This is a genomic window from Geodermatophilus sp. CPCC 206100 (assembly GCF_048569675.1).
GTDB lineage: Bacteria > Actinomycetota > Actinomycetes > Mycobacteriales > Geodermatophilaceae > Geodermatophilus.
Genome location: NZ_JAQISV010000008.1, coordinates 57,088 through 112,895, shown reverse-complemented (window position 1 = coordinate 112,895; position 55,808 = coordinate 57,088). Strand labels below are relative to the sequence as shown.

The window sequence follows — 55,808 nt, the reverse complement described above, 5'->3', positions numbered from 1 at the left end:
TGAGGCACGACGTGACGCTCCGCGTGAACGGGGTCGTCCAGGAGCACACCGTGTGGTCGCGGCAGCTGCTGGTGCACCACCTGCGCGAGACGCTGGGGCTCACCGGCACGCACGTCGGCTGCGACACCTCCAACTGCGGCGCGTGCACGGTCCTGCTCGACGGGGTCGCGGTGAAGTCCTGCACGGTGTTCACCGTGGCCGCCGACGGGGGCGAGGTCCTCACCGTCGAGGGGCTGGCGCAGGACGGGGAGCTCACGCCGGTGCAGGAGGGCTTCCGCCAGTGCCACGGGTTGCAGTGCGGGTACTGCACGCCGGGCATGGTGGTCTCCGCGACAGGCCTCCTGCTGGACCGGCCCGATCCCACGGGCGAGGAGATCCGCGAGGGCCTGGAGGGCAACCTCTGCCGCTGCACCGGCTACCAGATGATCGTCGAGTCGGTCCGGTGGGCGGCCGAGCACGGTGGCCCCGGTGCCGCCGCCGAGGCGCACCGCTCGCGCGCCGAGGCGGGCGCGCCGTGATCCCCGCCGAGTTCGACTACCTGGCCGCGTCCTCGCTCGACCACGCCCTCGACCTCCTGGGCGAGCACGGCGACGAGGCGAAGCTGCTGGCCGGCGGGCACTCGCTCATCCCGCTCATGAAGTTCCGCCTCGCCGCGCCGTCGGTGCTGGTCGACATCAGCCGGCTGACCGAGCTGCGCACCCTCGACCGCTCCGACGGCGTCCTCCGGCTCGGTGCCGGGCTGCGGATCCGCGACCTCGAGCTCTCCCCGGTCGTGCGCGAGCAGCTACCTCTGCTCGCCGCCGCGGCCGCCTCGGTCGGCGACCGCCAGGTGCGGGCCCGCGCGACCATCGGTGGCACGGTCGTCCACGGCGACCCGGCGGCGGACCTCCCCGCCGTGCTGGTGACCCTCGACGCCACGCTCGTGCTGCGCGGACCCGCCGGCCGGCGGGAGGTCCCGGCCGCCGAGTTCTTCGTCGACTTCTGGGAGACCGACTGCCGGCTCGACGAGGTCCTCGTGGAGATCGTCGTGCCGGCGCTGCCCGGCCGGCGCTGGGGCTTCCAGAAGTTCCGGCAGCGCAGCCAGGACTGGGCGACGGTCGGGGTCGCCGTCCAGGAGACCGCCGACGGGCAGCACGCCGTCGGGCTGGTGAACATGGCGCCGGTGCCGTGGCGGGCCTCGGCCGTGGAGGACGCGCTGCGCGCGGGCGCCTCGGCCGACGAGGCCGCCGGGCACGCCGCCGAGGGCGCCGCGCCGCCGTCGGACCTGCGGGGCGACTCCGCCTACCGGGCACACCTGGCCCGGGTGCTCACCGCCCAGGCACTCAGCGAGGCCGGGGCGTCGTGACGGAGCAGCTGGAGGCCGACGTCGTCGTCCTGGGCACCGGCCCCGGCGGGATGGCGGCGGTCGCCGAGGCCGCTGCGCAGGGCGCCTCGGTGGTGGCGGTGGAGGCCCTCGACCACATCGGCGGCAACTGCGTCTGGTCGACCGGGTACCTGGCGTTCGTCAACTCCGCGATGCAGGCCGAGCAGGGCATCACCGACGACGAGGACACCTTCGTCCGGGACGCCGCCCACATGGTCGAGCTGGCCCGCGACTCCTTCGGCGTCGTGTGGGACGAGGACCTGGTGCGGCTGTTCGCCCGGGAGAGCGCCGAGACCTACCGGCTGCTCACCGAGCGGGGGGTGCGCTTCAGCCGGTTCATCCCGCGGCCGGCCCAGCACACGATCGACCGGATGGCCGCCGTCGAGGACACCTGGATGTTCCAACGGGCGTTCCAGCCCGACTTCGAGCAGCCGTCGGTCACCACCCTGTTCGGCACCACGGCGCAGCGGCTGCGCACCGACGCCGACGGCCGGGTGGTCGGCGTGCTCGCCGAACGCCGGGACGCCGAGGGCGGCGCGACGCCGGTGGAGGTCCGGGCGCGCACCGGCGTCGTCCTGGCGACCGGCGGCTACCAGTCCAACCACCTGCTCCGGCAGCGCTACATGCCCGAGCACCTGGCGCGCGGGCCCTACCTCGGGGTGGACACCTGCCGCGGCGACGGCCACCTCATGGGCTCCGCGGTCGGCGGGGACCTGGTCAACATGACCTTCGTACCGCCGCTGGTGATCGTCTCCTCCTCGCTGGTCGAGGACGCGATCGCGGTCAACGAGGCGGGGGAGCGGTTCCACGACGAGGCCGGGCCCTACGAGGACCGGGTGGCCGCGCTGCTGGCCCAGCCCGGACGGCGCGGCTGGTACGTCTTCGACGCCGAGGTGACCGAGGAGAAGGCGGCGCTGATCGCCCAGATGCCCCGCCCGGGGGTGAGCGCCGGCTCGCTCCCGGAGCTCGCGGGCCTGATCGGCGTGCCGGCCGAGGCGCTCGAGCGCACCGTCGCCGGCTGGAACGACTTCCTCGCCGGCCCGGCGACCGTGGACCCCGCGTTCGGCCGGGTGGTGCTGCCGCCCCGCCGGCGCACCGCCGCGCGGGCGCCGTTCAGCGCGGTGCCGATGGTCGTCGGCGTCAACTTCTGCGCCGGTGGCTTCCGGGTGACCCAGTCGATGCAGGTCATCGACGTCTTCGGCGACCCGGTGCCCGGCCTGTACGCCGCCGGTGACTGCGTCGGCGGCCTGAACCCCGTGTCCGACCTCGGCGGCATCCACATCTCGGGCGGGTTCACCCTCGGCCGGGTCGCCGGCCGGTCGGCCGCGCGGGGCGTCGCGAACACCCGGCGGCGGGCCAGCGTGCAGGGGGCCCACCTGCCGAGCATGGTGGACACCAAGCTGGCCCTGGTCCACCTCGCCGGCGCCTGAGCGGGTGCCGGCGTGCGGGCCGCGGTGACGCTCGACCGGTGCCGGGTCGAGGTGTGCGACGTCCCGCCGCCGGACCCGGCCCCCGGTGAGGTCCTGGTCCGCGTCGGCGCGGTCGGGCTCTGCGGCACCGACCTGCACATGTGGGCGGGGGAGCGGGCCGGCGTGGGGTTCCCGCTGCGCCAGGGCCACGAGATCGGGGCGGTCGTCACCGAGCTCCCCGCCGACGGCTCGGCGACGCACCTGGCAGTGGGCGACGTCGTCGCCGTCGACCCGTCGGTCCCCTGCGGTTCCTGCCGGGTGTGCCGGCGCGGCGAGTGGCCGTCCTGCGCCGCCTTCACCGCGTACGGCGTCGCCCGACCCGGGGGCCTCACCGAGCTGATGGCCGTGCCGGGCGACTACCTGCACCGCGTGCCCGGCGTCGCCCCGGACGTCGCCGCGCTGGTCGAACCGGTGTCGGTCGCCGCCATGGCGCTGCACCGGTCCGGCGCCCGGGCGGGGGACCGGGTCGTCGTGCTCGGTGCCGGCCCGATCGGGATGGGCCTCGTCCTCTGCGCCCGGGTCCACGGCGTCGGCGTGCTCGTCACCGACGTGCTGCCCGGGCGGCTGGAGCTCGCCCGCGCGCTGGGGGCCGACGTGGTCGTCGACGTGTCCACCGCCGCGCCGGCCGGGGCGGTCCAGGAGTGGACCGGCGGCGCCGGGGCCGACGCCGCCATCGAGGCCAGCGGCTCGCCCCGGGCCCTCGACGACGCGGTCGGGCTGGTCGGCCGGGGCGGCACGGTGGTCGTCGTGGGCCTGGGGGACGGCGAGCTGCGGGTGCCCGTCCCGCGGCTGCTGTTCGAGGGGGTCCGGGTCACGGGGTCACGGGCCGGGTTGTTCCCCCAGGCCGTGGACGTCGTCTCGCGGCTGCCCGCCGAGACCGCCCGCATGATCAGCCACCGGTTCCCGCTCACCGACGTCGCGGCTGCCTTCGCGCAGGCCCACGACGACCCGGCCGGCACCGCCAAGGTGCTCGTCGAGGTGTCCCCGGCGGGGACCCTCTGCCGTCCCGCCCACCCGGAACCGGGACCCCTCGAGGAAGGACCGTCATGACCGGTGCCCCGCCCGCCCCCGACCCGGACGCCACCATCGGCGGGGTCGCGCTCGACGACCTGCCGTGGATCGACTACGTCGACGTGCACGACCGCGTGCACGGCGCCCAGGTGAAGCTGGTCAACCCGCGGACGATGTTCGTCCGGTTCCCCCCGGGCTTCCGGGCGCCGGAGCACTGGCACCCGTACGACACGACCTACTTCGTGACGAGGGGACGGATCCAGTTCGGCGACGAGGGCTGGTTCGAGCAGGACAGCGTCCGGTGGGTGCGCGCCGGCCACGTCTACGGGCCCGAGCTGGCCGGGGACGACGGGGTGGAGTTCCTCCTCGTCTCCTCCGGCCCGATCGACCTCATCTACCCCGACGTCCAGGCGCCGCCGACGTGGGCGCCGGGGGACCCGGCCGCGTTCTGAGAGGAGTGCCGATGCGGTCGTTCGGCGAGATCTACCACACCGGCCTCGTGGTCGAGGACCTCGAGACGGCCATGGCCGAGCTCACCGCGGTGCTCGGGCTCACCTGGACCCCGGTCGAGGACCGGGAGCTGCCGGTCGTCACGCCCGACGGCCCGCTGACCGTGCGGCTGCGGTGGGTCTACTCCCGGCGCGGTCCGTGCCGGCTGGAGCTGCTGGAGCCGGTGCCCGGCACGGTGTGGGAGCGGCCGGTCCAGCCGTCCTCCGGCGCGGGCGGCGCCCACCACGTCGGCGTCTGGGCCGAGGACCTCGCCGCCGCCTCCGACGAGCTGGTCGCCGCCGGCTACCCCCGGGTGCTGACCTTCGACGACGGCAGCGGCGGCGCGGCGCGGTTCGTCTACCACCGGCTGCCGACCGGTCCGCTCGTCGAGCTGGTCGACGCCGCCCGCCGTCCGGCCCTGGAGGCGTGGTTCGCCGGCGCCCCCTACCCGGCCGCGGGCACCGAACCGGCCGTGGGCCCGAGCCGCTGAGCACCGAACCGGCCCCTCCCGGGGCCGGGACCGCCGAACAGGAGGAGCTGTCATGGGTTTCGGAGTGCTGTTCACCCAGGGCCTGGTGACGGGTCCGCCGCACCAGACCCTCCAGGAGATCCTGGAGCAGGCCGAGGCGGCCGACCGGCTCGGCTTCGACGCCGCCCTCACCACCGAGCACAAGTACTCCGACGAGTACTTCGGCTCGCCGATCCCGCTGTCCTTCGCCATCGCGGCCCGGACCCGACGGGTGCGGGTGGGCACCGCCATCGCGATCTCCCCGCTGTACAACCCGGTGGAGCTGGCCCAGGACGTCGCGATCCTCGACCAGCTCTCCGGCGGCCGGGCCTGGCTGGGCGTCGGCGCCGGGTACCTGCCGGTCGACTACACGACCGTCGGCGTCCCCTGGGAGGAGCGGGCCCAGCGGTTCGACGAGAGCGCGCGCATCCTGCGCTCGGCGTGGACCGAGGAGCGCTTCTCCTTCCGCGGCGAGGTGTACGCGTTCGACGACGTCAGCGTCATCCCGCGCCCACTGCAGGACGGCGGGGTGCCGCTGCACCTGGCCGCCTGGACCCCCGGGGGACTGCGCCGCGCGGGCCGGCTCGGGAACGGCTGGATCACCAACGCCCTGATGTCGCTGGACACGATGCGGGGCATGGCCGACGCCTACCGGGCGGCCGCTCGGGAGGCCGGCCGCACCCCGCACGTCACGTCCATCCGGTTCTGCTGGCCGTCCCGCGACCGGGAGCGCGCCGAGGCGGAGTTCGGCGCGACGGCGCTGGCGATGGCCCGCACGCTGTTCGACTACGGCGCGATCACCGACCTGCCCGGCGTCAGCTCGGCCGACCAGATCACGCTGGCGGAGTTCGTCCGCGACCGCTTCGTGTTCGGGACCCCCGAGGAGTGCGCCGACACCATCCGGCGGTTCTCCGACGAGGCCGGCGTCGACGACTTCCTGCTGGTCTTCCGCTACCCGACCGGCCCCTCGCACGAGTCGGTCCTGGCCGCGATGGAGCTGTTCGCGAACGAGGTCGCCCCGGCCGTCGCGGCCGCACCGGTCGCGTGAGCGGCGGCCGGCGGCTGCGGATCGGCGTCGTCGGGGCCAGCTACGCGGCCGGCACCCACCTGCCGGCCTACGCGGCGCTGCCCGAGGTGGAGGTGGTGGCGGTCGCGACCGCGCACGCGGGAACCGCCGAGGCGGTGGCGCGGCGGTTCGGCGTCCCGCGCGCCCACGTCGGCTTCGAGCGGCTGTGCGCCGATCCGGAGGTGGACCTCGTCGACGTCGCCACCCGGCCCAGCCGGCACCGGGGGATGGTCGAGGCGGCGCTGGCGGCCGGCAAGCACGTGCTGTGCGAGGCGCCGCTGGCCGCCTCGGCGGCGGACGGCGCCGCGATGGCCGCCGCCGCCGGGCGGGCCGGCCGGCTGGGCGTGGTGGACCTGCAGTCGCGGTTCTGGCCCGGCCTGGCCGAGTTCCGCCGGCTGGTCGACGAGGGGTTCCTCGGGACCCTGGAGAACGTCGAGGTGCGGGCGTTCTACCCGACGTTCACCCGGCCCGAGCGCGTGGCGTCCTCCCTGTGGTGCGCGGACGCGGGGTCCGGCGCGAGCACCCTGCGCATCCACGGGCTGCACTCGGTCGACCTGGTGCAGTGGCTGTTCGGGGCGCTCACCGACGTGCAGGGCGCCGCGGCCACCCGCCGTCCGGTGTGGCCGGCGCCGGACGGCGACCTGGCGGCCACCAGCCGGGACAGCGTGGCGTTCACCGGCCGGCTGCCCGGCGGCGCGGTGGTCTCGGTGCACACCTCCTGGGTGGCCTGGCACGGCTCGGGCTGGCGGTTGGCCGCCTACGGCAGCGCCGGCGCCCTGGTCGCCACCGCGGCCGGTCACACCGGGCACTTCCCGGTGCGGCTGGCCGGAGCCCGCGCCGAGGACGACGAGCTGCGCGAGATCCGGCCGCGGCCCGGCCCCGGAGACGACCTGCCGGAGCTCGCCGCCGACGCCGCGACGCTGCCCTTCGCGCGGCTGGTCCGCCGGCTGGCCGGGGTGCTCCTCGACGACGGCGACGACCCGGTCGCGGCCGCCGTGCGCGCGCAGCTGCCCACGTTCGCCGACGGGGTGCGGCTGCTGGAGCTGGCCGACGCCGTCGACGGCGGTCAGCCGGGCGCGCCGCCGTCCGGCTGAGCGCCCACGGCCCAGCGCGCGGCCCGCTGCACGATCCGGCGGTGCTCGGGTACGGCGTAGGAGGGCACGTGGTGGCCGAGCGCGTCGTAGACCACCCGCCCGGCGCCCACCTCGCGGGCCCACAGCAGCGGGTGGTCGGTGCCGCCGTGCGGGGAGGACATCAGCCCCACGACGTCGTCGGTCCGGTCGAGGAACCCGTAGACCTCGTCGACGACGTCGAAGTCCCGGACGCCGGCGACGAGGGGGTGCCGGTCGGGAGCGACGGTGACCCGCACCGCGCCGTCCAGGGGCGGGTGGGTGGACCGGTCCCACCGCCACACCCCGCCGAGCAGCTCCCGCCACCCGGGCCAGTCGTCGAAGCAGATGCTGGCGCCGTGCAGGGCCAGCAGGCCGCCCCCGCCGTGCACGTGCGCGGTCAGCGCCGCGCGCGCCTCCGGGGACAGCGAGAGCGACCACCGCTCGCGCAGGTGGGCGTAGCGCTCGACCTGCATGGTCCAGCGGAGCAGGTTGAGCACCAGGAGGGGGCGGGCCCCGCCGGCGGCCAGACCGGTGAGCGCCGCCTCGACGTCCTCGGTGACCGTGGGGGTGAACCCGGCCTCGGTGAGGACCCGCGCCACCTCCGCGGAGGTGGCGGGGAAGTCGTGCGCCACCCCTCCCGAGACGACCACCGCGGGCCCGGGCTGCCGACCGTCCATGACCGCCTCCTCCTTGACGTGAGAAGACTAACTACTACAGGGTGGGAAGCGACGCAGGTCACACCCGAGGAGTCCCGATGGCCGCACCCACGCTCGACGTCGTGACGATCCAGACCTTCGCCGACGCCAAGGACGCCTACCGCCAGAAGGACCTCCGGCAGGCCCTGTACGACGAGGGCGAGGTGATCATGGCCGACGTCCTGGTCAACCTGCACGGGGACGAGCACCGCGCGCGGCGCCGGGTGGAGAACCGCAGCTTCCGCCGGGAGACCTTCGACCACTACGAGCGCGAGCTCTTCCCGGCCGTCACCGACCAGACGCTGGCGCCGCACCTGGCCGCCGGCCGGGTGGACCTGGTCCACCTCGGGCACGAGCTGATGCTGAACCTGGCCGCGCTGACCGCCGGGGTGGACCGCCCGCAGGGCAGCGCGGAGGAGACCGCCCGGCTCTACGACTACATGATGGTGTTCATCGAGGGCGCCACCCTCGCGCACTCGACCAAGGACAAGGACGAGCAGCGGCGGCTCATCGCCGCGGGCCTGCTGGAGTGGGACGAGGAGTTCCTCGCGCCGTCGGTGGCGCGCCGCCGGGAGGCGCTGGCCCGCCTGGCCGCGGGCGAGATCCCCGAGAGCGAGGTGCCGCGCGACGTCCTCACCGTTCTGCTGCGCTCGGAGGGCGAGCTGCGGCTGCCGCACGAGGTCCTGCGCCGGGAGATCGCCTTCGTGCTGCTCGCCGGCGCGCACACCAGCGCGACCGCGTTCGTGCGCTCCATCGACCACATCCTGTCCTGGGTCGAGGCCCACCCCGAGGACGCCGGCAAGGTCGTCGACGACCCGCTGTTCGTGCAGCGCTGCATCCACGAGACGGTGCGGCTCAACCCCTCCAGCCCGATCGGCATGCGCTGGGCCCTGCAGGACGTGACGCTCAAGTCGGGGGTGCACGTGCCCAAGGGCGGCAAGCTGGTCATCGACCTGGCCGCCGTCAACCGCGACCCGGCGGTGTTCGGCCCGACCGCGGCGGAGTTCGACCCGTACCGCGCGCTGCCCGCCGGCGTCGGTCCGTTCGGGCTGAGCTTCGGCGGCGGCATGCACGTCTGCATAGGGCAGGACCTCGCCGCCGGCGTCGTCCCGCTCGGCGAGGTGGACCCGCAGCACCACCTGTTCGGTCTGGTCACCGGCGCCGTGCAGCGGATGTTCACCGAGGGGGTGCGGCGCGACCCGGACGACCCGCCCCAGCGCGACGCCAACACCGCCCGCCCGTACTGGGGCACCTATCCGGTGCTCCTGGGCCGCGCGGGCTGACGGGAGGACCGCATGCCGCACACCGTCTCCGTGGACAAGGACATCTGCATCAGCTCCGGCAAGTGCGTCGCCGACGCCCCCGCGGTGTTCCGGTTCGACGACGACGAGCTGGCCGAGCCGGTCGACCCGGCTCCGCCGGTGGACGACGAGTTCCTGCTCGCCGTCGCGCGCAACTGTCCCTCGGGCGCCATCACGGTGTACGACGGGCAGGGCGAGCCGATCGACCTGGACTGAGCGCGCCCGCCCCACCCACCCCCGACCGAGGAGTCCTCGTCCCGTGTTCCGTCACGTCGCGGTGTTCAGCTGGACCGCCGGGTCCACCCCCGAGCAGCGGGAGGGGGCCGTCGCGGCGCTGCGCCAGTGGGGGGAGGACTGCCGCGAGTACGGCACCCTGACCCTCGGGGTCGACGCCGGTCTCGCCGAGGGCAACGGCGACGTGGCCGTCGTCGTGGACCTGCCCGACCGGGAGACCTACGCCGCCTACGCCGCCGACGAGCGGCACCAGGCCGTGCTCCGGGACCACGTGCGGCCCATCCTCGAGCGGCGAGCCGCCGTCCAGCACGAGCTGTAGGCCCGGTGGACCTCGGACTGCGCGGCCGCCGGGCGGCCGTCGCCGCCGCCACCAGCGGGCTCGGCTTCGCCAGCGCGGCGGCCCTGCTGGCCGAGGGCGCCACGGTCACCATCTGCGGCAGCGACGCCGGGCGGGCGGAGGCCGCGGCCGCCCGCCTCGGCCCCGGCGCGTCCTGGGTGGTCGCCGACCTGGCCGACCCGGACGGCAGCGAGCGCTTCGTCCGGGAGGCGCAGGAGGCGATGGGCGGGCTCGACGTCCTGGTGGCCAACGCCCCCGGCCCCCCGGCGGGCACGTTCGCCACGGCCCGCGCCGAGGACTATCCGGCCGCCCTCGACCTCAACCTGCTGTCGGTCGTGCGGATGTGCCTGTCCGCCGTCCCGGGCATGCGCGCCCAGGGGTGGGGGCGGGTCGTGGCCATCACCTCGATCGCGGTCCGCCAGCCGATCGCCACGCTGATCCTGTCCAACACCGCACGGGCCGGGGCCACCGGCTTCCTCAAGACCCTCGCCCGCGAGGTCGCCGCCGACGGGGTGACGGTCAACAGCATCCAGCCGGGCCTGCACGAGACCGAGCGGGTCGAGGCGGTCTACGGCGAGGGCCTGGCCGCACAGGTGGCGGCGATCCCGGCCCGGGCGCTGGGCCGCCCCGAGGACTTCGGTGCGGCGGTGGCCTTCCTCTGCTCCGAGCCCGCCCGGTACGTCACCGGGGTCGCGCTGCCGGTCGACGGGGGCGTCCACCAGGGCCTGCTCTGACCGCCGGCCGGCCCGGCCATCGGGCCGGCCATCGTGGCCATCTGTGCCGCTCAGGCGTCCAGGCGGAGCAGCCGGGCGGCGTTGGCCGACAGCACCGGGGCCAGGTGTGCCACCTCCTCGACCGCGTGCGCGCCGCCGGCGTCCCAGCCGGCGAAGTTGGTGCCGAACACCAGCCGCTCGGTGCCGGCCACCCGGGTGAGCAGGTCGAGGGAGTCGTGGCTGTGCACGTGGGTGTCCAGCCACAGCCGGCGCAGGTAGTGCTCCACACCCTGCTCGCGCAGGAACTCCGGCACCCACGCGCGGGGGACCGCCGCCGCCCGCGCGAAGCGCCCCGCGACATAGGCGGTGACGCCGCCGCCGTGGGACAGGCAGACGTCCAGCCGCGGGTGGCGCTCGAGCACCCCGCCGAACACGAGCGCGGCCACGGCGAGGGTCTCGTCGTAGGCGAAGCCGAGCAGCAGGTCGAGGTCGAAGCGGCGCAGCCGCGGGTCGTCGGCCGGGCCGGCGCTGCCCAGCGGCGTGGGGTGCACGAACAGCGGGACGTCGAGGTCGACCACCGCCTCGTAGAACGCGTCCAGCGCGGGGTCGTCGAGCGTGCGGCCGGGGTCGGTGTCGACGTAGGCCGCAGACAGGCCGACCTCGCGCACCGAGCGCTCCAGCTCGGCGATCGCCGCGTCGAGGTCCTGCATCGGCAGCTGCGCGGCGCCCAGCAGCCGCCCGGGGTGGGCGCGGACCAGTTCGGCGAGGGCGTCGTTGTGCGCCTGTGCGTACCGGGCGGCGGCGGCCGGCTCGAGGTCGCCGAAGTAGGTGATCGGGTTGGGGGAGAGCAGCTGGACGTCGATGCCCGCGGCGTCCATCGCGGCGATCCGCACGTCGACGTCCATGAACGCGCTGCCCTCGTAGCGCACGCCCCGGAGCACGTAGTCGCCGACGCGGTAGAAGGGGGTGCCGTCGGGCGCGGTGCCGAGCTCCGGGCCGGCGGCCCCCGCGGCCCCCAGGCTCATGGGCAGGACCGCGTGCGCGTGCACGTCGATGACGGGGGCGTCAGGGGGCTGGGCGGCCACGGGACTCCTCGGGCGGCGGGGGCGGCCCGGCGGGGCACCCGCGCGGGTCGGGGCATGGACGTGAGACGTGGGACACACTAGCGTCGTTAGGCGTATGACGCCGCATGCCCGACCGCGGCCGTCCCCGCGACCGGAGGAGGCCGCATGTCCACCGACCAGCTGACGGAGACGCCGCCGCTCACCCTGAGCACCTTCGCCGAGCTCTGGGACGGCTTCCGCCAGCGCGACCTCCGGCAGCGGCTGTACGACGCCGGCGGGGTCGTCATGCAGGACGCCCTGCTCGACCTCCACGGCGACGCGCACCGGCTGCGCCGCCGGGTGGAGAACCGGCTCTTCCGCCGCGGCACCTTCCGGTTCTGGGAGAGCGAGCTGGTCCCGCGGATCATCGACGAGGCGTTCGCCCCGAGCCTGCGCGCGGGACGGGCGGACCTGGTCCAGCTGGGGTACCGGACGACGATGAACCTGACCGCCCGGGTGGCCGGCGCCGACCACCCGACCGGGTCGGTGGAGGAGACCGACGCGCTGCAGGAGTTCGCCGTCAAGTTCAGCGAGGGCGCCACGCTGGTGCACAGCACCCGCGACCCCGCCGCGGTGCGGGCCGAGGTCGAGGAGGCCCTGGGCCGCTTCGACGCGATGTTCTTCACGCCGTCCTACGAGCGCCGCCGGGCCCTGGCCGCGGACGCCTCCGTCCCCGAGGACCAGCTGCCCCGGGACGTGCTGATGGCGATGGTGCGCCACGCCGACGAGCTGGGCGTCGACCGCGCGGTGATGCTGCGCGAGGTCGCCTTCTACCTGCAGGCCGGCTCGCACAGCACCTCCGACGCCTTCACCCACGCCGCCGACGAGATCCTGCGCTGGCGGGAGCGGAACCCGGAGCTGGCCGACCGGCTGGACGACGACCTGTTCGTGCAGCGCTGCGTGCACGAGGTGTTCCGGCTGCACCCGGCCAGCCCGGTCGCCGAGCGGCGGGCGCTGGCCGACGTCCCCCTCCGCGACGGGCGGGTGGTGCCGGCGGGGACCGTCGTGGTCATGGACATCCGGTCGGCCAACCGCGACCCGGAGGTGTTCGGTCCCGACGCCGAGGAGTTCGACCCGCTGCGCACGGTGCCCGACGGGGTCCCGCCGTGGGGGCACACCTTCGGCGGCGGCATGCACGCCTGCATCGGGATGGAGCTGGACGGCGGCACCGTTCCCCGTGACGAGACCGGCGGCGGCCCCGACCACGTGCTGGGCACCGTGCCGCTCATGGTGCGCGAGCTGCTGCGCCACGGCGTCCGGCCCGATCCGGACTCCCCGCCGACGAAGGACGCGCACTCCAAGCGGGACCACTTCGGGACCTACCCCGTCCTGTTCGACCGTTCCTGAACCCCCGGCCGGCTGCGCCGGTCACCGTCCGTAGGAGAAGCAGATGAGCTGGGCAGTCGTCACCGGAGCGGGCCGGGGGATCGGTGCGGTCATCGCCCGGCACGCGGTCAAGGAGGGGTACCGGGTCGCGGTCTGGGACGTCGACCGGGCCGCGGCCGACGCGGTCGCGGCGGAGCTCGGGGACGCCGCCGTCGCGGCCACCGTCGACGTGGCCGACGAGGCCTCGGTGGAGGCGGCGTTCGCCGCGCTGCCCGAGGCGCCCGCGCTCGTGGTCAACAACGCCGGCCTGGTCCGCTTCGGCCCCCTGCTCGACCTCGGCACGGCCGACTGGGAGGCCGTGCTCGGCGTCAACCTCACCGGCACCTTCCTGGTGTCACGGGCCGCGGCCCGGCGCATGGGCGCAGCCGGCGGCGGCGCGATCGTCAACATCTCCTCGGTCAACGGGATCGCCGCCGCGCCCAACGCCGGTGCCTACACCAGCACCAAGGCCGCGATCCTCATGCTGACCGAGCAGATGGCCCTCGAGTGGGCTCCGCTCGGCGTCCGGGTGAACGCCGTCGCCCCCGGGCTGATCCTGGCCGGCATGTCCGACCCGATCTACGCCGATCCGGAGATCCGCGAGCTGCGGCAGGGCAAGGTGCCGCTGGGCAGCCTCGGCACGGCCGACGACGTCGCCGCCGCCGTGCTGTTCCTCGCCTCGGACAAGGCCGGCTACGTGACCGCCCAGACCCTCGCCGTGGACGGCGGGCTCACCAAGGCCGCGATGCTCGGCCTGTCCCGGCCCAAGAGCGTCGACTCGGTGGGCGACCGGTGAGCCGGGGGGAGGGTCCGTGAGCCAGCCACCCGCGGAGCCGCCGGGCCAGGACGACCCCGGCGTCCAGCTGCTCACCCCCGAGGGCCGGCTGGTGGCCGACCCGCGGCACCCGCTGGACCTCGACCTGCCCGCCGTGCAGGGGCTGCTGCGGGACATGACGCTGCTGCGCCGGTTCGACGCCGAGGCCACCGCGCTGCAGCGGCAGGGGGAGCTGGGCCTCTGGGCCAGCTGCCTGGGGCAGGAGGCCGCGCAGATCGGTGCCGGGCGGGCGCTGGCGCCGGCGGACTTCGCCTTCGCCAGCTACCGCGAGCACGGGGTGGCCTGGTGCCGGGGCGTCCGGCCGGCGCAGATGCTGCGGTTCTGGCGGGGCAGCGCTCACGGCGGCTGGGACCCGCAGGCCGCCGGCATGGGCAACTACACCGTGATCATCGGGGCGCAGGCCCTGCACGCGGTGGGCTACGCCATGGGCATCCAGCGCGACGGCGCCGACGCGGCGGCGATGGCGTTCTTCGGGGACGGCGCGACCAGCCAGGGCGACGTCGCCGAGGCGTTCACCTTCGCCGCGGTGTCCTCCGCGCCGGTCGTCTTCTTCTGTCAGAACAACCAGTGGGCGATCTCCGAGCCGCTGAGCCGGCAGACCCGCGTGCCGCTGTGGCAGCGGGCGCACGGCTTCGGCTTCCCCGGGGTCCGGGTGGACGGCAACGACGTGCTCGCCGTCCTGGCGGTCACCCGCGCCGCCCTGGCGCAGGCGCGGGCCGGCGGCGGGCCCACGCTCGTCGAGGCCTTCACCTACCGGATGGGCGCCCACACCACCTCCGACGACCCCAGCCGCTACCGCGACGCGGCCGAGGTGGACCAGTGGCGGGCGCGCGACCCGCTGCTCCGGGTGGAGCGGTACCTGCGTGCCGAGGGCGTCGAGGACGCCTGGTTCGCCGACCTCGCCGCGGAGGCCGACGACCTCGCCGTCGGCGTCCGCGCGGAGGCCCGGGCGCTGCCCGACACCGACCCGCTGGCCGTCTTCGACCTCGTCTACGCCGAGCGGCACCCCGTCATGGCGCGGCAGCGGGCCGAGCTCGCCGCGCACCTCGCCTCCTTCGCCGGCCCCCGGGAGGCGGGGTGAGCGACACGGGTGGGACGACGACGCTGGCGCTCGGGGCGGCCATCAACGCCGGGCTGCGCCAGGCGATGGACGACGATCCGAAGGTGCTGGTGCTCGGCGAGGACGTCGGCCGGCTCGGCGGCGTCTTCCGGGTCACCGACGGGCTGCAGAAGGACTTCGGCGGCGACCGCGTCGTGGACACCCCGCTGGCCGAGTCCGGGATCGTCGGCACCGCGATCGGCCTGGCGATGCGCGGCTACCGGCCGGTCTGCGAGATCCAGTTCGACGGCTTCGTCTACCCCGCCTTCGACCAGGTGGTCAGCCAGCTGGCCAAGCTGCGGACCCGCTCCGGCGGCACGGTCGCCCTGCCGGTGGTCATCCGGATCCCCTACGGCGGGGGCATCGGCGCCGTGGAGCACCACAGCGAGTCCAACGAGGCCTACTTCGTGCACACGGCCGGGCTCCGGGTGGTCGCCTGCTCCTCGCCGGCCGACGGCTACCGGATGATCCAGCAGGCCGTCCGCAGCGACGACCCGGTCGTGTTCTACGAGCCCAAGCGGCGGTACTGGGAGAAGGGCCCGGTCCGGCTCGGCCCGGCCGCGGCCGACGACGACCTGCCGCTGCACCGGGCGCGCGTGGTGCGGCCGGGCACCGACGTCACCGTGGTGGCCCACGGCGCGATGGTGCGGGTCGCCGTCGACGCGGCCGAGGCGGCGCAGGCCGAGGGTCGCTCGCTGGAGGTGGTGGACCTGCGGTCCCTGTCGCCGCTGGACCTGCCCACGCTGGTCGACTCGGCCCGGCGCACCGGCCGCGTGGTCGTCGTCCACGAGGCGCCCCGGACCCTCGGGTTGGGGGCGGAGATCGCGGCCGAGCTCGCCGACGCCTGCTTCTACGAGCTGGAGGCGCCGGTGCAGCGGGTGGCCGGGTACGACGTCCCCTACCCCCCGAGCCGGGTGGAGGACGAGTTCCTGCCCGACCTCGACCGGGTCCTCGACGCCGTCGACCGCACCTTCGGGTACTGACCCGTGGGAGCGAGGTGGCGGCCGATCGTGACTGGCATGCTCACGACGGTGCGGGCGCACCGGCTGGAGGGGAACGGGCAGTGACCTACGAAGACGTGATCGAGCGGCTGCAGCACCTGGGCATGTCCGGCTACGAGGCCAAGACCTACCTGGCGCTGGTCGGCGCCGGGGAGCCGCTGAACGGCTACGAGGTGGCCAAGCGGTCGGGCGTGCCGCGCAGCACGGTGTACGAGACGCTCGCCAAGCTCGTGGCGCGGGGCGCGGCTTTCGAGGTGCGGGGCGCCGGGGACGCCGTGGACTACCTGCCGCTGCCGGCCAAGGCGCTGCTCAACCGGCTCGGCCGGGACTACTCGGAGTCGCTCGCGGCGCTGGACGCCATGCTGCCGGCGATCGCCGCGCCGCCCACGGTGCACCTGATCCACAACCTGGCCGGGGCCGCGGCCCTGCTCGACCGCGCCCGCGACGTGGTCTCCGGCGCCCGCCGGGAGCTGTTCCTCTCCATCTGGCCCGAGGAGATGGCGGCCCTGCGCGACAGCGTCACCGCGGCCGAGGCGCGCTCGGTGGCGGTCACCTCCATCGCGTTCGGCGACCTCGGCGACCCGGTGGGGCGCACCTACCAGCACGAGCTGTCCACGCCCGAGGTCGTCATGGAGAACCTCGGCTGCCGCATGCTCACCGTCGTCGGCGACCGGCAGGAGGCCGTGATCGGCGGCTTCACCGAGACCGGCGCCTGGGGCGTCTACACCGACAACCCGGCCGTCGTCCTGCTGTCGGTCGAGTACATCCGGCACGACATCGCCATCCAGCTCATGGGCCACCACTTCGACGCCGAGCAGATCCGGGCGTTCTGGCAGGAGGACCCGGACATGAACCGGCTGCGGGCCGACCGGGGCCTGCCCGCGGCGACGCTGCAGGCCGCCGAGCAGAGCGGGCGCGACCGCATCCCGGCGCGGCGCGCCCGCCGGGGCCGCTCGGCCAGCTGACCGCCTCCGGGCGGCGCCCGGTCCCGACCCGAAGGAGGAGCCGTGCCGCCGGTGACCCCGGACTGCGACCTGCTCGTCGTCGGGCTCGGGGCGGCCGGCGCGGCCGCCGCGCTCACCGCCGCCCGGGCCGGTGCCTCCGTCGTCGTCCTGGAGAAGCAGCCGGCCGACCGGCACACGCCGAGCACGCGGATGTCCGGTGGCCTGGTCATGGGCGTGACCGACGTGGCCGCGGCCACCGAGTACCTCGACCGGTGCGCCGGCGGCATGGTGCCCCGCGACGTCAGCGCGCGGTGGGCCGAGCGGGCCGTCGGGCTCTTCGACTGGCTGGCCGCCCGCGGGCTGCCGATGACCGCGATCGGCGGCGCGGAGCACCCCGAGCTCCCGGGCGCCGAGGGGATCGTCGTCGGCCAGCCGGGGGAGGCGCGCTACCGCCTGGACGCCCGGGGCGGTGCGGGGACCGACCTCTACACCGCCCTGCTGTCCGCCGTCGCCGACACCGACGTGCGGGTCCGGTGGTCCAGCCCGGCGGCGCGGCTGGTCCGGGACGACGCCGGGACGGTCACCGGCGTCCGCGTGGGGGACGACGAGGGCACCGTCGTCCGGGCCCGGTCCGGCGTGGTCCTCGCCTGCGGGGGCTACGAGTTCGACGAGGCGCTCAAGCTCGACCACCTGCGGGCAGCGCCGGTGTACTTCTACGGCAACCCCGGCAACACCGGGGACGGCGTCCGGATGGCGCAGGCGCTCGGGGCGGACCTGTGGCACATGAACCAGATGGTGGGCCGGGCGATCGGCAGCTTCCCGATGCCCGACGGCAGCCGGCTCAACCTGATCATCGGCATCGACCCGCCCGGCTACGTCATCACCGACGGCGCGGGACGGCGCTTCGCCGACGAGAGCCAGCAGGCCCGCCTGCTGCACGGCTTCTACTACTCCCTGCTCGGCATCGACCCGGCGACCGGACGCCACCCGCGGGTGCCCTGCTACTGGTTCTTCGACGACCGCCGGCGCGCGGCCGGGCCGCTCACCTACCCGCACCTCGGCGCCGGCGCGGTCGGCCTCTACACCTGGAGCCCGGACAACCGGGCGGAGATCGAGCGGGGCTGGATCCACCCCGGCGCGACCGTGGCCGACGCCGCCCGCGCGGCCGGCGTCGCCGACCCGGAGGCCGCCGAGGCCACCGTGGCGGCCTACAACGCCGGCTGCGCCGCGGGCCGCGACCCCCTGGGCCGCCCGGCGGAGACGCTCGTGCCGCTGGACACCCCGCCCTACTACTGCGTGCCGCTGTACCCGGGCGGCTCGAACACCACCGGCGGACCCCGGCGGAACGCCCGCGCGCAGGTGCTGGACGTCTTCGGCGAGGTCATCCCGGGGCTGTACGCGGCCGGGGAGCTCGGGCAGGCCAGCGGCCTGCTGTACCCGGCCGACGGCAGCAACCTGTCCGAGGCGCTGTGCTTCGGGCAGGTCGCGGCGGAGTGCGCCCTGGCCGGCTGAGGCCGGCGGGGACCCATCCACGAGGAGGACGTGCGGCATGCGGGAACTCGCAGGCTCGTCGGTGCTGGTGACCGGCGGCGGATCGGGCATCGGCGCCGGGGTCGCCCGGCACCTGGTCGGGCGGGGTGCCCGGGTCACGGTGTCCGGACGGCGGGCCGACAAGGTGCAGGCGGTCGCCGACGAGCTGGGCGCGGCCTGCCTCGCCGTCCCCGCCGACGTCACGGTCGCCGGTGACCGCGAGCGCCTGCTCGCCGCCGCCGTCGCGCACGGCGGCGGCCTGGACACCCTCGTCAACGCCGCCGGGAACATGTACCGCGGCGCGCTCGACGCCCTGGACGAGCAGCAGATGCTCGACCTCTACGCCGCCAACGTCGTGGGCCCGGTGCAGCTGTCGGGGCTGGCGCTGCCGGAGCTGCGGGCCCGCCGCGGCTCCATCGTCTTCTTCGGCTCGGTGCACACCCAGCGCGCCTTCCCCGGCGCCTCGCCCTACGCGGCGACGAAGGGTGCGCTCGAGGCCCTCACCGGGGTCCTGGCCGCCGAGCTCGGACCGCAGCAGGTGCGGGTCAACTGCATCCGGCCCGGCGCGGTCTACACCGAGATCAACGAACGAGCCGGGCTCGGCACCCCGGAGGAGGCGCACGCCCGCCTGCAGTCCCTGGGCGCCGCGCACGCGCTGGGCCGGATCGGGACGGTCGAGGAGGTCGCCGAGGCGGTGGCCTACCTCGCCGGTGCCGAGTGGGTGACCGGCAGCATCCTCACCGTGGACGGCGGCCTCGCGCTGGGGGTCACCAACGCCTGACGGTCGGCAGCCTGCACGAGGCTCGTGCGGTGTCCTCCTCGCGCCGGCGGTGCTGCGTCGCCGCAGGAGCGGGCAGAACACCGTAGGAGTCGCCCGAGTCGGGAGGCGGGGAGGTCGTCCGCCGCCACCCACGCCTGCGTCGTTACCGTGCTTGACACTATGCGGGCACCCGCCGACGATGGGCGGCGGCGACGGAACGCGGGCCACTCCGCCGGGCACGGCGCGCCCCGCCGTCCCAGGGAGGGAGCCCAGATGTCCGAGCCGATCCTCATCTCCGGCGGCACGGTGGTCGACGGCACCGGGGCCGACGCCCGCCCCGGCGAGGCCGTCCTGCTGCGCGACGGCCGCATCGCCGCCCTCGGCGCGGCCGCCGAGGCGCAGGCCGCGGACCTCCCCGGCCTGACCCGGATCGACGCCACCGGCCGCACGGTGATGCCGGGGCTGATCGACGCCCACACCCACCTGTCCTTCGGTGAGCCCACCGGCAACGACGAGCTGTTCTTCCACCGCACCGAGGCCTTCAGCTCGATGCTGTCGGCGCACAACGCGCAGAAGGTGCTGCGCGCCGGCGTCACCAGCGTGCTCGACGCCGACTGCCTGTGGAACATCGGCGTGGAGCTGCGCGACGCCATCGAGTCCGGCTTCGTCGAGGGCCCGCGGATGCGCGCCGGCGGCAACGCCCTCATGACGATGCTCGGCGGCACCGCCGGGCGGCTGATCAAGGACGAGGGCACCACCGGCTACGCCACCGTCGTGCACGACGTCGACGGGATCCAGCGCGAGGTGCGCCGGCAGATCAAGTACGGCGTCGACTGGATCAAGGTCATGGTCACCGGGCTGATCCCCTCGGTGAAGGGACCCGAGGTCAAGGTCTGGAACAAGCGGGAGATCCAGGCCGTCGTCGACGCCGCGCACGAGCTGAACACCCCGGTCGTGGGCCACTGCCGCAACTCGATCAGCACCAAGGAGTCGGCCGAGGCCGGCATGGACCTGATCTACCACTCCTCGTACATGGACGACGAGGCGCTGGAGGCGGTGGTCGAGAACGGCGCCGCGCTGTGCCCGACGTTCACGCTGCTGGGCAACCTCGTGGAGTACGGCGAGAAGGTCGGCACCGCGCCGGAGCTGCTCGACGTCTTCAAGGCCGAGCTCGACGTCACCGGCGTGATGATCGACAAGGCGCACCGGGCCGGCGTCCGGGTGATCACCGGCTCCGAGACCGGATTCGCGATCACCCCGTGCGGCGAGTGGCACGCCCGGGAGCTGGACATGCTCGTCCAGTACGCCGGGTTCTCGCCCATGGAGGCGATCACCGCGGCCACCTCGGAGGCGGCGTGGGCGATCAAGATGGAGGGGAGCCTGGGCGCCCTCCGCGAGGGCTACGTCGCCGACGTCATCGTCGTCGACGGGGACCCGCTGGCCGACATCACCGTCCTCGGCCGCGAGGGGGCCATCGTCGAGGTGGTCAAGGACGGCCGGCGCATCGACCTGTCCCGGCCCATCGCCGAGCGGCGTCCCCGGTCGGGGGAGAAGGTGAGTTTCCTCGCCGCCTGCCCGCTCACCCGGGCCTTCGCGCTGGAGGACACCCGGCTCGCCCAGGCCGCCCGGGAGGGCGACGCGCTCTCCGACGACCAGATGCGCGAGCTGTCCAAGGCCTGAGCGGTCAGCGCAGCTCGGGCAGCACGTCCCGGCCGAGCCGCGCCACGCGGTCGGCCTGGCGCCGCACGTCGGGCTCGGGGAAGAGCACGCGCAGGACCAGGTGGGCGTCGGCCCAGGCCGGCAGCCGGTCCAGCAGTTCCCGCAGCCGGGCCGCCACGGCCTCCGCCGGCCCGACCGCCTGGAAGTAGCGGTCCACCGAACCGGCGGTGACCGGGGCGTCCGGGTCCGGGGCGACGATGCCGGCGTGCGCGATGCCGCCGGCCTGCATCGCCTCGTAGGCGGCCTGGGTGGCGGCGTACCCGCGCCGGGCGGCGTCGGCGTCGGCCGGGTCGTCGGTGAGCAGGATCAGGGCGTTGACCGCGATGGTGAACGGGCGCCCGACCGGCTCGGCGAACACCGGGAGCACCCGGTCGAGGATGGCGGCGTCGGCGCGGCCGAGCAGGTAGCCGTCGGCGAGGTCGCGGGCCCGCTGCAGGGCGGCCGGCGCGTACCCGCCCAGCCACACGGGGACGCCGTCCCGCAGCGGGGCGGGCGTGACCCGCAGGTCCCGGCCGGCGTACGCCGGGCCGTCCCAGTCGAACGCCTCCCCGGTCCAGGCGCGGCGCAGGAACGGCACCAGGTCCGACATCAGCGCGCCCCGGCGGGTGGGATCCACGCTGAACGCGGCGTACTCGTGCTCGGCGTAGCCGAGGCCGAGGCCGAGCACCAGCCGCCCGCCGGAGAGGTGGTCGAGGACCGCCGCGTCCTCGGCCAGCCGCAGCGGGTGGTGCAGCGGCGCGAGCGCGACGCCGCTGCCCAGCAGCAGCCGGTCGGTCGCGGCGGCCAGCGCGCCGAGCAGCACCAGGGGGGAGGGCAGGTAGCCGTCCGGCATCCCGTGGTGCTCGCTGACCCAGAAGGCGTCGAAGCCGGCGGTCTCGGCCGCGCGGGCCAGCAGCACCGCGTCCCGGTACGGCGGGGTGGCGACCCCGGGGGGCCGCTGCCCGGTGAACAGCCCGAGGCCGACGGTGCGCCGGCCGGCCATCAGCCCGCCGCCCAGCCGCCGTCGACCGGCAGCAGCACGCCGTTGACGTAGGACGCCGCGTCGGAGAGCAGGAACTGCACCGCCGAGGCGATCTCGGCGGGCTCGCCCACCCGGCCGGCGGGCACCCGCGACAGCAGCCACGCGGTCTGGGCGGGGTCCCCGAGGCGGTCGGCGGTCATCGGGGTGCGGATGATCCCGGGGGCGATCGCGTTGACCCGCGTGCCGGTGGGCCCGAGCTCCACCGCCGCGGCCCGGGTGAGCGCCGCGATCGCGCCCTTGGCGGTGACGTAGTGGACCTGCCCGGCGACGGCGTGGGTGGCGGTGACCGAGGAGATGTTGACGACGGCGCCCGCGCGGCCGTCGGCCCGCCACCGCCGGGCGGCGCCGCGGGTGCCCAGGAAGCACCCGGAGACGTGCACCGCCATCATCCGCTCGAACGCGGCCAGCTCCAGCTCCTCGAGCGGTGCGCGGTCGCGGATGCCGGCGCAGTTGACCAGCCCGTCCAGCGGCCAGACGGCGTCCAGCACGCGGTCCCAGCCGGCCTCGTCGGTGGTGTCGAGCTCGTGCCCGCCCTCCGGCGGCCGCAGGTCCGCGGCGGACACCTGCCAGCCCGCCGCGGCGAGCACCCGGCAGATCTCCGCGCCGATGCCCGATCCGCCTCCGGTCACCAGGACTGCAGGCACGTGCCCTCCTCGTCGTCGTGCGGGTCAGCGCGCCGGATCCGGCGCGCCGAGCAGGTCGCGGACGCTGTCCCTCGCCCGCCGCGCCCGGGCGGGGACGTCCAGCTGGCGCGACCAGGAGTCGGACTGGACCTCGACGCAGACCGGCAGGTCGGCCGGCAGGGCGGCGAGGACGTCGGCCAGCGGCAACTCGCCCTCGCCGGGGAACAGCCGCCCGTGGCGGGCCTCGGCGGCCAGCGCCGCGAGGTCGCCGGGCGGGGCGGCCGGCGCGTCGCACAGCTGCAGGTACCCGACCGGCGGGGCGCCCGGCGCGGTCAGGTCGTCCGCGCTCTCCCCGCCGCGCTGCAGGTGGAGGACGTCGACCAGGACGGTGAGGCCGGCGCCCCCGGCGGCGCGCACCAGCTCGCCCGCGGCGCGCAGGGTCGGGACGGCGGTGAACCGCATGAACTCCAGGGCCACCGTGACGCCCGCCGGAGCGCACCAGCCGGCCAGCGTCGCCAGCTCGTCGGCCGCGCGGGCCGGGTCGTCGTGCGAGCTCACCACGAGCAGGAAGCGGGCGCCGAGCTCGGCGGCCACGTCGGCCCACGGGCGGTGGTCCGGAACCGGCACCCCGGGGCCCAGCCGCACCACCTCGAGGTCGAGCAGGGCCAGGCCGCTGTCGTCCACCCGGCGGCGGAGGGGGCCGATCGCCGCACGGGGCAGGCGCTCGGGATCCCACCGGGTGCCGAAGGCGTCGAAGCCGGCGGCCGCCGCCGCGGCCAGGGCCTCCTCGGGCGTCGCGTCGAGCACCGTGCCGGCGGACAGGGACACCACCCGGCCGGCCGTCACCCCGCCGACCGTAGTCGCTAGAGGACTCCCGACGGAAGCTTGAGTTGGGCTCCGCACCTCGCCTACGGTCGGTCCACCCGCCCGGCCGTCCGGAGCCCGGCCGGTTCGTCGATGGGCGGGCGCGGATGTCGGACCCGAGGAGCCTGGTCGGCCGGCGCGCAGCGGTCGTCGCCGTCTGCACCTCCGCCATGGGGGCGGGGACGGCGCCGGCCTTCCTCTACGGCTACCTGGGCCCCGAGATCCGGGCCGACCTGGACCTCTCGCGCGGCGGCCTGGGCCTGCTGATCGGCCTGTTCTACGGCCTGACCGGCCTGGGCTCGCTGGTGGCCGCGCGGGTCGCCGAGCCCTGGGGTGCGCGGCGCTGCATCGTCGTGGACCAGGTCGTGGTGGCGGCCTGCCTGCTGGCCTCGGTGCTCGCCCCCTCGGCCGTGGTGCTCGGCCTCGCGGCGGCGGTGGCGGGCGCGGGCTACGCGCTGGGCAACGCGGGGACGAGCATGGCGGTGGCGGCGACGGCGCCCGAGGGCAGCGCCGGGCGGGACCTCAGCATCAAGACCGCCGGCGTGCCGCTCATGGCGACCCTGCTCGCGCTCGCGGGGCCGGCGGTCGCGCGCACCGCCGGGTGGGAGGGGGTGGCGGTGGCCCTGACCGTCGTCGCGGTGCTCACCGCCGTCGCCGGGAGCCTCCTGCTGCCGGCCCGGAGCGCTCCGCGCGGCCGGGACGTCGCCGGGCCCGCGCCGGCGCCCCGGCCGCTGCCGCGCGGGTTCCTGCTCCTGCCCCTGGCCGCGTTCCTGTTCATCGCCGGCTCGCAGCCGCTGCTGTCGTGGCTGGTGCTCTCGCTGACCGACGCGGGGGTGGGCGCGGCCACGGCCGGTGCCGTTTCCGCGGCCGGCACCGCCGCCGGGGCGGTCGCCATGGTGGTCGTCGCCCGGTTCTCCGACCGGGTCGGGCCGCCGCGGCGGGCGCTGGTCGCCGCCGGCCTGGCGGGCACGGCCCTGCTCGGCGTGCTGCTGCTGTGGGCGACGGCGGGCCGTCCGCTGGTCCTGGTGCTGGTCGGCGCGGTCCTCGGGCTGCTGGGCAACCTGGCCGGGGCCAGCACCATCCACGCGGTCGTCGTCGACCGGGCGCCCTGGGCGGTGGGCCGGGCGATCGCGCTGATGTCGACCGGCTACTTCCTCGGTGCGCTGGTGGCGCCCTGGGCGTTCGGGCTGGCCGCCGACGTCTCCGGCGGGTACGGGCTCTCCTGGGGCGGCTGCGCGGTCGCGCTGGCCGGCAGCGCCGGCTGCTTCGCCCTCGTCCACCGGCGGGTCGCCGTCCCGGGAGCCCGGGTGCCCGGCTGAGCCGGACGGGCGGACGGCAGGATGGGCGCCGTGCCGACGAGCGGGAGGTCGCGACGATGACGGACACGAGGGCTCCGAGCTCCATCGTGGTGCACGAGACCCTGCCGGTTCGCGTCGTGATCGGACCGGGTGCCCGCGACGCCGTCCCGGACGAGGTCGCCCGACTCGGGGCGCAGCGGGTGCTGCTCGTGGTGACGCGGTCGGCGGCCGACGCGGGGGACCGTCTCGCCGACGCCCTCGGCTCCCGGCTGGCGGCCCGCTTCGACCGGCCGGCCGCGCACACCCCGGTGCCGGTGACCGAGGAGGCGATGCGGCTGGTGACCGGCGAGGGGATCGACGGCGTGGTGGCCCTCGGCGGCGGGTCGGCGGTCGGGCTGGCCAAGGCGGTGGCGGCGCGCACCGGCGTTCCGCAGGTCGCGGTGCCGACGACCTACGCCGGCTCGGAGGTCACGCCGGTCCTGGGGGAGACGGAGAACGGGGTCAAGACCACCCGGCGGGACCCGGCCCTGGCCCCGGGCACGGTGGTCTACGACCCCGAGCTCACCGTCTCCATGTCGCCGGGGCTCACCCGCACCAGCGCGGTGAACGCGCTCGCTCACGCCGTCGAGGCGCTGTGGGCGCCCGATGCCACCGCGGTCACCGACGGCCTGGCGACCGAGTCGGTGCTGGGCATCCTCACCGCCCTGCCCGAGGTGCTGGCCGACCCCGCCGACCTCGGGGCGCGCGGCCGGCTGCAGTCCGCCGCCTGGCTGGCCGGCCTCTGCCTGGCCCAGACCCGCATGGGGCTGCACCACCAGCTCGCGCACGTGCTCGGCGGCGCCTTCGACCTCCCGCACGCCGAGCTGCACACCCTCCTGCTGGCGCACGTCATGGCCTACGACCTGCCCGCGGCCCCCGCGGCGGCGGCGCGGCTGGACCGCATCGCCGGGCCCGACCCGGTGGCGGCCGTCGCCGCGCTGGCCCGCGCCCACGACGGGCCGACGACGCTGCGGGACCTGGGCGTGCCGCGCGAGGGTCTGCGCGGGATCGCCGAGCGGGTCGTGGCCCAGCCCTATCCGAACCCGCGGACGCCGGACCTCGAGTCGCTGACCGCCCTGCTCGAGGCGGCCTGGCGGGGCTGACCGCGGCGACGGGCGGGGCCCTCAGTCCTCGATGACGTCCCGTCCCTGCTCCCGGAGCAGCGCGAGGTGGTCCAGCATCCCCTTCAGGACCTCCGGGTCGTGGCCCTGCCAGTCCGGCACCTCGCCGACGACGCGCAGCGGGGAGCGGGTGCGGTAGGACTGCGTGGGGTTGCCGGGGAAGCGCTTGTCGGTCACGTTCGGGTCGTCCTCGAAGGGGCCCAGGGGCTCCACGACGTAGACGTGCCCCCGGTCTCCGCTCCCGGCCAGCGCGGTCGCCAGCTCGGCTCCCCAGGCGGCGGTGTCGACGAGCGCGGTGAAGTAGACGTTGTTCGACACCCGGCCCGCCTGGAAGTTGGAGCCGCGGCCGGGCACCAGCTCGTCGCCGACCTCCAGCGTGGACCCCGTCCCGTGGAAGAACGGTCCGGCGACGTGCGCGCAGTGGTCGAACGTCACGGGGACGCGGGTGCTGCCGCCTCCGCCTGCCGTCTCCTGCTCGGACACCCCAGCTCACTCCTTCCCGGTCACGCCCGCCGCGTCGAAGGTCGCCACGTCGCGCAGCGCCCGCGCGGCGCCGGCCACCAGGGGCAGCGCGAGCAGGGCTCCGGTGCCCTCGCCCAGGCGCAGGTCCAGGCCGAGCAACGGTCGCAGCCCCAGCGCCCGCAGCGCCAGGGCGTGCCCCGGCTCGGCCGACGTGTGCCCGGCGAGGACGTGCGCAACCACGCCGGGGCACAGCGCCGCGGCGGCCAGCGCCGCCGACCCGGCGATGACCCCGTCGAGCAGCACCGGCGTCCGGGTCGCCGCGCCGCCCAGCACGAAGCCGGCGAGCGCGGCGTGCTCCATCCCGCCGACCTCGGCCAGGGCGGCCAGCGCCTCCTCCGGCGTGGCCGGCCGGCGCGGCACCCGGGCGACGGCCCGGCCGACGATGTCCACCTTGCGCGCCAGGGTCGGGTCGTCGACGCCGGTTCCGCGGCCGGTCGCCGCCGCCGGCGCGGCGCCGGTGAAGGCGCAGACGAGCGCGGCCGACGGCGTGGTGTTGGCGATCCCCATGTCGCCGGTGACCAGGCAGCGCGCGCCGCCCGCGACCAGTGTGGTGGCCACCTCGATGCCCACCTCGACCGCCTGCCGGGCCTCCGCCGGCGACATCGCGGGGCCGACGGCGAGGTCGGCGGTCCCGGGCCGCACCTTCCGGTGCAGCAGCCGGTCGGCGGCCGGCAGCGGCGCCGCGACGCCGACGTCGACGACCACCACCTCGGCGCCCAGCTGCGCGGCGAAGGCGTTGACCACCGCGCCGCCGGCGGCCAGGTTGGCCACCATCTGCGCGGTCACCTCCTGCGGCCACGGCGTGACGCCCCGGGCATGGACGCCGTGGTCGCCGGCGAAGACCGCGACGGTGGCCGGTTCCGGCAGCGGCGGTGGGCAGCGGCCCGCGGTGCCGGCCAGCTGCGCCGCGACGTCCTCGAGGACGCCGAGCGACCCCGGCGGCTTGGTCATGCGGTCCAGCCGGTCGCGGGCGGCGCGCTCCGCGACGGCGTCGCGTGGGCGGACCGCGGCGATCGTGGCGCCCAGCAGGGTGCCGGCGAACGGGTCAGGGGTGGGCACGTCCGGCTCCCTCGGGGGCGGCCGCCGCGCAGGCGGTGACGAAGCGGGCGGGCAGGGCGGGCGAGCCGGCCCAGTGCAGGTGCAGGTACGAGGCGTGCACGCCGCCGGAGACGAAGCCCTCGGGAGCACCGCCGGCCCACCGCCAGGCGGGCGCCGGCCCGGACGCCGGGGTGGTGACGGTGCGGTGGAACTCGTGGCCGCGCACCCGCGTGCCGGCCGGGGCGAGCACCGAGTCGGTGAGGGCCACCGCCTCGCGGTAGCCCAGGGTCAGCTCCGGCGTGAAGGTGGCGTCGGCGTCGAGCACGCCGCACATCGGGACGCCGTCCAGGCTGCGGGCGAGGTAGAGCAGGCCGGCGCACTCGGCCGCGACCGGCCCGCCGCGGGCGACCAGCGCCGCGACGTCGGCGCGCAGAGCCGTGTTGGCCGACAGGTCCGCGGCGTGGGCCTCCGGGAAGCCGCCGCCGAGGACGAGGCCCGTGGTGCCGGCGGGCAGTGCCTCGTCGCGCAGCGGGTCGACCGGCACCACCTCCGCGCCGGCCGCGGCCAGCAGCTCGCCGTGCTCGGCGTAGCCGAAGGTGAACGCGGCTCCGGCCGCGACGGCGATCCGCGGCCGGCCGGGCACCGGGTGGACCTCCGCCGCCGGGTCCCACGGCGCGCCGTCCAGCGGGGGCGCGGAGCGGGCCAGCGCCAGGACGGCGGCCAGGTCGACCCGCGCGGCGACCACCTCACCGAGCTCGCGGACCGTCGCCAGCGCCTCGGCGGAACGCTCGGCGGCCGGCACCAGGCCGAGGTGCCGGGACGGGGCGGCCAGCCGGTCCAGCCGCGGGATCGCCCCGAGCACCGGCACCCCGGCCGCGCCGAGCGCGGTCCGCAGCAGCTCCTCGTGCCGGTCGCCGGCCACCCGGTTGAGCACCACCCCGCCGAGGCGCACCGACGGGTCGAAGGTGGCGAAGCCGTGCACCAGCGCGGCGACGCTCTGCGCCTGCGTCCAGGCGTCGACGACGAGCACCACCGGAGCGCGCAGCAGCCGCGCGACGTGCGCGGTGGAGCCGGCACCGGGGGGCAGCGACGGGTGCGAGGCGCCGTCGAACAGCCCCATGACGCCCTCGACCACGGCCACGTCGGCCGGCCGCGGGGTGCGCGCGCCGTGCAGGAACAGCGGGACCACCCGCTCCTCGTCCATGAGCACCGGGTCGAGGGTGCGGCCCGGCCGGCCCGCGGCGAGCGCGTGGTAGCCGGGGTCGATGAAGTCGGGGCCGACCTTGTGCGGGGAGACCGCGAGCCCGCGGGCGGTCAGCGCGGCGAGCAGCCCGGTGGTGACCGACGTCTTCCCGGCGTCCGTGGCGGGTGCGGCCACCACGAGCCGGGGGAGGGTCACCTCCCGATCCTGCGCGCGGCTCCCCGCCGCCGCGCGGCCGGGGTCGCGGGTGGCCGGGCCCATCCGCGTTCACAGCCGCCGTCCAGCCCCCTCCCAGCGCGCCGCCCGGCCCGCCGTCGAGGGTGAGCGGGATCCATCCGCGAACGACGGGAGACCCGTGGACGAGAACCGACGGACGACGACCTACGAGGGGCGGTCCCTGCCCCGGCCCGCCGAGGAGCTGGTGGACCAGGGACTCGGCTTCGACGTCGGCACGCTGCTGAGCCGCCGCAGGCTGCTCGCCGTCCTGGGCCTGGGCGCCGCCGGCGCCGGCCTCGCCGCCTGTGGCGGGACGTCGGCCTCGTCCGAATCGTCCGCGGCGGCGGCGTCGTCGACCGCGACCGCCGCGGCGGGGGAGATCCCCGACGAGACCGCCGGCCCGTACCCGGGGGACGGGTCCAACGGGCCGGACGTGCTGGAGCAGAGCGGCATCGTCCGCAGCGACATCCGCTCGAGCTTCGGCGAGAGCAGCGGCACGGCGGAGGGCGTGCCCATGACCCTGGAGCTGACCGTCCGCGACCTGGCCAACGGCGGCGTGCCGTTCGCGGGGGTCGCCGTCTACGTCTGGCACTGCGACCGGGACGGCGGCTACTCGATGTACTCCGAGGGCATCACCGACCAGAACTACCTGCGCGGCGTGCAGATCGCCGACGCCGCGGGCACGGTCCGGTTCACCAGCGTCTTCCCCGCCTGCTACAGCGGGCGGTGGCCGCACATCCACTTCGAGGTCTACCCGGACCAGGACGCGATCACCGACGCGGCGAACGTCATCGCGACCTCGCAGGTCGCGCTGCCCCAGGACGTCTGCGACGCGGTCTACGCCACCAGCGGCTACGCGAGCTCGGTGCGCAACCTGGCCCAGGTGGGCCTCACCACCGACAACGTCTTCGGGGACGACGGCGGCGCGAGCCAGCTGGCCACCGTGACCGGGGACGCGGCCGGCGGGTACACCGTCGCCCTCCCGGTCGGGATCGATCCGACCACGACGCCGACCGGGGGTGGCCTGGGCGGCGACGGCGCGCCGTCCGGAGCGCCCGGCGGTCCGGGCGGCGGCCGGCCCCCGGGGACACCGCCGAACTGACCCTTGCGGCCGGCCGGCACCGTGGCTAACGTGCAACCACATGGTTGTAGGTCAACTGGACCGGGAGAGCGCCGACCGGGTCTTCGCCGCCCTCGCCGACGCCACCCGCCGGGACATCGTCACGCGGGTGCTGGGGGAGGCGGCGTCGGTCTCGGCGCTCGCGCGGAACTACGACATGAGCTTCGCCGCGGTCCAGAAGCACGTCGCCGTCCTCGAGCGGGCACGGCTGGTCAGCAAGGAGCGTCGCGGCCGCGAGCAACTCGTGCGCGGCGACGTCGGCACCGTCCGGGCGGCCGCGCAGCTGCTCGGTGAGCTCGAGGAGCTCTGGCGCGGCCGGATCGGCCGCCTCGAGGAGGTCCTCGCCGATCCCGAGGGAGCAGACCCACGATGACCGTCGTCAGCACCACGCAGGACCCCGAGCAGCTCACCCTCACCGTCGTCGCGGAGCTCGCCGCCCCGCCGGCCCGGGTGTGGCAGGTCTGGACCGACCCGCAGCAGCTGCAGCGCTGGTGGGGCCCGCCCACCTTCCCGGCCACCTTCGTCGAGCACGACGTCGTGGTGGGCGGCACCTCCCGCTACTACATGACCGGGCCCGACGGCGAGAAGGCGTACGGCTGGTGGCGCTTCGTGGCGCTCGACGAGCCGCGGTCCCTCGAGTTCGAGGACGGGTTCGGCGACGCGGAGGGCCGACCGGCCGACGGCATGCCGACGACCCACGCCCGCGTGGACCTCGAGGAGACGCCCGCCGGCACGCGGATGACCGTGCGGTCGCGGTTCGCCACGCTGGAGCAGATGGAGCAGGTGCTGGCCATGGGCATGGCCGAGGGCCTGACCCTGTCGGTCGGCCAGATCGACGAGGTGCTGCTCGCCTCCGTGTGACGCCGAGCGGAGACGCGGTCCGGCTGGCACGGTGGGGGCGTGCCCGTCGGAACCGCGCTGCCCGAGGCCGTGCGCGCGCGGTTCCGGGCCCGCGTGTCGGGGGACCCCGACGGCGCTCCCGGCTGGGTCCGGGACATCGCGACGGTCGGCGAGGGGCCGGGCTGGTTCGAGCCCGACGGCGTCGTCTGGTGGGTCCACGGCGACCTCGCCACGCTGGTCGGCGGGGTGGCCGCCCTCCTGGGCCAGGCTGCCCACCCGCGGGCGCTGGCCGGGGTCCAGCGGCACTCGGCCTACCTCGACGACCCCTGGGCTCGGCTGGCCGGCACCGCCCGGTGGCTGGTGGTGACCACGTTCGGCTCGGCGGAGCTGGCGGAGCGGGAGGCGGCCCGGGTGCGTGGCCGGCACACCGTCGTCCGCGGCGTCGACGCAGCCGGCCGGCCCTACTCCGCCGGCGACCCCGACCTGCTGCGCTGGGTGCACCTCGCCTTCACCGACGCCTTCCTGGCCGCCCAGCGGTCGGTCGGCCGGCCCGCGCCGGCCTGCTTCGGACGGCGCTGGCCCGACACCTACGTGGCCGAGTGGGCCCGCAGCGCCCGCGCGCTGGGCGCCACCGACCTGCCGGAGACCGCGGCCGGGCTGGCCGAGGCACTGGCGGCGTACCGGCCGGTGCTGGAGCCGGTGCCGCCCGAGGTGCGGGCGTTCCTCACCGCGCCGCCCGGCCTGGGCGCGGCCGAGCAGGTCTTCTACGGGGGGCTCGCCGGGGCGGCCGGGTTGCTCGTCTCGCCGGTGATGGCCGGCTGCGCGGGCGTGCCGGGCCGCGGCCGCGACGTCCTCCGGCTGCCGGTGACCCGCGCCCAGTTGCGCGGGCTGCAGCTGGTGCTGGGCCCGCGCAGCCCGTCGGAGGAGGCCGCGCGCTGGCGGCTCGGGCGGGGACCGGCGCCGGCGTGGGTGAGGGGAGGCTGAGGTGCCCGCGGTGACCCTCTCCGGGCAGGACTACGCGGCCACGGTCGCCGCCGGCATCGTCGTCGTCGACGTCCGGGCTCCCTGGTACGCGCCGAGCCGGGGGCTCACGGCGGCGCTGGGGGCGGTGGCCGACCGCCATCCCGACGTCGTGTTCGCGACCGTGGACGCCGAGCAGGAGCCCGCCCTCGTCGCGGCGGTGGGCGTGCGGGCGGTGCCGACGCTGCTGGTCTACCGGGACGGCGTCCTCGTCTTCGCCGAGCCGGGCGCGCTGCCGGCCGACTCGGTGGAGCTGCTGCTCGACACCGTGCGGGAGCTGGACATGGCCGCGGTCCGGGAGCAGTTCCCGGAGCGCTGAGCCGAGCCCGGCTCGGCCCCTCAGTAGTGGATGGTGCCCCGGGTCCCGCCGCCGACCGCGACGGCGGAGCCGGTGATCCCGGCGCTGCGCGGTGAGGCCAGGAAGGTGACGACGTCGGCCACCTCGGCCGCGGTCACCAGCCGGCCGATGCTGGTGCCCGCGGCCAGGGCGCGCTCGACCTCCTCCGCGGTCCGGCCCTGGGCTGCGGCCTGGTCGGCGATCGACCGGGCCCGCCGCTCGGTCACGGTGATCCCGGGGTGGACGACGGTCACCGTGATCCCGGCCGGCCCGAGCTCGTCGGCGAGGTTGGCCGTCATCGCGGCCACCGCGACGTTGCGCACCGACCCGACCAGCGAGCCGGTCCGCAGCGCGTTGAGCCCGCTGATGTTGACGATCCGGCCCCAGCCGGCCGCGACCATGTGCGGGGCGACCGCCCGCGCGCAGCGCAGGTAGCCGAGCACCTTGGTCTCCACCTCGGCACGGACGTCGTCGTCGGACACCTCCGCCAGCGGCGGCACCGGACCGGCGGAGGCCGGCCGCGCAGCCGCGTTGACCAGCACGTCCACCCCGCCGAGCTCGGCCACCACCCGCTCGACCACCCCGCGCACGGCGTCGTCGTCCCGGGTGTCCGCCGGGCAGGGGAGCGCGGTCCGGCCGTGCCGGCGCACCCGCTCGGCCGCCGCCGTGAGCGCGTCGGCGTCCCGGGCGACCAGCGCCACGTCGACCCCCTCCGCGGCGAGGGCGTCGGCCACGGCGAGGCCGATGCCGCGGCTGGCGCCGGTGACGATCGCGCGCTTGCCGGTCAGCTGCAGGTCCACGGGGGCTCCTCCGGGTCGTGGGGAGGGGGGCACGGGCGATGGTGCGCCGGCGGAGCCGGGCTGTCACCGGGACACGCCGTCCCACCCGTGGTGTCAGAACCTGTCGGCACCCCCTCATATGGTGGTCCTGCAGCTGGTCCGGGCCGCTCTCCTCGAGCGGACCGGGGCAAGAGGGAACCCGGTGGGAATCCGGGACTGTCCCGCAGCGGTGAGTGGGAACGACCGCCGTCACAGGCACTGGGTGTGCACTGCACCTGGGAAGCGACGGCCAGTAGGAGCCGGCGAGAGCCGGCGCGCCCGCGAGTCCGAAGACCTGCCAGCCGCACCGCGCACGCCCGTGCGCGGTCGTCCGGGACCTCGGGGATCGGGTCCGTCGGACAGCCCCGGCCGTGTCCGGGGCTGGCGGCCTCCTCCTCGCCCGGACTCCGGGAGCTCACGAGGAGCGAGCGAGCAGATGACCCTCACCGACCAGCCGGCCCAGGCGCCGGCCGCCCCGCGCAGTCCCATGCAGGTGCGCAAGCGCAGCGGCGACCTGGAGCCGGTCGACGTCAACAAGATCGTCAAGGCCGTCGAGCGGTGGTGTGACGACCTCTCCTGGGTCGATCCGCTGCGCGTGGCCACCCGCACCATCAGCGGCCTCTACGACGGTGCCACCAGCGCCGAGCTGGACCGGCTGTCGATCCAGACCGCGGCCGAGATGACCGGCGAGGAGCCGGAGTACTCGCGGCTGGCCGCCCGGCTGCTGGCCAACTACGTGCGCAAGGAGGTCGCCGGCCAGGGCATCGCCTCGTTCAGCCAGAGCATCGCCCTCGGGCACGCCGAGGGCCTGATCGGCGACGCGACGGCGGCCTTCGTCGCCCGGCACGCCCGCAAGCTGGACGACGCCGTCGACGCCGACGCCGACCGCCGCTTCGAGTACTTTGGGCTGCGCACCGTGGCCGACCGGTACCTGCTGCGGCACCCGGTCACCCGGCTGGTCGTGGAGACGCCGCAGTACTGGCTGCTGCGGGTGGCCTGCGGGCTGTCCCGGACGCCGGTCGAGGCGATCGGCTTCTACCGGCTGATGAGCTCGCTGGCCTACCTGCCGAGCTCGCCGACGCTGTTCAACTCCGGCACGCGGCACACCCAGATGAGCTCCTGCTACCTCGTGGACTCCCCGCGGGACGAGCTGGGCTCGATCTACTCCCGGTACGCGCAGGTGGCGGCGCTGTCGAAGTTCGCCGGCGGCATCGGCATCTCGTGGTCGCGGGTGCGCTCCCGCGGCGCGCTGATCCGCGGCACCAACGGCCGGTCCAACGGCATCGTGCCCTGGCTGCGCACCCTCAACGCCTCGGTGGCGGCGGTCAACCAGGGCGGCCGGCGCAAGGGCGCGGCCTGCGTCTACCTGGAGCCGTGGCACCCCGACGTCGAGGAGTTCCTCGAGCTGCGGGACAACACCGGGGAGGACGCCCGCCGGACCCACGACCTCAACCTCGCCAACTGGGTGCCCGACGAGTTCATGCGCCGGGTCGAGGCTGACGAGGCCTGGTCGCTGGTCGACCCCGACGAGGTGCCCGAGCTGCCCGACCTGTGGGGCGAGGAGTTCGACCGGGCCTACCGCGCGGCCGAGGCGGCCGGCCGGTTCGTGCGCCAGGTGCCCGCGCGCGACCTGTACGGGCGGATGATGCGCACCCTCGCCCAGACCGGGAACGGCTGGATGACGTTCAAGGACGCCGCCAACCGCACCTGCAACCAGACCGCGCGGCCGGGCAACGTCGTCCACCTGTCCAACCTGTGCACCGAGATCGTCGAGGTCTCCAGCGACACCGAGACCGCGGTGTGCAACCTCGGCTCGGTCAACCTCGCCGCCCACCTGGCGCGCGCGGCCGACGGCACCGCGACCGGCGTCGACTGGGACCGGCTGCGGGCCACGGTGCGGACGGCGGTCGGCTTCCTCGACCGGGTCGTCGACATCAACCACTACCCGTCGGCGGAGGCCGCGGCGAGCAACCCGCGGTGGCGGCCGGTGGGCCTCGGGGTCATGGGCCTGCAGGACGTCTTCTTCGCGCTGCGGCTGCCGTTCGACGGGGACGCGGCGCGGGAGCTGTCGACCCGCATCGCCGAGGAGGTGTACCTGACCGCGCTGGAGACCTCGGTCGCGCTGGCCGGGGAGTCCGGTCCGCACCCGGCCTACGCCGACACCCGCGCGGCCGACGGGGTGCTGCAGCCGGACCTGTGGGGCGTCGTCCCGGCCCAGACGGAGCGCTGGGACCGGCTGCGCGCCGCGGTGGCCGCGTCGGGCCTGCGCAACTCCCTGCTGGTGGCCATCGCCCCGACGGCGACGATCGCCTCGATCGCCGGCTGCTACGAGTGCATCGAGCCGCAGGTGTCCAACCTGTTCAAGCGCGAGACGCTGTCGGGGGAGTTCCTCCAGGTCAACGCCGCCCTGGTCGCCGAGCTCAAGGCGCTCGGGGTCTGGGACGAGCGGACCCGCGAGGCGCTGAAGCGGGCCGAGGGGTCGGTGCAGGGGCTGACCGACCTGCCGGCGGAGACCCGGCAGCTGTTCCGGACGGCGTGGGAGCTGCCGCAGAAGGCGCTCATCGACCTCGCCGCCGCCCGCGCCCCCTACGTCGACCAGAGCCAGTCGCTGAACCTGTTCCTGGCCAGCCCGACCATCGGGAAGCTCTCCTCGATGTACCTCTACGCCTGGAAGGCGGGGCTCAAGAGCACCTACTACCTGCGCTCGCGCCCGGCGACCCGCATCCAGCAGGCCACCGTCGGGGTGACGACGCCGTCCGCGGCCGACGCCCTCGCCTGCTCGCTGGAGAACCCGGAGAGCTGCGAGGCCTGCCAGTGACCGCCGTCCGACCCGAGGGAGACACCCCTGTGCTGCTCGACCCGGGCATGGAGCTGACCCTGCGGCCCATGCGCTACCCGCACTTCTACGACCGCTTCCGCGACGCCATCAAGAACACCTGGACCGTCGAGGAGGTCGACCTGCACTCCGACCTGGCCGACCTGGCCCGGCTCAGCCCGGCCGAGCGGCACCTGGTCAGCCGGCTGGTCGCCTTCTTCGCGACCGGCGACACCATCGTGGCGAACAACCTGGTGCTCAACCTCTACCAGCACGTCAACTCGCCCGAGGGCCGGCTGTACCTGTCCCGGCAGCTGTTCGAGGAGGCGGTGCACGTCCAGTTCTACCTGACCCTGCTGGACACCTACGTGCCCGACGAGACCGAGCGGCACGCGGCGTTCGCCGCGGTGGAGAGCATCCCGTCGATCAAGCGCAAGGCCGACTTCTGCTTCCGCTGGATCGACTCCCTGGGCGAGCTCGACCAGCTGCGCACCCGCGACGACCGGCGGGCGTTCCTGCTCAACCTGATCTGCTTCGCCGCCTGCATCGAGGGGCTGTTCTTCTACGGCGCCTTCGCCTACGTCTACTTCCTCCGCTCCCGCGGCCTGCTCAACGGGCTGGCCAGCGGCACCAACTGGGTGTTCCGCGACGAGTCGATGCACATGGCCTTCGCCTTCGACGTCGTCGAGACCGTCCGGCGCGAGGAGCCCGACCTCTGGGACGACGAGCTGGAGGCGGAGGTCAGCGCGATGCTGGCCGAGGCCGTGGACTGCGAGTACCGGTTCGCCGAGGACCTGCTCGGCGGCGGCGTGCCCGGGATGAGCCTGCCCGACATGCGGGCCTACCTGGAGCACGTGGCCGACCGGCGGCTGGAGCTGCTGGGCATCCCGCCCCGCTACGGCGCGCACAACCCGTTCAGGTTCATGGAGCTGCAGGACGTGCAGGAGCTGTCGAACTTCTTCGAGCGGCGGGTCTCGGCCTACCAGGTGGGCGTGCCGGGCTCGGTGTCCTTCGACGACACCGACTTCTGACCCCCGTCCGGCCTCCGTGGCCACGAGGGCCCGGGAGATCCGGCCCTCGTGGCCACGCGGAGGGCCCGGGCGGGCCTCGGCCTCCGGCGGCGCCGGTCTGGTGCCGGTTCCCCGGACGCGCCACCATGGCACGGTGCCGTTCGACGTCGAGGCGCTGCTGCGGCTCTGGACCGAGCCGCTGGCGGACGACGCCACCGCGCAGGGGGCCTTCCGCGCGCTCTACACCGACCCGGTCACGGTCAACGGCCGGACGCTGACCGTCGCCGACCTCGTGACCCGTGCGCGCGCCGTGCAGGGGACGTTCGAGCAGGTCGAGCGCCGGGTCGTCGCGGTCGTCGAGGACGGCGACCGGCTGGCGGTGGCCTTCCGCATGGGTGGCCGGCAGGTGGGTCCGCTGCAGACTGCGGCCGGCCCTCTGCCCCCGACCGGCCGGCACCTGGAACTGCGCGTCATCGACGTCCTGACGCTCACCGGCGGCCGGATCAGCGAGATCGTCATGGTCGCCGACGAGCTCGGTGCGCTCGCCGCCCTGGACGCCGTCCGGCTGGTGCCCGCCTCCTGACGGGCGGCGGGGCCCCGGTCCTCTACCGACCGGGGCCCGTCGCGCTCAGGATTCGATGTTGGCCATGACGTGCTTGATGCGGGTGTAGTCCTCGAACCCGTACATCGACAGGTCCTTGCCGTAGCCCGAGTGCTTGAAGCCGCCGTGCGGCATCTCGGCGACCAGGGGGATGTGGGTGTTGATCCACACGCAGCCGAAGTCCAGCTGCTTGCTCATCCGCATGGCCCGGCCGAAGTCCCTCGTCCAGACCGAGGAGGCCAGTCCGTACTCGACGCCGTTGGCCCACGCCAGCGCCTGGTCCTCGTCGGAGAACCGCTGCACGGTGATGACCGGGCCGAAGATCTCCCGTTGCACCATCTCGTCGTCCTGGCGGAGCCCCGCGACGACGGTCGGCTCGACGAAGAACCCGCGGTCGCCCTGCCGGTGCCCGCCGGCGGTGATCTCGGCGTGGTCCGGCGCCCGGTCCAGAAAGCCGGTGACGTGGGCCAGCTGGGTGGCGTTGTTGACCGGCGGGACGAGGGCGTCGGCGTCCCCGGCGCCCTTCTCGTACGTGGTGGCGGTGCTGCGCGCCTGCTCGGTGAGCGCGGCGACGAAGTCGTCGTGGATGCCCGGCCCGGCCAGCACCCGGGTGGCGGCGGTGCAGTCCTGGCCGGCGTTGAAGTAGCCGGCCACCGCGATCGCCTCGGCGGCGGCCTCGAGGTCGGCGTCGTCGAAGACGACGACCGGTGCCTTGCCGCCGAGCTCGAGGTGCACCCGCTTGACGTCGCGGGCCGCGGTCTCGGCGACCTGCATGCCGGCGCGCACCGACCCGGTGATGGAGACCATCCGCGGGGTGCGGTGCTCCACCAGGGCCCGTCCGGTGTCGCGGTCGCCGCAGATGACGTTGAGGACGCCGGGCGGGAGGAACTCCGCGGCGAGCTCGGCCATCCGCAGCGTCGTGGCCGGGGTGGTGTCCGACGGCTTGAGGACGACGGTGTTGCCCGCGGCGATCGCCGGCGCGAACTTCCAGACCGCCATCATCATCGGGTAGTTCCACGGCGTGACCTGGCCGATCACGCCGACCGGCTCGCGGCGGACGAACGACGTGTGCCCGGCCATGTACTCCGCGGCCGCCTTGCCCTCCAGGTTGCGCGCCGCGCCGGCGAAGAAGCGGATCTGGTCGACCATCGGCGGGATCTCCTCGCTCGCGGTCAGCCCGATCGGCTTGCCGGTGTTGCGGCTCTCCAGCGCCACCAGCTCCTCGGCGTGCGACTCGATGGCGTCGGCGAACCGGAACAGCGCCAGCGACCGATCCGACGGCGTCGCGTCCCGCCACCCCTCGAAGGCGCCGGCCGCCGCGGCGTAGGCGCGGTCGACGTCCCCGTCCCCGGAGACGGGCGCGGAGGCGAACACCTCGCCCGTGGTGGGGTCGACCAGGTCCATCCGCCGGCCGTCGGTGGCGTCGACGTGCTCGCCGCCGACGAAGTTGCGCAGCTCCAGCTTCTCGCTCATGGAGTTCCCTCTCGGCTCGGGGTCGTGCACACGGGGGATGGTCGCAGCGAACGCGCCGGCCGGGGCAGCTCGCGGTTGCCCCGGCCGGTGGGGGAGTCGTCTACCGGGGCGGCGGGGTCTCCCGCTCCACCTCCGCCAGGATCTCGGAGCCGGTGACCACCTTCTCCGCGAAGTGCTGGTGCATCCAGGTGAGGTGGTCGTGCCGGCTGCGCATGATCCGCAGCGTGTCCCAGTTGGGGAAGACCTGCTGGAGCACGTGCTCCTGCATCAGTCGCGGGTCGACCTCGTAGACGTGCTCGAAGGTCGTCTGCGCCACTTCGCTGGCCCGCTGTGGCGCCGGTGGGGTGTGCTGCTCGGCGAACCGGTACGGCGCCGTGGCCGCGGGCGCGGGGTCGCCGTCCGGGCCCTCGTCAACGTCCCTCATCGGTGGTGTCCCTCCCGTAGGCGCGGTCGAGCAGGTACTTGCCCGGGTTCATGACGTTGTTCGGGTCCAGCGCGCGCTTGACCTCGAGCATCACGTCGAACCCCTTGCCGAGCTCCTCCGGGAGGAGGTCGACCTCACCCTCGCGGCAGGACCCGTGGCAGGCGCTCATCGAGCCGCCGGAGGCCAGCGCCACCGCGGCGATGTCCCGCTTGGCCTGCACCCAGGCCGCCCAGGCCGCGTCGTCCAGGCGCTGCTCCCAGATGCCGACGTCGATCTCGGTCAGGTAGTCCACGCCGGTGGCCGTCGAGGTGTAGGCGAACATCCCCCAGTCGTCGAAGACGTCGGTCTTCCGCCGCAGGTCGGCGAGGATCTCGTGCCAGGCGCGGCTGACCGCCGGGACGGCGGAGAAGTTCACCGCCGCGTCCTCGCAGTGCCAGGACATCGGGATGACCTGGCCGTCCTTGGTCCGCCCGTGCAGCGGCGTGGCGTACCGGTCGTGCCGGGCCGCCCAGTCGCCCTCGGAGATCTCGTCGCCGAGGTAGCGGGCGCCGTGCTCCCGGGCGATGCGGAACAGCCGCTTCCCGCCGGCGCGGACCTCGTCCTCGTAGCCGTACATGACCGCGCACACCAGCGCGCGGACGTCGGCCGGCTGGGGGATGTAGGCCTCGTCGTCGCGGCGCAGGTAGGCGACCTTGTGCTCGTCGAAGAGCACCGCCCCGGCGAAGGTGGCCACCCCGGCCCGGGCGAGGGCGCCGGTGCAGGCGTGCGCGGCCTCGTAGTCGTCGAACGCCCAGAACGGCGAGAGCTCGGCCTCGGGCTTCGGGAACAGCTTGAGCGTCGCCTTGGTCGCGATGCCCAGCGTGCCCTGGTGGCCCATGAACAGGTGCTTGAGCTGGTAGCCGCTGGAGCTCTTGCTGATCTTCCGGCCGATGCCGTCGCCCACGTGCAGGACCTCGCCGGTGGGCAGCACGTGGTCGAAGCTGAGCACCAGGTCGCGGGTGTGCCCGTACCGGGAGCCGATGAGCGACCAGCCGCTGGTGCCGATCCGCCCGCCGACCAGGGAGCACGGGTAGGACGCCGGGTCGTCCGGGTAGAACAGCCCGTGCGGGGCCAGCCGCTCGTTGAGCTTGAGCATGTTGATGCCGGTGCCGACGGTGACGGTCCGGTTGACCAGGTCCAGCTCGTGGATCTGGTTCATCTTCTTGACGTCGACGACGATGCCGCGGCGGTGCGGCACCGCGCCGTCGGTCAGGCCGGTGCCGCCGTCGCGGGGGACGACGGGGATGCGCAGCTCGTTGGCGATCCGCACCACGGCCGCCACCTGCTCGGTGGAGGTGGGCATCACCACGACGTCGGGGACGCGCTCGGACCAGCGGTGCACCGGGAACGGCGCGGGCACCCGGGCGCGGTTGTAGCGGTCGGTCTTGGCCAGCAGCAGCTGGTCGTCGGCCAGGACCGGCCGCAGGGCCGCGACCAGCTCGTTCAGCCGGTCCTCGCTGAGCGGCTCGGTGGTGAACGGCGCCGGTTCGGTGATCGTCATGGTCAGTGCCCCCCGCACCCGCAGCCGCCGTTGCCCGATCCACTGGTGGCACCGCCGCACCCGCCGCCGCACCCGCCGCCGCACCCGCCGTTCCCGCCGCGAGCCCGACGGGCCCGGCCGGGGACGCCGGTGCGCTCCTGGGCCAGCCGCCGGTCGCCGACGTCCCCGCGGGACCCGCCGACGCTGATGCCGAGCGACTGGGCGAACAGCTCGTGCAGGTCGACGACGTCGATGTCCTGCGCGTCGCCGGCCTCCGACAGCGGCCGCTCCGACCACGGGCAGGCGCTGACCAGGGTGTCGACGTCGAGCTCGGCGGCCCGCTCGAGCCGCATCGCGCTGATCTTCGCGGTCAGCTCCGGCTTCTCGACCGGCAGGCCACCCCCGCCGCCCGAGCAGTAGGACCACTGGGTCACCCGGTCGACGTCCTCGAACCGCAGGCCGGGGATGGCGCGCAGCAGCTCGCGCGGCTCGGCCCAGATCCCCTTGCGCTTGTTGAGCCGGCACGGGTCGTGGTACGTGATCGCCCGGTCGACCGGCACGGACGGGGTCAGCCGGCCCTCGCGCAGCAGCTGCGCCAGCACCTCGATGACCAGCACGACCTCGATGTCGAACTCCTCGCCGAAGTACCTCGGGTAGTCCTCGGTGAAGCTGATGTAGTCGTGCGGGTCGAGCACCAGGACCCGCTTGGTGCCCGTGGCGTGCCAGTCGTCCAGGTTGTGGCGGGCGAAGCGCTGCGCCTGCTCGGCGTAGCCCATCTCCGCGGCCGGGCCGCCGCAGCACCACTGCTCGCCCATGAGGCCGAACTCGTAGCCGGCCATCTGCAGCGCCTGGGCCACCGCCCGCGGCACCGACGTCCGGTAGAACGCCGCCTCGCAGTCCACGAACAGGACGGTCTCCCCGCCGACGGGGATGTCCAGGCCCTCGGCCCAGTCCCGCACCCGCTCCTGACTGACCGGGGTCTCCCCGAGGACCGGCTCGTGGGTCCGCAGGTCGGTGCGCTCGTTCCACACCTGCCAGTTGGGCTGGTGCACGCCGCTCTCCACCGCCAGCGAGCGCACCGCCTTGACCACGTCGACGGTGCGGGTGCGGAAGCGGTAGAAGTCGCCGGTGAACAGGGTGTTGGGGCAGCGCAGCTCGCACGCCCCGCACTGGGTGCAGTTGACGTAGTCGGCGGCGATGTCGGCGATGTCGAGCTCACCGCGCTCCATCGCGACGACGTTGGCGTGGAAGGCGGTCGGCGTCCACGACTCGTTGCGCTCGACCTGGGTGACGGGGCAGACCTCACGGCAGAACTTGTGGCCCGAGGAGAAGCAGTTGTACGAGGTGTTGCGCCACTGCTCGACGAACGCGGCCGTCCTCGGGTCCTGCCGTGGCGGCGGGAGCGGGCCGGCGAGCGTCTCCGGGAAGTCCGCCAGCTCCGGCGAGTTGGACGGGGCGCCCGGTGTGAACGGCTCGGAGAGGGCGTCGACCCGGGGTGCTCCCTCGGACGCCCGTTCGGGCTGGACCTGTGTCACTGCGTGCTCCTCGTCACAGGCGGCTGGGGCGTCCGTCACGCTAACGAGGCAAACCTATGGACTCAACGGTTAAGCGCCGGGGTTCTCGGGTGCCACACTCGGGTCCCCGGGTGGCAGGAGGCGAGCGTGCAACTGCTCAGCGGCGACGCCCGCCGTGCCGTCTTCGCGCCCCTGGACGACGGCGCGCTGCGCAGCGAGGCCGTGGTGCGCCGGGTCGGCAGCGCCATCGCGCTCGGGCTGCTGGGCGACGGCGAGCAGCTGCCCGCGGAGACCGACCTGGCCACCATGCTCAACGTCTCCACCATGACGCTGCGCGAGGCCCTGGCGGAGCTGCGCCGGCTGGGGCTGGTGGAGACCCGCCGGGGCCGCGGTGGCGGCAGCTTCGTCCGCGCCCGCGACGACGTCCTCGCCGAGCTGGCCGACGCCCGGCTGGCCGACCTCGCCACCACCGACCTGCGCGAGCTCGGCGACGTCCACAGCGCGGTGGCGTCCGCGGCCGCCCGGCTGGCTGCCTCCCGCGCCTCGGCCCGCGAGATCGCGCGGCTGCGCGAGATCGTCGACCGGCTGGCGCGGGAGGACACCCCGACCGGCCAGCGCCGGGCCGACGGGCGGTTCTACGTGGAGCTGGCCGCCTGCGCGCAGTCGGTCCGGCTGACGATGCAGGAGATGGACCTGCACCTCGAGCTGGGTCAGCTGCCCTGGCCGCCGGCCTCGGATCCGCGGCTGCTCGAGGTGGTGGTCAGCGGCCACCGGGCCGTCGTGGACGCGATCGACGACCGGGACCCCGCGCGGGCCCGCGAGCTCGCCGCCGAGCACGTGGACACCCGCACCGCCTGGTCGGTCGACCTGTGCCTGCGCCGGCTGCGGGCCGCCGGGAGCTCCGCGGTCGCGTCCGGTGCGGAGGCGGCCGGGTGACCGCGACCGGGACGGCGCTGCTCGCCGCGGACGTGGCGGCGGTCGTCGAGGAGGTCTTCGCCGAGGTGCACCGGCTGCAGGCGGCCGCGCTCCCGGTGGTGCGCGACCTGGCGGGAGCGGGCCCGGGCCGGCTGGAGGACGCGGCCCGCGAGCTGCTCGCGACGCCCGGCCAGCTGGCCGTCGGACTGGGGCTGATCGTGGCGCCGCGGCCGGAGGACGGCGTCGGGCTGCGCCTGCTCTGGTGGCAGGTCGACCCGGCCGGCGGGCGGCTGGTGGCGCTGCACCCCGACCTCCGCCCGTCCAGCCTCGGCTTCTACGACTACACGTCGACCGAGTGGTTCGACGTCCCGCGGTGCACCGGCCGGCGGCACGTCGTCGGCCCCTACGTGGACGTGCACGGCACCGGTCGCTACCTGTTCACGCTGACCGAGCCGGTGCTCCACGGCGGGCGGTTCCTCGGCGTCGTGGGCGCCGACGTCCCCGTGAGCCGGTTCGAGGCCTCCCTGCTCGGCCTCCTCGGTGCCGACGTGTCCCCGTTCGTGCTCGTCAACGACGAGGGCCGGGTGGTGCTGTCGACGTCGGCCGCCCGGCTGGTCGGCGCGCTGCTGCGGCCCGACACCGACCTCCCCGGCGAGGGGACGCCGGTGGCCGGGGTGCCCTGGCGGCTGTTCCCGGTGGACGGCGCCGACCGCCTGCTCCGCGGCTGACCGGCCGCCCGACGAGCCGCTCACCGGGCCCTTGCCCGGATGAACTATGGCTCTATACGTTTTGCCGCGTCATGTGAGCTGGAGCACGGCCCCGGCGACGAGGGGGACCCGGGGTCCCGCCGATCCCAGGAGATGTCGGTGACCACTTCCGCGCACCACCCCCGGGCCTCCTCGGCCGACGAGGAGCAGCTGGCCGCCCTCGGCTACTCGGGGGAGTTCGAGCGCAGCATGGGCCTGTGGGCCAACATGGCCCTCGGGTTCACCTACCTCTCCCCGCTGGTCGGCGTGTACTCGCTGTTCGCCTTCAGCCTGTCGATCGGCGGTCCGCCCGCCATCTGGTGGATCGTCATCGTGGGCATCGGCCAGCTGCTGGTCGCGCTGGTCTTCGGTGAGGTGGTGTCGCAGTACCCGCTGGCCGGTGGCATCTACCCGTGGACCCGGCGGCTGTGGAACCGGCGCTACGCCTGGATCGTCTCCTGGGTCTACATCTGGGCGGTCATCGTCACGATCACCGCGGTCGCCGAGTTCGGTGGCGGGTTCGTCGCGGCGCTGTTCGGCGTCGCCGCCACCCCCGGCGTCGTCCTGCTCACCGCGGTCGGCCTGCTCGTCGTCGCGTTCCTCGCCAACGTCAGCGGCACCCGCACCCTGGCCCGCGTCGCGAAGCTCGGCCTGGGCGCCGAGCTGATCGGGGTCATCGCCCTGGGCCTGTACCTGCTGCTGTTCCGGCGGGAGCAGCCGTTCTCGGTCTTCTTCGACGCGATGGGGGCCGGCGGCGACCAGGCCTACCTGACCACCTTCCTGGCCGCCTCGCTGTCCGGGCTCTTCCTGTTCTACGGGTTCGAGGCCTGCGGTGACGTCGCCGAGGAGGTGGCCGACCCCACCCGGCGGATCCCGAAGGCCATGATCCTCACGATCCTCGTCGGCGGCGTCTCGGGCCTGCTGTCCTACGCCGGCTACGTGCTCGCGGCGCCCGACCTGCAGGCCATCGTGGACGGCGAGGACGTCGATCCGATCCCGGGCATCCTCGAGAGCTCCCTGGGCACGGTGGGATCGAAGATCTTCCTCGTCGTCATCGTCACCGCGTTCATCTCCTGCGTGCTGTCCCTCCAGGCGGCCGGCAGCCGGCTGCTCTACTCCTTCGGCCGGGACCGGATGCTCCCGGGCAGCCGCTGGCTGGCGCACCTGCCCGAGCGGAACGCGGTGCCGATCAACGCGCTGATCGTGGTCAGCGTCGTGCCGATGCTGATCTGCCTGTTCGTCTTCTGGCGGCCGGACACCCTCGCCCGCGTCACCGCCTTCGCCGTCTGCGGCATCTACATCTCCTTCCAGGCCGTGGTGCTGGCCGCGCTGCGCCAGAGGCTGCGCGGCTGGCGCCCCGCCGGGCTGTGGAACCTGGGCAGCTGGGGCCTGGTGGTCAACGTCGCCGCGCTCGCGTACGGCCTGTTCGCGATCTACCTGCTGATCCGCCCGGGGGACGCCGACGCCTTCCTCGACCGCTGGATCGTCGCGATCGGCGTCGGGATCGTCCTGGTCACCGGCCTGCTCTACCTCGCTGTCGCCCGCCCCGACCGGCACTCCGACGGCGTTCCGGAGGGCGACGCCCGCGAGGTCGCCGCCCACCTGCAGCAGATCCGCCGCGGCGCGGCGAACGCCCCGTCGTCCACCGCCTCGTCGTCCACCGTCCCGAGTGAGGAGATCCGATGAAGTTCAGCTACGCGATGCTGCCCGACTACCCCCTGGAGGAGTCGCTGCGGGCGATCGAGCTGGCCGACGAGCTGGGCTTCCACGCGGTGTACGCCGCCGACGAGACCTGGCACAAGGACCTCTGGCTGCTGTTCGCGGCCGCGGCGGCGCGGACGTCGCGGGTCCGGATGGGGCCCAGCGTCTCCTCGGTGACCCTGCGGGAGCCGACGCTCATCGCCCAGGCGGCCGCCACGCTCGACGAGCTGACCGGGGGCCGGGCCGAGGTGGTGCTCTCCAGCGGGAACTTCGGGCTGCTCGCCGAGTACAAGATCGACTGGACGCAGACCAAGCCGCTGTCCCGGGTGGTGGAGGGGGTCAAGGTCATCCGCACCCTCCTGGACGACGGTGCGATCACCTTCGACGGCGAGTTCTTCCGCTACGACGGCCTGTTCACCTTCGCCCGGCCGGTGCAGGAGCGGATGCCGGTGAAGATGGGCGCCATGCGCGGGCCGCGCTCGTTCGAGGCCGCGGCCGAGCACTCCGACGGCTGCCACCACGCGCTGAGCTACACCCGCGAGGCCTACGACTACGCCGCCGAGCACCTGCGGGCCGGTGCCGAGAAGGCGGGCAAGGACTGGACGACGCTGGACTTCGGCGCCTGGGTCGTCGTCTCGGTGGGCCGCGACTCCGCGGCGGCCAAGGACGCCGCGCGCAGCATGGTCGGCATCTACGCCTCCTCCATGCCGGCCGAGCAGTTGGAGCGCAACGGCGTCGACCCGGTCAGCCTCAAGCCGATCATCGACGCCATCGCCGGTGGTGACCTGGCCAAGGGCATCGAGCTGACCACGCCGGAGCTCGCCGACAAGCTGTCGTTCTCGGGCACCCCCGAGGAGGTGACGGCGAAGATCAAGGCCATCGAGCCCGCCGGGGTGAACCACCTGATCGCCGCCATCACCGACGCCTCGCTGGTCAAGGCGTTCACCGGGCGCGAGCTGCCCGGTGTCGCCACCGTGGAGGAGCAGCTGCAGCTCATCCACGACGAGGTCATGCCGGCCTTCGCCTGACGGAGGACCCGCTGCCCCCCACCCGACCCCGTGTCGGTTTCCGCGACAACCGACACGGGGGACGGGCAGGTCTCGCGCACCCACAGCACTCCCAGGAGGAACCGATGACCGACGTGCTCACCGGACCCGAGACCGTCCCCCAGCAGCGCCGACTGGTCACGGAGGTGCCCGGCCCGCGGTCCCGCGAGCTGGCCGCCCGGCGGGCCGCCGCGGTCACCTCCGCGGTCGGCAGCGTCCTGCCCGTCTACGTGCAGCGCGCCGGCGGCGGGGTGGTGGTCGACGTCGACGGCAACTCCTTCATCGACCTGGGCTCGGGGATCGCCGTCACCAGCGTCGGCCACGCCGCCCCCGAGGTGGTCGCGGCCGCGCAGGCGCAGGTGGCGGCGTTCACCCACACCTGCTTCATGGTCGGGCCCTACGAGGGCTACGTCGCCGTGTGCGAGGAGCTGGCCCGGCTCACCCCCGGGGACCACGAGAAGCGCTCGGCGCTGTTCAACTCCGGCGCCGAGGCGGTGGAGAACGCGGTCAAGGTGGCCCGGCACGCCACCGGGCGGCAGGCGGTCGTCGTCTTCGACCACGCCTACCACGGGCGGACCAACCTCACGATGGCCCTGACCGCGAAGAACATGCCCTACAAGCACCGCTTCGGGCCGTTCGCCGGTGAGGTCTTCCGGATGCCGATGTCCTATCCGTTCCGGGACGCGCCGGGGATGACCGGCGAGCAGGCCGCGGCGCGCGCGATCGGGCTCATCGAGTCGCAGGTGGGCGCGGACAACGTGGCCGCGGTGCTCATCGAGCCGATCCAGGGGGAGGGCGGGTTCGTCGTCCCGGCGCCGGGGTTCCTGCCCGCGCTGGCCGACTGGAGCCGCCGCTCGGGGGCGGTGTTCGTGGCCGACGAGGTCCAGACCGGCTTCTGCCGCACCGGCAGCTGGTTCGCCTCCGAGCACGAGCAGGTCGTGCCGGACCTGGTCACCACCGCCAAGGGCATCGCCGGTGGGCTGCCCCTCGCCGGGCTGACCGGCCGGGCCGAGCTCCTGGACGCCTGCCACACCGGCGGTCTCGGCGGCACCTACGGCGGCAACCCGGTGGCCTGCGCAGCCGCCCTGGCGACCATCCGCACCATGCGCGAGCAGGACCTCGCCGGCGCCGCCCGCGCCATCGAGGCGGCCGTGCTCCCGCGGCTGCAGGCGCTGCAGGAGCGGACCGGGGCGATCGGGGACGTCCGCGGCCGCGGCGCCATGCTCGCCGTCGAGCTGGTGCGCCCCGGCACGACCGAGCCGGACGCCGGGCTGACCACGCGGATCGCGAAGGCCTGCCACGCGGAGGGCGTCATCGTCCTCACCGCGGGGACCTTCGGCAACGTGCTACGCCTCCTCCCGCCGCTGGTCATCGGGCCGGAGCTGCTGGGCGAGGCGCTCGACGTCCTGGACGCCGCCGTCGCCGAGCACGCCGGCTGACGTGGTGGCCGCCTGACCGCCGCGCCTCAGCGCGCGAGGAAGTGCACGCCGAGCCAGAGCCAGGCGGCCAGCACCGCCACCCGGCCGGGCAGCGTGCGCATGGCGGCGGCGACCGCCTGCCCCGGGGTGGCGCGGTCGGGGGAGTGGCGGGCGGCCAGGGCCAGCCCGGCCCCGGCCGCGCCCAGCGCCACGAAGCCCGCGACGGCCAGGACGGCGCCGGTCACGGCCGCGCCGTGGGGGGCCGGCCGATCAGCCAGCCGCCCAGCGCGAGCCAGCCGACGGTGGCCGCCGCGCGCACCGGCGGGTGCGCCAGCACCGGGTCGAGCAGGTCGCTCAGGGTCGGGACGGCGGGCAGCGCGAGTGTCGCGAGCTCCCAGCCGATGACCACCAGGGCCCACAGCAGCCAGGGCCGGCCACCGCGCCCCACCGGCGGCGCGCCGGCGCCGGACCGGCCGGCCAGGGCCAGGGCGGCGACGACGGTGCCGGTGCCGAGGACCGCCGCCAGACTGCCGGGGCTCAGCTCGCCCCAGACCGTGACGGCCGCGGTGCAGGGCACACCGAGCACCACCACCGTTGCCCACCGGGCCGAGCGAGGGAGCTGCACCCGTGCATGGTCACCCAGCCGCCGGTCGCCGCGTCGTCGTGCTGGCCGCGTCCTCCGTCGTCCTCGCGGGCACCTGGAACAACCTCGTCCTGCCGCGGCTGCCGGGCCCCTACGCGGTCGTCAACGGGGCGGCGAGCGCCGTCCTGCTCACCGCCGCCCGGGCCGCGGGCCTGACCTGGGCGGAGCTCGGCCTGGCCCGGGGCGCGCTGCCCGCCGGCGCGCGCCACGGTGGGGCCTGGGCCGCCGCGGTCGCCGCGGCCTACGGAACGGCGCTGGCCGTGCCGGCGCTGCGCCCGCTGCTGGGCGACGCGCGCACGGCCGGTCTGACCCGCGCGCAGCTGGCCACCCAGGTCCTCGTGCGCATCCCCCTAGGCACGGTGGTGTGGGAGGAGCTGGTCTTCCGCGGCGTGCTGCCCGCCGTCCTGCGGCGGCTCGGACCCCCGGCCCGTGCCGAGGCCGGCGCCGCGGCCCTGTTCGGGCTCTGGCACGTGCGTCCCACGCTCGACGCGCTCGCGGTGAACGGGGTGGCGCCGGCGCCGGCCGTCCGCGGCCTGCTGGTGCTGGCCGGCTGCGGCGCGACGGCGGGCGCGGGGCTGCTGTTCTGCCGGCTGCGGCAGCGCAGCGGCAGCCTGCTGGCCCCCGCGCTGCTGCACCTGGCGGCCAACGCGCTGGGAGCCCTCGCGTCCGCCGCGGCTACCCGCCCTCGCGCAGGTGCCAGGGGGAGCCGTAGGCGTTGAGCAGGTCGAGGAACGGCACGGCGTCGAACGCCTCGGGGCCCAGCACGCCGCGACCCTGCCAGCGGCCGGTGGCCAGCAGCTCCAGGGCGACGACCGGGTTGACCGCGGTCTGCCAGACGACGGCCTGGGTCCCGTACTCCGCCATCGACCAGGCGTTGTCGACCACGTGGTACAGGTACACCTGGCGGGGGCGGCCGTCGGTGCCGGTGCCGCTGACCCACAGTCCCGCGCACGTCTTGCCGGTCATGAGCGCGCCCAGGCCGGCCGGGTCGGGCAGCGCCGCGGCCACCAGGTCGCGCGGGGAGACCTCGACGTCGCCGACGCGAACCGGGGTGGTGGAGTCCAGGCCGGTCTCGTGCAGGACCTTCAGGATGTCGATGAAGTGCGAGCCCAGGCCGTACTTGAACGTCACCCGGCGGGCGTCGACCCAGCGGGGCATGAGGAGCACCTCCTCGTGCTCCACGTTGACGCACTCGACCGGGCCGATGCCCTCGGGGAAGTCGAAGACCTCCGGCTCGCTGAACGGCTCGGTGGTGTACCAGCCGCGGTCCCGCTCCCACACCACCGGCGGGTTCAGGCACTCCTCGATCGTGGTCCAGATGTTGAACGAGGGGGCGAACGCGTGGCCCTGCACCGTGAGGTCGGCGCCGTCGCGGACGCCGAGCTCGTCGATCTCGGCGAAGAGGTGGTCGGCGGCGTACCGGGCGAACACGTCGGAGAGGCCGGGCTCGACACCGATGCCGACCAGCGCGAGCCGGCCGGCGGCCGCCCACTCGGCGGCGAGGGCGAACTGCTCGTCGCCCAGCTTGACGCCGGTCTCCTCGTGGGGGCGCTCGGGGTGCGGCCGGGACAGGGACATGGCCATGTCCAGGTAGTCGGCGCCGGCGGCGAGCGCGGCCCGGAACAGCGGCATGACGAACCGTGGGTCGGTGGCGTTGAGCAGCGCGTCGCAGCGGTGCTCGGCCAGCAGGGCCCGGACGGCGCCCTCGTCGGAGGCGTCCACCCGGGCGGCCGTGAACCGCGGGTCGCCGGCCGCGGCGACCGCCTTCTCGGCGCGGGCGGGGTCGTAGTCCGCGACGACGAGCCGCTCCACGAACTCGCGGCGCGCCGCGATCAAGGCGACCGCGCTGCCGACACCGCCGGCGCCGACCAGCAGGATGCGCATGTGGACCTCCGTGGGGTGGCGGCCACCCTAGCCACGAGTTCCGCAGTTGGGACAGTCTCCTGCGCGGTGAACCCTTGCCGTACGCCGTCTGTGCTGCGATAACCGTCGCATGAGCGCGGATCCCACCGACTCCGTCGCCGAGTCGACCACCGAGCCGACCCTCCGGCCGGGCGCGATCGGCTTCGTCGACGCCCTGGTGATCGGGCTGGCCTCGACCTCACCGGCGTACTCGCTCGCCGCGATCATCGGTGCGCTGGTCGCGCTCACCGGCGTCAACACCCCCGGGGTGCTGCTGGCCTCCTTCGTGCCGATGCTGCTGATCGCCTCGGCCTTCGCCGCGCTCAACCGGGTCGATCCCGACTGCGGGACGACGTTCTCCTGGGTCACCCGCGCGATGGGCCCGTGGTTCGGCTGGATCGGCGGCTGGGCCATCACGATGACCGGCGTCCTCATCATCGGGTCGCTGGCCAACGTCGGCGTCGTCTTCACGCTGCGCACGCTGAACCTGGACTCGCTGGCCGAGAACACGGCGGTGGTCCTGGTGCTCACCGTGGCGCTGATCCTGCTCATGACCTGGATCTGCGTGCTGGGCACGGAGCTGTCCGCGCGGCTGCAGAACGGCCTGATCCTGGCCCAGACCGTCGCCCTGCTGGTGTTCGCCGCGGTGGCCATCGTCCGGGGCGTGACCGGGGACAGCCCGCTGGGCGGCCTGGACCCCAGCTGGAGCTGGCTCAACCCGTTCGGAGCCGGAGGGGCGGCGCTGAGCGGTGGCCTGCTGCTCGGCGTGTTCGCCTACTGGGGGTGGGAGTCGGCGGTCAACCTCACCGAGGAGACCCGCGACTCGACCTCCACCCCGGGCCGGGCGGCGATCGTCTCCACCGTCGTCCTGCTGGTCACCTACGTCGGCGTCGCGATCGCCGTCCTGGCCTTCGCCGGCACCGACTTCCTCGCGGACAACGCCGACGAGGAAGAGGCGATCTTCGCGCTGCTGTCCACCGAGGTCATGGGCGGCTGGGACTGGGTGGTGCTGCTCGCCGTGGCGACGGCGGCCATCGCCTCCACGCAGACGACGATCCTCCCGGCCTCGCGCACCGGGCTGTCGATGGCTCGCCGGCACGCGTTCCCGCGCCGCTTCGGGCACATCTCGCCGCGCCACCGCACGCCCGACGTCTCCACCTGGTGGGTGGGCGGCATCGCCAGTGTGTGGTTCGTGGCGGTGAGCCTGCTCAGCGAGAACGCGCTGTTCGACTCGATCACCGCCCTGTCGCTGCTCATCGCCTTCTACTACGCGCTGACCGGCATCGCCTGCGCGGTCTACCACCGCCGGCAGCTGACCCGCAGCGTCTCGTCGCTCCTGCTGATCGGGGTCGGCCCGCTCATCGGGTCGGGGCTGCTCATCTGGCTGCTGATCCTGTCCATCGGCGACCTCGCCGACCCGGAGAACTCCTACACCGGCCAGGCCTGGCTCGGCGTCGGGCCGCCGCTGGTCATCGGCGTCGGCATCTTCGTCGTGGGCCTCGTCTGCATGTTCGTCTGGCGGGCCCGGGACCGGCGGTTCTGGCAGGAGCGGCCGGGGATCGCCGGGGACCGCGTCGTGGTCGACGAGGAGCTCCGAGGATGAGCATCGTCCTCGGTTACGACGAGTCGCCCGGCTCCCGCCCGGCCCTGGACATGGCCATCTCGCTGGCCGCCCGCTACGACGAGCCGCTGGTGCTGGTCCACGGCGTCGAGCCGCCGGGCGGGCTGGGGGAGGAGTTCCAGGCCCACCAGCGGGCACTGGCCGAGATGGGCCGGACGGCGGTGGAGCACGCGGTCGCGGAGGCGGACCGGGCCGGCGTCCGGACGGTGGTCGAGGTGTTGTCGGAGAAGCCGGCTCAGGCGATCGTCGACGCCGCCGGCCGGCACGACGCCCGCGTCATCGTCGTCGGCACTCGGGGGGAGAGCCCGCTGCGGGGAGCGTTCCTCGGGTCGGTGTCGCACAAGCTGCTGCACCTGTCCGACCGGCCGGTCCTCTGCGTGCCCGCCCGGGACGAGGCGTAGGGAGACCTCCCCGCCGGGGCGTCGGCGTCGCTACGGTGACGGGCCCGCACCCGCTGCTCGGAAGGACCGCGCCGTGACCTCGCGCCTGAACCCCTACATCAACTTCGCGGACCAGGCCCGCCAGGCCCTCGAGTTCTACCGGGGGGTGTTCGGTGGCGAGCTCAGCCTGAGCACGTTCGGCGAGGCCGGCATGGCCACGGGAGCCGACGCCGACAAGATCATGCACGGGCAGCTCGAGACGCCGGCCGGGTACACGCTGATGGTCTCCGACGCCCCCGCCGGCATGGAGCGCGACGAGGGATCGAACATCTCGGTCAGCGTCAGCGGGGACGACGGCGACGAGCTGCGCGGCTACTTCGCCGGGCTCTCGGAGGGCGGGTCGGTGACCATGCCGCTCGAGAAGCAGGTGTGGGGCGACGAGTTCGGGATGTGCGTCGACCGGTTCGGCGTCGCCTGGATGGTGAACATCTCCCAGCCGGCCGGCTGAGCCTCACGTCAGGTCGACGCGCAGCTGCAGCTCCCACGACGGCGCGGCCGGATCGTCGCTGTCCACGACAGCGCGCAGCTGGACCTGACCGCCACGGACCCCCTGCAGGGCCAACCCCTCGACCTTGTGCACGCGGCCGTCCACCTCCGGGACGGCAGCGACGTGCAGCACCGTCGCGCCGTCGACCAGCGCGAGTGCTGCGGCGACGACGGGACCGTCGTCGATGGCGTTGGGGGTGTCCTCCGCGGCGGCGCTCATGAGCTCCCGCCCATCCGGGAGCGCGACCGCATCGGTCACCGCCAGGCCGACCCCCTGCATCTCGCCGAGTTCGTAGACCCGCGGCTGCTCGACCGGCACGGACGCCGCATCGACCCGGCCGAGGACGGCGGCGACCAGGTCGTGCAGGGGGACCTCGACGCTCGCGGAGGGGACTCCCGCGCGCAGGTTGCCGCGGTTGTACCAGCGCACCGTGGCGCCGTGCCGGCTGGCGCCCTCCAGGTTGAGCTCGTCCATGGCCCGACCCAGGTGCTGGGCGACGCGCTCGTAGAGCGGGGTGAGGTCCCCGTCCAGCACGACCGGCCGCCCGTCCTCGAGCCGCACCAGCACGCCCCGCATGCGTCGCGCCGAGGAACCCGACCCGAGGAGCAGGACGGCTGCCTCGCCCTCCACCTCGGCCGGGCACGCGACCTCGAGGTCGGGCTTCAGCCGCTTGGTACCCAGCGCCTCGGTGAACCGATCGAGGCCCTCGACGGGCGGCAGCACCCGAACCGGGGTCACGCCACCGTCGCGACGCCAGGCGGCGAACGTGGCGTCGTCCTGTGCGATCAGCCAGCCATCACCCAGCGGTGCGATGCCCGAGGCCGCCGTCACCGGGGTCCCGTCGTCGAAGCGCAGGGTGTCGATCCCGTCCACGAAGACCCGCACGGGGCCACTGTGCGCGCACGTTCCGCGGCTCGCCCGCTCAGTCCTGCGCCCGCCCTGGTCCGTCGGGGTCCACCGGGTCGTCCCGGGTCGCGTCCTGCTGCCGGCGGAAGCGCAGCGACTCGACCAGCACGTAGCCGAACAGCACGCACCACGCGAAGCTGAGGAACGCCTGCCCCCAGCCGGCGTCGACGAGCTGGCCCACCAGTTGCACGAGGTTGTAGGCGAGCGCACCGGCAGCGAGCACCTGGACGCCCCGGTTGCCGAACCAGGGCGGGCGGAGGGGGGCAGCAGCCACGGCGTCACGCTAGCCCGGCGGCCGAGTGTGGCTCGTCCGCTGCCCCATGATCAACGCACGCTGATGGTCGATCAACGGGCCGCGCGGCCGCCGTCAGCGCCTTGTGATCGTGGCGAGGCACGCCGCCGGACGTCGGGTCAGAGCCGCGACCAGGCCTCGGTCAGCACCGAGCGCAGGATCTGCTCCATCTCGTCGAACTCCGCCTGTCCGCAGATCAGCGGCGGCGCGAGCTGGACGACGGGGTCGCCGCGGTCGTCGGCGCGGCAGTAGAGCCCCGCCTCGAACAGGGCGCCGGAGAGGAAGCCGCGCAGCAGCCGCTCGGACTCGGCGGCGTCGAAGGTCTCCTTGGTCTCCTCGTCCTTGACCAGCTCGATCCCGTAGAAGAACCCGTCCCCGCGCACGTCGCCGACGATCGGCAGGTCGAGCAGCTGCTCCAGGGTCGCGCGGAACGCCGACTCGGTGGCGAGCACGTGGCCGTTGAGGTCCTCCTCGTCGAACAGGTCGAGGTTGGCCAGCGCGACCGCGCAGCTCACCGGGTGCCCGCCGAACGTGTAGCCGTGCGGGAAGGACGTCGACTCCCGGAGGAAGGGCTCCATCACGCGGTCGGAGGCGATCATCGCGCCGATGGGGGAGTAGCCGGAGGTCATCCCCTTGGCGCAGGTGACCATGTCCGGCAGGTAGCCGAACTTCTCGCAGGCGAAGGTCGTGCCCAGTCGGCCGAAGGCGCAGATCACCTCGTCACTGACCAGCAGCACGTCGTGCCGGTCGCAGATCTCGCGCACCCGGGCGAAGTAGCCCGGCGGCGGGGGGAAGCAGCCGCCCGCGTTCTGCACCGGCTCCAGGAACACCGCGGCGACCGTGTCGGGGCCCTCCGCGAGGATCCGCTGCTCGATCTGGTCGGCCGCCCACCGGCCGAACGCCTCGGGGTCGTCGCCGTGCACCGGCGCCCGGTACAGGTTGGTGTTGGCCACGTGGAAGGCGCCGGGCACCAGCGGCTCGAAGACCTCCTTGAGCGCCGGGACTCCGGTGATCGCCAGCGCCCCCTGCGTCGTCCCGTGGTAGGCGACCTCCCGGCTGATCACCTTGGTCTTGCCCGGCTTGCCGGTCAGCTTGAAGTACTGCTTGGCCGCCTTCCACGCGGTCTCGACCGCCTCCCCGCCGCCGGTCGTGAAGAAGACGCGGTTGAGGTCGCCCGGTGCGGCGGCCGCCAGGCGCTGGGACAGCTCGATCGCCGCCGGGTGGGCGTAGGACCACAGCGGGAAGAACGCCAGCTGCTCGGCCTGCCGCGCGGCCGCCTCGGCCAGCACCCGGCGGCCGTGTCCGGCCTGGACGACGAACAGCCCGGCCAGCCCGTCCAGGTAGCGCCGGCCGCGGTCGTCGAACAGCTCGGCGCCCCGGCCGCGGACGATCACCGGTGGCGGGGTGTCGCGGTAGGCGCCCATCCGCGAGAAGTGCAGCCACAGGTTGGCGGTGGCGTCCGGGCCGAGGGGCTGGCCGGCAGCGGCGACGTCCTGCGCGGTGGTGGTCATGGCTGCGGATCCCGTCGTCGGATCGGGGGATGGGATGGGGGAATCGTAGCCAGCGTCGCCCGCTACGGAGGAGCCCGTCGGTACGCCGCGTC

General features: G+C 75.0%; 58 protein-coding genes and 1 riboswitch (1 of these 59 running past the window's edge). Of the genes, 39 read left to right on the top strand and 19 right to left on the bottom strand.

Features of this window, described 5'->3' with window-relative positions; translation table 11 throughout:
* The 8 genes in view from PGN05_RS04660 to PGN05_RS04625 are tightly spaced (at most 52 nt apart) and all read left to right on the top strand, a layout consistent with a single transcriptional unit that may run on beyond the window.
* A protein-coding gene (locus PGN05_RS04660) for a (2Fe-2S)-binding protein (RefSeq protein WP_419751357.1) crosses the window boundary here: on the top strand, nt 1-518 show its 3' portion. 1 nt of this gene lie to the left of the window's left edge; the window shows 518 of its 519 coding nt (coding positions 2-519); only part of the start codon is in view: it crosses the left edge, with 2 bases visible at nt 1-2; it ends in the stop codon at nt 516-518.
* Nucleotides 515-1,345, top strand: a complete 831-nt coding sequence (locus PGN05_RS04655) for an FAD binding domain-containing protein (RefSeq protein WP_419751356.1) — start codon at nt 515-517, stop codon at nt 1,343-1,345. The genes PGN05_RS04660 and PGN05_RS04655 overlap by 4 nt, the downstream gene beginning before the upstream one ends.
* Complete coding sequence (locus PGN05_RS04650) at nt 1,342-2,793, top strand: FAD-dependent oxidoreductase (protein WP_419751355.1); 1,452 nt, start codon at nt 1,342-1,344, stop codon at nt 2,791-2,793. The genes PGN05_RS04655 and PGN05_RS04650 overlap by 4 nt, the downstream gene beginning before the upstream one ends.
* A 12-nt stretch (nt 2,794-2,805) precedes the next feature.
* Complete coding sequence (locus PGN05_RS04645; RefSeq protein WP_419751354.1) at nt 2,806-3,882, top strand: zinc-dependent alcohol dehydrogenase; 1,077 nt, start codon at nt 2,806-2,808, stop codon at nt 3,880-3,882.
* The gene (locus tag PGN05_RS04640; RefSeq protein ID WP_419751353.1) at nt 3,879-4,295 is read left to right on the top strand and encodes a hypothetical protein; all 417 of its coding nucleotides are present in this window, start codon (nt 3,879-3,881) and stop codon (nt 4,293-4,295) included. Before PGN05_RS04645 ends, PGN05_RS04640 begins: the two co-directional genes overlap by 4 nt.
* Before the next feature lie 11 nt (nt 4,296-4,306).
* The gene (locus PGN05_RS04635; protein WP_419751352.1) at nt 4,307-4,822 is read left to right on the top strand and encodes a VOC family protein; all 516 of its coding nucleotides are present in this window, start codon (nt 4,307-4,309) and stop codon (nt 4,820-4,822) included.
* A 52-nt stretch (nt 4,823-4,874) separates the two neighbouring features.
* A complete protein-coding gene (locus tag PGN05_RS04630; protein WP_419751351.1) occupies nt 4,875-5,888 on the top strand; it encodes an LLM class flavin-dependent oxidoreductase in 1,014 nt (337 codons plus the stop codon).
* Nucleotides 5,885-7,000 carry a Gfo/Idh/MocA family protein gene (locus PGN05_RS04625; protein WP_419751350.1) on the top strand — a complete coding sequence of 372 codons (1,116 nt, stop codon included), beginning with the start codon at nt 5,885-5,887 and terminating at the stop codon, nt 6,998-7,000. The genes PGN05_RS04630 and PGN05_RS04625 overlap by 4 nt, the downstream gene beginning before the upstream one ends.
* On the opposite strand, the gene PGN05_RS04620 is transcribed toward PGN05_RS04625, so the two are convergent.
* Nucleotides 6,973-7,695 carry a ThuA domain-containing protein gene (locus PGN05_RS04620; RefSeq protein ID WP_419751349.1) on the bottom strand — a complete coding sequence of 241 codons (723 nt, stop codon included), beginning with the start codon at nt 7,693-7,695 and terminating at the stop codon, nt 6,973-6,975. The genes PGN05_RS04625 and PGN05_RS04620 overlap by 28 nt on opposite strands.
* Nucleotides 7,696-7,772: 77 nt before the next feature.
* On the opposite strand from PGN05_RS04620, the gene PGN05_RS04615 reads away from it, so the two are divergent.
* Genes PGN05_RS04615 through PGN05_RS04600 form a run of 4 tightly spaced genes read left to right on the top strand, consistent with a single transcriptional unit; the run spans nt 7,773 to nt 10,319 of the window.
* Complete coding sequence (locus PGN05_RS04615) at nt 7,773-8,996, top strand: cytochrome P450 (protein WP_419751348.1); 1,224 nt, start codon at nt 7,773-7,775, stop codon at nt 8,994-8,996.
* 12 nt (nt 8,997-9,008) lie between these two features.
* A complete protein-coding gene (locus PGN05_RS04610; protein ID WP_419751347.1) occupies nt 9,009-9,230 on the top strand; it encodes a ferredoxin in 222 nt (73 codons plus the stop codon).
* 43 nt (nt 9,231-9,273) lie between these two features.
* Nucleotides 9,274-9,567, top strand: a complete 294-nt coding sequence (locus PGN05_RS04605) for a Dabb family protein (protein ID WP_419751346.1) — start codon at nt 9,274-9,276, stop codon at nt 9,565-9,567.
* Between the two features lie 5 nt (nt 9,568-9,572).
* Nucleotides 9,573-10,319: an SDR family oxidoreductase gene (locus tag PGN05_RS04600; protein WP_419751345.1), complete on the top strand. Its 747-nt coding sequence runs from the start codon at nt 9,573-9,575 to the stop codon at nt 10,317-10,319.
* Between the two features lie 50 nt (nt 10,320-10,369).
* Here the strand turns inward: PGN05_RS04600 and PGN05_RS04595 are convergent, their stop codons facing one another.
* On the bottom strand, nt 10,370-11,383 hold the full coding sequence (locus tag PGN05_RS04595) for an amidohydrolase family protein (protein WP_419751344.1): 1,014 nt from the start codon (nt 11,381-11,383) through the stop codon (nt 10,370-10,372).
* A gap of 144 nt (nt 11,384-11,527) precedes the next feature.
* On the opposite strand from PGN05_RS04595, the gene PGN05_RS04590 reads away from it, so the two are divergent.
* From PGN05_RS04590 to PGN05_RS04555, 8 genes are all read left to right on the top strand, one after another.
* Complete coding sequence (locus PGN05_RS04590) at nt 11,528-12,748, top strand: cytochrome P450 (RefSeq protein WP_419751343.1); 1,221 nt, start codon at nt 11,528-11,530, stop codon at nt 12,746-12,748.
* A 43-nt stretch (nt 12,749-12,791) separates the two neighbouring features.
* Nucleotides 12,792-13,562 (top strand): SDR family NAD(P)-dependent oxidoreductase, encoded by a 771-nt coding sequence (locus PGN05_RS04585; protein ID WP_419751342.1) that lies wholly within the window; start codon nt 12,792-12,794, stop codon nt 13,560-13,562.
* A gap of 16 nt (nt 13,563-13,578) precedes the next feature.
* Nucleotides 13,579-14,682 (top strand): pyruvate dehydrogenase (acetyl-transferring) E1 component subunit alpha, encoded by a 1,104-nt coding sequence (gene pdhA, locus PGN05_RS04580; protein ID WP_419751341.1) that lies wholly within the window; start codon nt 13,579-13,581, stop codon nt 14,680-14,682.
* Nucleotides 14,679-15,683 (top strand): alpha-ketoacid dehydrogenase subunit beta, encoded by a 1,005-nt coding sequence (locus tag PGN05_RS04575; RefSeq protein ID WP_419751340.1) that lies wholly within the window; start codon nt 14,679-14,681, stop codon nt 15,681-15,683. Before pdhA ends, PGN05_RS04575 begins: the two co-directional genes overlap by 4 nt.
* A gap of 80 nt (nt 15,684-15,763) precedes the next feature.
* Nucleotides 15,764-16,666 carry a TrmB family transcriptional regulator gene (locus PGN05_RS04570; protein WP_419751339.1) on the top strand — a complete coding sequence of 301 codons (903 nt, stop codon included), beginning with the start codon at nt 15,764-15,766 and terminating at the stop codon, nt 16,664-16,666.
* 42 nt (nt 16,667-16,708) lie between these two features.
* Entirely contained in the window at nt 16,709-18,157 is a 1,449-nt protein-coding gene (locus tag PGN05_RS04565; protein WP_419751338.1) for an FAD-dependent oxidoreductase, read from the top strand.
* Between the two features lie 37 nt (nt 18,158-18,194).
* Entirely contained in the window at nt 18,195-18,956 is a 762-nt protein-coding gene (locus PGN05_RS04560) for an SDR family NAD(P)-dependent oxidoreductase (protein ID WP_419751337.1), read from the top strand.
* Between the two features lie 252 nt (nt 18,957-19,208).
* Nucleotides 19,209-20,615, top strand: coding sequence for an amidohydrolase family protein (locus PGN05_RS04555; protein WP_419751336.1), 1,407 nt, complete (start codon nt 19,209-19,211; stop codon nt 20,613-20,615).
* A 4-nt stretch (nt 20,616-20,619) separates the two neighbouring features.
* On the opposite strand, the gene PGN05_RS04550 is transcribed toward PGN05_RS04555, so the two are convergent.
* The 3 genes from PGN05_RS04550 to PGN05_RS04540 are packed head-to-tail and all read right to left on the bottom strand — an operon-like array spanning nt 20,620 to nt 23,144.
* The gene (locus PGN05_RS04550) at nt 20,620-21,636 is read right to left on the bottom strand and encodes an LLM class flavin-dependent oxidoreductase (RefSeq protein ID WP_419751335.1); all 1,017 of its coding nucleotides are present in this window, start codon (nt 21,634-21,636) and stop codon (nt 20,620-20,622) included.
* Nucleotides 21,636-22,319, bottom strand: coding sequence for an SDR family NAD(P)-dependent oxidoreductase (locus PGN05_RS04545; RefSeq protein WP_419751334.1), 684 nt, complete (start codon nt 22,317-22,319; stop codon nt 21,636-21,638). Before PGN05_RS04545 ends, PGN05_RS04550 begins: the two co-directional genes overlap by 1 nt.
* Before the next feature lie 24 nt (nt 22,320-22,343).
* On the bottom strand, nt 22,344-23,144 hold the full coding sequence (locus PGN05_RS04540; RefSeq protein ID WP_419751333.1) for a sugar phosphate isomerase/epimerase family protein: 801 nt from the start codon (nt 23,142-23,144) through the stop codon (nt 22,344-22,346).
* Between the two features lie 125 nt (nt 23,145-23,269).
* On the opposite strand from PGN05_RS04540, the gene PGN05_RS04535 reads away from it, so the two are divergent.
* Together PGN05_RS04535 and PGN05_RS04530 are read left to right on the top strand one after the other, a co-directional pair.
* Nucleotides 23,270-24,481 carry an MFS transporter gene (locus PGN05_RS04535; protein WP_419751332.1) on the top strand — a complete coding sequence of 404 codons (1,212 nt, stop codon included), beginning with the start codon at nt 23,270-23,272 and terminating at the stop codon, nt 24,479-24,481.
* A gap of 56 nt (nt 24,482-24,537) precedes the next feature.
* Nucleotides 24,538-25,602, top strand: a complete 1,065-nt coding sequence (locus PGN05_RS04530) for a maleylacetate reductase (protein ID WP_419751331.1) — start codon at nt 24,538-24,540, stop codon at nt 25,600-25,602.
* 21 nt (nt 25,603-25,623) lie between these two features.
* Here PGN05_RS04530 and arr read toward each other — a convergent pair whose 3' ends face one another.
* From arr to PGN05_RS04515, 3 genes are read right to left on the bottom strand one after another with little or no spacing between them, the layout of a single operon-like run.
* Nucleotides 25,624-26,055, bottom strand: a complete 432-nt coding sequence (gene arr, locus PGN05_RS04525) for an NAD(+)--rifampin ADP-ribosyltransferase (protein ID WP_419751446.1) — start codon at nt 26,053-26,055, stop codon at nt 25,624-25,626.
* A gap of 54 nt (nt 26,056-26,109) precedes the next feature.
* Nucleotides 26,110-27,201 (bottom strand): nicotinate-nucleotide--dimethylbenzimidazole phosphoribosyltransferase, encoded by a 1,092-nt coding sequence (gene cobT, locus PGN05_RS04520; RefSeq protein ID WP_419751330.1) that lies wholly within the window; start codon nt 27,199-27,201, stop codon nt 26,110-26,112.
* A complete protein-coding gene (locus tag PGN05_RS04515) occupies nt 27,188-28,579 on the bottom strand; it encodes a cobyrinate a,c-diamide synthase (protein WP_419751329.1) in 1,392 nt (463 codons plus the stop codon). The genes cobT and PGN05_RS04515 overlap by 14 nt, the downstream gene beginning before the upstream one ends.
* 157 nt (nt 28,580-28,736) lie before the next feature.
* On the opposite strand from PGN05_RS04515, the gene PGN05_RS04510 reads away from it, so the two are divergent.
* Genes PGN05_RS04510 through PGN05_RS04490 form a run of 5 tightly spaced genes read left to right on the top strand, consistent with a single transcriptional unit; the run spans nt 28,737 to nt 31,896 of the window.
* A complete protein-coding gene (locus tag PGN05_RS04510) occupies nt 28,737-29,699 on the top strand; it encodes an intradiol ring-cleavage dioxygenase (protein ID WP_419751328.1) in 963 nt (320 codons plus the stop codon).
* Between the two features lie 40 nt (nt 29,700-29,739).
* Nucleotides 29,740-30,090: an ArsR/SmtB family transcription factor gene (locus tag PGN05_RS04505; protein WP_419751327.1), complete on the top strand. Its 351-nt coding sequence runs from the start codon at nt 29,740-29,742 to the stop codon at nt 30,088-30,090.
* Nucleotides 30,087-30,578, top strand: coding sequence for an SRPBCC family protein (locus PGN05_RS04500; RefSeq protein WP_419751326.1), 492 nt, complete (start codon nt 30,087-30,089; stop codon nt 30,576-30,578). The genes PGN05_RS04505 and PGN05_RS04500 overlap by 4 nt, the downstream gene beginning before the upstream one ends.
* A gap of 39 nt (nt 30,579-30,617) precedes the next feature.
* Nucleotides 30,618-31,541 (top strand): oxygenase MpaB family protein, encoded by a 924-nt coding sequence (locus tag PGN05_RS04495; RefSeq protein WP_419751325.1) that lies wholly within the window; start codon nt 30,618-30,620, stop codon nt 31,539-31,541.
* 10 nt (nt 31,542-31,551) lie between these two features.
* A complete protein-coding gene (locus PGN05_RS04490; RefSeq protein WP_419751324.1) occupies nt 31,552-31,896 on the top strand; it encodes a thioredoxin family protein in 345 nt (114 codons plus the stop codon).
* Between the two features lie 20 nt (nt 31,897-31,916).
* Here the strand turns inward: PGN05_RS04490 and PGN05_RS04485 are convergent, their stop codons facing one another.
* The gene (locus PGN05_RS04485; protein WP_419751323.1) at nt 31,917-32,714 is read right to left on the bottom strand and encodes an SDR family NAD(P)-dependent oxidoreductase; all 798 of its coding nucleotides are present in this window, start codon (nt 32,712-32,714) and stop codon (nt 31,917-31,919) included.
* Nucleotides 32,715-32,831: 117 nt separating this feature from the next.
* A riboswitch (cobalamin riboswitch) is annotated at nt 32,832-33,050 on the top strand.
* Nucleotides 33,051-33,168: 118 nt separating this feature from the next.
* Here PGN05_RS04485 and PGN05_RS04480 point away from each other — a divergent pair.
* The 3 genes from PGN05_RS04480 to PGN05_RS04470 all read left to right on the top strand — a co-directional run bounded on the left by PGN05_RS04480 (nt 33,169) and on the right by PGN05_RS04470 (nt 37,140).
* Nucleotides 33,169-35,550 (top strand): ribonucleoside-diphosphate reductase subunit alpha, encoded by a 2,382-nt coding sequence (locus tag PGN05_RS04480; RefSeq protein WP_419751322.1) that lies wholly within the window; start codon nt 33,169-33,171, stop codon nt 35,548-35,550.
* Nucleotides 35,551-35,579: 29 nt separating this feature from the next.
* Nucleotides 35,580-36,578: a ribonucleotide-diphosphate reductase subunit beta gene (locus PGN05_RS04475; RefSeq protein ID WP_419751321.1), complete on the top strand. Its 999-nt coding sequence runs from the start codon at nt 35,580-35,582 to the stop codon at nt 36,576-36,578.
* Nucleotides 36,579-36,711: 133 nt separating this feature from the next.
* Nucleotides 36,712-37,140, top strand: a complete 429-nt coding sequence (locus PGN05_RS04470; RefSeq protein WP_419751320.1) for an ester cyclase — start codon at nt 36,712-36,714, stop codon at nt 37,138-37,140.
* Nucleotides 37,141-37,185: 45 nt separating this feature from the next.
* Here the strand turns inward: PGN05_RS04470 and PGN05_RS04465 are convergent, their stop codons facing one another.
* The 4 genes from PGN05_RS04465 to PGN05_RS04450 form a co-directional block, all read right to left on the bottom strand.
* Nucleotides 37,186-38,631 carry a gamma-aminobutyraldehyde dehydrogenase gene (locus PGN05_RS04465; protein ID WP_419751319.1) on the bottom strand — a complete coding sequence of 482 codons (1,446 nt, stop codon included), beginning with the start codon at nt 38,629-38,631 and terminating at the stop codon, nt 37,186-37,188.
* Between the two features lie 100 nt (nt 38,632-38,731).
* Nucleotides 38,732-39,055 carry a hypothetical protein gene (locus tag PGN05_RS04460; protein WP_419751318.1) on the bottom strand — a complete coding sequence of 108 codons (324 nt, stop codon included), beginning with the start codon at nt 39,053-39,055 and terminating at the stop codon, nt 38,732-38,734.
* Nucleotides 39,042-40,595, bottom strand: a complete 1,554-nt coding sequence (locus tag PGN05_RS04455; RefSeq protein WP_419751317.1) for an FAD-binding oxidoreductase — start codon at nt 40,593-40,595, stop codon at nt 39,042-39,044. Before PGN05_RS04455 ends, PGN05_RS04460 begins: the two co-directional genes overlap by 14 nt.
* Nucleotides 40,596-40,597: 2 nt before the next feature.
* The gene (locus PGN05_RS04450; protein ID WP_419751316.1) at nt 40,598-42,109 is read right to left on the bottom strand and encodes a (Fe-S)-binding protein; all 1,512 of its coding nucleotides are present in this window, start codon (nt 42,107-42,109) and stop codon (nt 40,598-40,600) included.
* A 126-nt stretch (nt 42,110-42,235) separates the two neighbouring features.
* Between PGN05_RS04450 and PGN05_RS04445 the strand changes: the two genes are divergently transcribed.
* From PGN05_RS04445 to gabT, 5 genes are all read left to right on the top strand, one after another.
* The gene (locus tag PGN05_RS04445; protein WP_419751315.1) at nt 42,236-43,024 is read left to right on the top strand and encodes a FadR/GntR family transcriptional regulator; all 789 of its coding nucleotides are present in this window, start codon (nt 42,236-42,238) and stop codon (nt 43,022-43,024) included.
* On the top strand, nt 43,021-43,731 hold the full coding sequence (locus PGN05_RS04440) for a cache domain-containing protein (protein WP_419751314.1): 711 nt from the start codon (nt 43,021-43,023) through the stop codon (nt 43,729-43,731). Before PGN05_RS04445 ends, PGN05_RS04440 begins: the two co-directional genes overlap by 4 nt.
* A 138-nt stretch (nt 43,732-43,869) precedes the next feature.
* Entirely contained in the window at nt 43,870-45,435 is a 1,566-nt protein-coding gene (locus PGN05_RS04435; RefSeq protein ID WP_419751313.1) for an APC family permease, read from the top strand.
* Nucleotides 45,432-46,478, top strand: coding sequence for an LLM class flavin-dependent oxidoreductase (locus PGN05_RS04430; protein WP_419751312.1), 1,047 nt, complete (start codon nt 45,432-45,434; stop codon nt 46,476-46,478). Before PGN05_RS04435 ends, PGN05_RS04430 begins: the two co-directional genes overlap by 4 nt.
* Before the next feature lie 104 nt (nt 46,479-46,582).
* The gene (gabT, locus tag PGN05_RS04425) at nt 46,583-47,935 is read left to right on the top strand and encodes a 4-aminobutyrate--2-oxoglutarate transaminase (protein ID WP_419751311.1); all 1,353 of its coding nucleotides are present in this window, start codon (nt 46,583-46,585) and stop codon (nt 47,933-47,935) included.
* 26 nt (nt 47,936-47,961) lie between these two features.
* Here gabT and PGN05_RS04420 read toward each other — a convergent pair whose 3' ends face one another.
* Together PGN05_RS04420 and PGN05_RS04415 are read right to left on the bottom strand one after the other, a co-directional pair.
* Nucleotides 47,962-48,159, bottom strand: coding sequence for a DUF6186 family protein (locus PGN05_RS04420; RefSeq protein ID WP_419751310.1), 198 nt, complete (start codon nt 48,157-48,159; stop codon nt 47,962-47,964).
* The gene (locus tag PGN05_RS04415; RefSeq protein ID WP_419751309.1) at nt 48,156-48,539 is read right to left on the bottom strand and encodes a hypothetical protein; all 384 of its coding nucleotides are present in this window, start codon (nt 48,537-48,539) and stop codon (nt 48,156-48,158) included. Before PGN05_RS04415 ends, PGN05_RS04420 begins: the two co-directional genes overlap by 4 nt.
* Nucleotides 48,540-48,541: 2 nt before the next feature.
* Between PGN05_RS04415 and PGN05_RS04410 the strand changes: the two genes are divergently transcribed.
* The gene (locus tag PGN05_RS04410; protein ID WP_419751308.1) at nt 48,542-49,276 is read left to right on the top strand and encodes a CPBP family intramembrane glutamic endopeptidase; all 735 of its coding nucleotides are present in this window, start codon (nt 48,542-48,544) and stop codon (nt 49,274-49,276) included.
* Here the strand turns inward: PGN05_RS04410 and PGN05_RS04405 are convergent.
* Complete coding sequence (locus tag PGN05_RS04405) at nt 49,233-50,441, bottom strand: saccharopine dehydrogenase NADP-binding domain-containing protein (protein WP_419751307.1); 1,209 nt, start codon at nt 50,439-50,441, stop codon at nt 49,233-49,235. The two genes, PGN05_RS04410 and PGN05_RS04405, sit on opposite strands and share 44 nt — an antisense overlap.
* A gap of 109 nt (nt 50,442-50,550) precedes the next feature.
* Between PGN05_RS04405 and PGN05_RS04400 the strand changes: the two genes are divergently transcribed.
* The 3 genes from PGN05_RS04400 (at nt 50,551) to PGN05_RS04390 (ending at nt 52,968) form a co-directional block, all read left to right on the top strand.
* A complete protein-coding gene (locus PGN05_RS04400; protein WP_419751306.1) occupies nt 50,551-52,062 on the top strand; it encodes an APC family permease in 1,512 nt (503 codons plus the stop codon).
* On the top strand, nt 52,059-52,481 hold the full coding sequence (locus PGN05_RS04395; RefSeq protein WP_419751305.1) for a universal stress protein: 423 nt from the start codon (nt 52,059-52,061) through the stop codon (nt 52,479-52,481). Before PGN05_RS04400 ends, PGN05_RS04395 begins: the two co-directional genes overlap by 4 nt.
* Nucleotides 52,482-52,554: 73 nt before the next feature.
* Nucleotides 52,555-52,968: a VOC family protein gene (locus PGN05_RS04390; protein WP_419751304.1), complete on the top strand. Its 414-nt coding sequence runs from the start codon at nt 52,555-52,557 to the stop codon at nt 52,966-52,968.
* Between the two features lie 3 nt (nt 52,969-52,971).
* On the opposite strand, the gene PGN05_RS04385 is transcribed toward PGN05_RS04390, so the two are convergent.
* The 3 genes from PGN05_RS04385 to PGN05_RS04375 form a co-directional block, all read right to left on the bottom strand.
* Nucleotides 52,972-53,892 (bottom strand): DUF6910 family protein, encoded by a 921-nt coding sequence (locus PGN05_RS04385; RefSeq protein WP_419751303.1) that lies wholly within the window; start codon nt 53,890-53,892, stop codon nt 52,972-52,974.
* Between the two features lie 37 nt (nt 53,893-53,929).
* Complete coding sequence (locus PGN05_RS04380) at nt 53,930-54,187, bottom strand: hypothetical protein (protein WP_419751302.1); 258 nt, start codon at nt 54,185-54,187, stop codon at nt 53,930-53,932.
* Nucleotides 54,188-54,324: 137 nt separating this feature from the next.
* Nucleotides 54,325-55,716, bottom strand: a complete 1,392-nt coding sequence (locus PGN05_RS04375) for an aspartate aminotransferase family protein (protein WP_419751301.1) — start codon at nt 55,714-55,716, stop codon at nt 54,325-54,327.
* Nucleotides 55,717-55,808: the final 92 nt, after the last annotated feature.

Bases quoted from the DNA above. Each gene is read 5' to 3' on its own strand.
- PGN05_RS04395 (WP_419751305.1), top strand. From the start codon at position 52,059: ATGAGCATCGTCCTCGGTTACGACGAGTCGCCCGGCTCCCGCCCGGCC.
- PGN05_RS04400 (WP_419751306.1), top strand. From the start codon at position 50,551: ATGAGCGCGGATCCCACCGACTCCGTCGCCGAGTCGACCACCGAGCCG.
- PGN05_RS04480 (WP_419751322.1), top strand. From the start codon at position 33,169: ATGACCCTCACCGACCAGCCGGCCCAGGCGCCGGCCGCCCCGCGCAGT.
- PGN05_RS04590 (WP_419751343.1), top strand. From the start codon at position 11,528: ATGTCCACCGACCAGCTGACGGAGACGCCGCCGCTCACCCTGAGCACC.
- PGN05_RS04555 (WP_419751336.1), top strand. From the start codon at position 19,209: ATGTCCGAGCCGATCCTCATCTCCGGCGGCACGGTGGTCGACGGCACC.
- PGN05_RS04460 (WP_419751318.1), bottom strand. From the start codon at position 39,055: ATGAGGGACGTTGACGAGGGCCCGGACGGCGACCCCGCGCCCGCGGCC.
- PGN05_RS04550 (WP_419751335.1), bottom strand. From the start codon at position 21,636: ATGGCCGGCCGGCGCACCGTCGGCCTCGGGCTGTTCACCGGGCAGCGG.
- PGN05_RS04535 (WP_419751332.1), top strand. From the start codon at position 23,270: ATGTCGGACCCGAGGAGCCTGGTCGGCCGGCGCGCAGCGGTCGTCGCC.
- PGN05_RS04585 (WP_419751342.1), top strand. From the start codon at position 12,792: ATGAGCTGGGCAGTCGTCACCGGAGCGGGCCGGGGGATCGGTGCGGTC.
- PGN05_RS04635 (WP_419751352.1), top strand. From the start codon at position 4,307: ATGCGGTCGTTCGGCGAGATCTACCACACCGGCCTCGTGGTCGAGGAC.
- PGN05_RS04530 (WP_419751331.1), top strand. From the start codon at position 24,538: ATGACGGACACGAGGGCTCCGAGCTCCATCGTGGTGCACGAGACCCTG.
- PGN05_RS04615 (WP_419751348.1), top strand. From the start codon at position 7,773: ATGGCCGCACCCACGCTCGACGTCGTGACGATCCAGACCTTCGCCGAC.
- gabT (WP_419751311.1), top strand. From the start codon at position 46,583: ATGACCGACGTGCTCACCGGACCCGAGACCGTCCCCCAGCAGCGCCGA.
- PGN05_RS04505 (WP_419751327.1), top strand. From the start codon at position 29,740: ATGGTTGTAGGTCAACTGGACCGGGAGAGCGCCGACCGGGTCTTCGCC.
- PGN05_RS04405 (WP_419751307.1), bottom strand. From the start codon at position 50,441: ATGCGCATCCTGCTGGTCGGCGCCGGCGGTGTCGGCAGCGCGGTCGCC.
- PGN05_RS04465 (WP_419751319.1), bottom strand. From the start codon at position 38,631: ATGAGCGAGAAGCTGGAGCTGCGCAACTTCGTCGGCGGCGAGCACGTC.
- PGN05_RS04375 (WP_419751301.1), bottom strand. From the start codon at position 55,716: ATGACCACCACCGCGCAGGACGTCGCCGCTGCCGGCCAGCCCCTCGGC.
- PGN05_RS04500 (WP_419751326.1), top strand. From the start codon at position 30,087: ATGACCGTCGTCAGCACCACGCAGGACCCCGAGCAGCTCACCCTCACC.
- PGN05_RS04430 (WP_419751312.1), top strand. From the start codon at position 45,432: ATGAAGTTCAGCTACGCGATGCTGCCCGACTACCCCCTGGAGGAGTCG.
- PGN05_RS04630 (WP_419751351.1), top strand. From the start codon at position 4,875: ATGGGTTTCGGAGTGCTGTTCACCCAGGGCCTGGTGACGGGTCCGCCG.
- PGN05_RS04620 (WP_419751349.1), bottom strand. From the start codon at position 7,695: ATGGACGGTCGGCAGCCCGGGCCCGCGGTGGTCGTCTCGGGAGGGGTG.
- PGN05_RS04640 (WP_419751353.1), top strand. From the start codon at position 3,879: ATGACCGGTGCCCCGCCCGCCCCCGACCCGGACGCCACCATCGGCGGG.
- PGN05_RS04455 (WP_419751317.1), bottom strand. From the start codon at position 40,595: ATGACGATCACCGAACCGGCGCCGTTCACCACCGAGCCGCTCAGCGAG.
- PGN05_RS04560 (WP_419751337.1), top strand. From the start codon at position 18,195: ATGCGGGAACTCGCAGGCTCGTCGGTGCTGGTGACCGGCGGCGGATCG.
- PGN05_RS04610 (WP_419751347.1), top strand. From the start codon at position 9,009: ATGCCGCACACCGTCTCCGTGGACAAGGACATCTGCATCAGCTCCGGC.